Below are 55,026 nucleotides of genomic sequence, written 5' to 3' on the forward strand. Positions count from 1 at the left end.
TCGAGGCTCGTCACCAACTCCTCGCGGATGTAGTCGATGGGGGGATTCGACACCTGGGCGAACAGCTGTTTGAAATACGAAAAGAGCGGGCGGTCGAAGTCGGAGAGAACCGACAGCGGCGTGTCGTCGCCCATCGAACCGACGGGGTCCTTGCCCGCGCTGGCCATCGGTTCGAGGAGTTCGCTGAGTTCGTCGTGCGTGTAGCCCCACGCGGCCTGTCGGGCGCGGAGCGGGACGGACGAGTCACTTGAATCCCCGGTACCGCCGCGAACCGAGGTGGCTTCCGATTGCTCTTCGAGGCGGACCTGTTCTTCCTCGACCCACTCGCCGTACTTCTCGTCGGTCAGGTCGGCGAACGCCTCCTCGTCGGAGACGATGCCGCCCCGTTCTGGGTCGGCGAGGAACAGTTGTCCCGGCTTGAGTCGACCGCGTTCGACCACGTCGCTCGGTTCGAGGTCGAGCGCCCCGGTTTCGCTGGCCATCACGAGGCGGTTGTCCGCGGTCACGTCGTACCGGCAGGGACGCAGACCGTTCCGATCGAGGACCGCACCGACGCGGTCACCGTCCGTCGCGGCGACGAGCGCCGGACCGTCCCACGGTTCGATCAACGAGGCGTGGAAATCGTACCACGCGCGGCGGTCGCCGTCGGTGCGGTCGCGCCACGCCTCGGGAAGGAGCATGCGGAGCGCGTGGGGCAACTCGCGTCCGTCCTGCATGAGCAGTTCGAGGACGTTGTCGACGACGGCCGTATCGCTCTGGTCGAGCGTCGTCACCGGCGTGATGCGGTCGATATCGTCGCCGAGGCGCTCGCTTTCGAGGTCGGTTTCGCGGGCGGCCATCCAGTTGCCGTTCCCCTGAATCGTGTTGATTTCGCCGTTGTGGACGACGCGTCGGTACGGATGTGCGAGGTGCCACGCGCCGAGCGTGTTCGTGGAGAATCGCGCGTGAACCATGGCGACGGACGACTCGAAGCGCTCGTCGCGGAGGTCCGGGTAGTAGCCCGCGAGTTGGTCACCCTTCAGCAACCCCTTGTAGACGAGGGTTTTCCGGTCGAGCGAGCAGACGTAGAACCGGTCCGCGTCGTCGCGCGTCTCGATTTCCTTTTCGAGTACGCGGCGGGCGACGTAGAGCGTCCTGTCGAACTCCTCGACGGACATCCCTTCCTCGGGCCGGACGAAACACTGGGAGACGACGGGTTCCGATTCGAGCGCCGTCTCGCCGAGGTCCTCGTTCTCGGTGGGGACCGAGCGCCAGTCGAACACCCGGATTCCCTCCGCCCCGAGCACTTCCTCGACCGTCTCCTCCAACTCGGCGCGAACGTCGGCATCGCGCGGGAAGAACACCTGTCCGACGGCGTACGTCTCCGGGAGGTCGGTATCGAGTTCCGCAGCGAAAAACGAGTCCGGGCGCTGGACGAGGATACCCGCACCGTCTCCGGTGTTGGACTCCGCGCCGGTCGTGCCGCGATGTTCGAGGTTGGCGAGCACCGAGAGGCTATCGGCGACGACTTCGTGGTCCGCGTCGGCGTCGAGGTCCATTACGACCCCTACGCCGCAGTTCGACCGTTGATCGGTTGGATCGGCGAGAAAACTGGTCATGTGCGAGCGCATGGCAAACAGGCATAAGAGGTTTCTCCTGAAGGAGAAAGGGAGTGCTATTGTCAATATGTGTTCCTTATATATTGGGCATGCGCGTTGTTTTACGGATTGAATATTTATATTCGTACAAAATCCGTCGGCTATTGCTGAATTATGTGTGTCTTTCCACCCGTTGATGTGGGTATCGAAAATTGGACCTTACTCGCTTTCGATGAGTTCTTCGAGGTCTTCGTCGTCGTAGTTGATGAGAAGTCGGGACTCGTCCTTGAACGTTCGGAGGACCACCCGCGTCGAGGAGTGTTCCACGCCGTCGGTTTGGATGATGTCGTCGATGTACTCCTGCAGATGGTCGTGGTCGCGGAGGTGTGCGATCACCGTGAACGTCTTGTCCCCGAGCACGAAGTACACCGTCTGGACGCCGGAAATCTCACACAGTTCCTCGCCGATGTCCTCGTACTCCGGACCGTACTCGCTTCGAATCTCGGAGATGGCCGTCAGTTCGAGTCCGAGTTCGTTGGCGTCGATTTTCGACACCGTTCCCGTCAGAATACCCTGATTTCGATACTTGTCCAATCGATAGTACACCGTCGAAGTACTGATACCGAGTTCGTCGCTCACTGCGTCGACGTCGATATCCCCTTCCCTGTCCAGCCATCGTAGGATTTTGAAGTCCTTTTCGTCTAGATTGACTTCCGCCATATCTAACCGATTGTAGCCATGTTTCTAAAACTTTGCTAACGATTCGTGATTTGGATGAATGAACGACCTACAGATTACAATACGTGACGTTAGAGACTATTGTCAAAATAGACATAAACTTTCGATTATGGGATATTCTCCCCGCGAAATCTATCCGTTTTTTGTGGCTTTTTATACGATGACCATTTGAAAATTGAATTTGACAGCGTCCATCCGATCGACCGTTTTCCGTCGCTACGTGTCGGTCAAGCGACTCGTGCGCCGCATGAGTACGTCCTGTGTGGCCACCGACGGTTCGTCGCCCGGGCGTCGCTGGTGATAGTTTCCGTCCGATTCCATCTCCCAACAGTTTCGATTGTCGGCCAGCATCGTTTCGAGAATCGCCGACAGCTCCTCCCGAAGCGCGGGGTCCGTCACCGGCGCGACGGTTTCGACGCGCTTGTCGAGGTTTCTCGTCATCCAATCGGCGGACCCGAGGAAGTATCGCGGGTCGCCATCGTTTCCGAAGTAGAAGATTCTGGAGTGTTCGAGGAACCGCCCGACGACGCTGTAGACGGTCACGGTTTCGCTCACGCCTTCGATACCGGGACGAAGTCGGCAGATGTCCCGAACGACGAGGTCGATATCGACGCCGTCCATCGCCGCCCGGTACAGCTCCTCGACGATGTCCGGGTCTTCGAGCGAGTTCATCTTGGCGACGATGCGACCCTCCTTCCCCTCGCGTGCCAACGCCGCCTCGGCGCGAATCCGTTCGGTGAAGCGCTCGCGCATGTTCCCCGGCGCGATGAGGAGTTTCCGATACTCCTCGTGGCGCGTGTGGCCGGTGAAGTAGTTGAACAGGGCGCTCAGGTCCTGTCCGATTTCGCGGTCGGCGGTCAGCAGTCCGAGGTCGGTGTACGTCTTCGCCGTCTCCGAGTGGTAGTTTCCGGTGGCGATGTGCGAGTACAACCGCACCCTGTCTCCCTCCTCGCGGACGACGAGCGCGGTCTTGCTGTGCGTTTTGTAACCCATGGTCCCGTACGCCACGTGGATGCCCTCCTCCTCCAACTTCTTGCCCCACTCGATGTTGTTCTCCTCGTCGAACCGCGCCTTGAGTTCGACCATCACCGCGACCTGCGTACCGTTTCTCGCCGCCTCGATGAGGCTTTGGACGACCTTCGAATCGCTCGCGGTCCGATAGATGGAGAGTTTGATGGCGAGTACGTCCGGGTCCGTCGCGGCCTGACTCAGGAACTTCTGGACCGTCTCCTCGAAGGAGTGGTAGGGGTGATGGACGAGGAGGTCGTTCCGGCGAACCTCCTCGAACACGTCCACCTCCTCGTCGAGAGTCTCGCCCGTCAGTCGCGGATGTGGCCGTGGCGTCCACGGTGGGGATTTCAGGTCCGGTCGGTCACAGTCGGTCAGGTCCATGAAATCCCGGAAATCGAGCGGTTCGGGGAGACAGAACACTTCGCGGTCGTCCACGTCGAGTTGTTCGACCAACAACTCCCGCACCGCGTCGGGCATTCCCTCCTCGATTTCGAGACGGACGACGGTGGCGAACCGCCGTTCCCGGAGCACCGTCTCTATCATGTCGATGAGGTCCTCGGCAACCTCCTCGTCCTTTCCGACCTCCGCGTTTCGGGTGACGCGGAACGTGGAGTGGTCGATGATCTCCGTACTCGGAAAGAGGAGGTCGAGGTTGGCCCGGATGACGTCCTCCAGCAGGACGTATCGCGTCTCGTCGCCGATTCGAACGAGACGGGGACGGTTCTTCGGAATCTTCACGCGGGAGAACGTCGGCTCCGCCCCCTTCTCTTTCCGGGTCAACACCGCCAACGAGAGGCTCAAATTGGAGATGAACGGGAACGGATGCGCTGGGTCGAAGGTCAGCGGCGTGAGCGTGGGAAGGACGGACTTCTCGAAATACCCGCGAAGTTCATCGCGTTCCGGCGTCGACAGGGAATCGTACGAAACGATGTCGATACCCGCCGCCGCGAGTTCGTCGTGAATCACGTCCCGGTAACATGTGGACTGCTGGCGGAACATTCCCCGCGTCACGTCGAGGATTTCCTCCCACTGCTCCCGCGGCGTCCGCCCGTCGGGGGGGAGTACGGTCACGTCGGCCGCCATCTGCTGTTTCAGGCCGCCGACCCGCTTGCGGAAGAACTCGTCCATGTTCGTCGTGAAGATGGCGAGGAACTTCACGCGCTCCAACAACGGGTTGCGCTCGTCCGTCGCTTCGTGGAGTACGCGCTTTTGAAACTCCAGTTGGCTCAACTCGCGGTTCAGGTAGTATCGCGGGTCGCTCAGGTCGATAGCGGCGTTTTCGGGCGTCGTTTCCTCGTCGTCGCCGTCGTCCGGTAACTCGTGTTGTGGCATGGTTGGTCGGGGAGGGCGGTTTACGGGGACGGTGACTGGAGTCAGTGTGGTTGAGGGGTGACGATGGAGTCGTCGCTTCTGCTCTTGCCCGTTCTGCGGGACGGTTGGGTGACGAACTCGTCATCCCGATACTCGTACGCCGTGAGCGTCCCGCCGTAGACACAGCCCGTGTCCAGTCCGACCGCGTGCTCCCGTTCGACCGGGCGTTCGAGGACGGTGTGGCCGAAGAACACCCGCCGCGGCCCGTGGTACTCCTCGAACCAGAACGGCCGGTCGTAGCTTCCGTCCGGGGCCAACGACCGCGTCGTTTCGAGGTCGTCGACGGAGTGGTCGGAAAGCGGCTTTCGCGGATCCACGCCGCCGTGAACGACGAGCGCGTCGTCCCACGAAATCGCCGCCGGAAGGCTTCGTACGTACTCGATTTTCTCCTCCCCGAATCCGTCGAGTTCGACGCTGCCGTCGATGAGTTTCTGCTCGTTGTTGCCCCGCACCGAGCGGAAGTTGTCGCGTTCCCGGACCAGTTTCACGACGCCGAGGCTGTCGGGGCCTTTCCGAATCAGGTCCCCGACGAACACGACGAGGTCGTCGGAGGACGGCGCGAGCGTATCGAGAAGCGATTCGAGTTCCGGCAAACAGCCGTGGACGTCGCCGACGACGTATATCTCCTCCCAGTCGTCGGCGTCGATTCGTTCGTGTGGAACCCCGTCGTCGAACGTCGGACTCGAAACCATTGTTGTAGTAGTGGCCGCTCGTCGCAACGAGTAACGGCCCTTCGAGGAAGGGAAGCCAGTCCGCGCTATAAACGATTTATAATACCTCTCGAGAGGTGTCAGAGCAATACGTATGTGAATTTATACCAACCGTTCACGGGTCGGACTCCTCGACCGCTCGCTCCCGCAACTCCGTGCGCTGAATCTTTCCGGTCGTCGTCTGGGGTAGTCGGGCGACGAACTCGATTCGACGCGGGTACTCGTACTTCGCGAGTCGGTCGCCCACGAGAGCACGAATCTCCTCGCGGAGCGCGTCGCTCCCCTCGACACCCGAAACGGGTTGGACGAACGCCGCGATTATCTCCCCTCGCGTGTCGTCCGGGACGCCGACGACGCCGACCTGTTCGACCGACTCGTGTTCGAGGATGGTTTTCTCGATTTCGCCGGGTCCGACGCGGTAACCGCTCGTGATGATGAGGTCGTCGTCGCGCGATTTGAACCAGATGTAGTCGTCCTCGTCCTGCACCGCGAGGTCGCCGGTGAGGTGCCAGTCGCCGATGCGAACCGACTCGGTTTTCTCGGGGGCGTTCCAGTACTTCTCGAAAATCGCGGGTTCCGTGGGATCGCGCACCGCGATTTGACCGACTTCGCCGCGAGGAACTTCCTCGCCCGTCTCGGGGTCCACGATGGCGACGTCGTGGCCCGGAACGGGTTTTCCCATGCTCCCCGGTTTCGCCTCGAACCAGTCCCGACAGTTGGCGACGAGCAGGTTCGCCTCCGTCTGCCCGTACAGTTCGTTCACCGCGACGCCCGCCAGTTCCTCCTCGGCCCACGCCAGAATCTCGGGCGTCAGCGGTTCGCCGCCGGTGCTGATGGCGTCGAGGTCGAGGTCGTAGGTAGCAGTGGGGTCGGCCACGTCCATCATCATGCGGATGGCCGTCGGCGGGATGAACGCGTCCGTGACGCCGAACTCCTCCACGATTTCGAACGCCTCCTCGGCGTCGAACTTCCCCATCGGATAGCCGACGACCGGGCGGCCGTAGTGCCACGACGAAAAGAGCAGGTCGCCGAGCGCGCCGATCCACGCCCAGTCGGCGGGCGTCCACGCCACCGTCTTTCCGAGGACGTTTCGCTCGAAGACCATCGAGTACGTCGGGCAGTGGCCGACCCACACGTGATGTCCGTGGAGGACGCCTTTCGGCGGACCCGTGCTTCCGCTCGTGTACATGACGATGGCGGGCGTCTCGGGCGTCGTCTCCGCGAGGTCGAACGAGCGCCCGCCGTCCCGAAGCAGTCCCTCGAACCTCCGCACATCACCCTCGGCGTCCCCGTCCACTTCTACCACGTGTTCGAGGTCGGAGCAGTCGTCCCGAACTTCGTCCATCGACTCCCGAACGGCCTCGTCCACGACGGCGACGTTCGCGCCGCTGTCGTCGAGTCGATAGCCGAGCGCCTCGGACCCGAACAGCACCGACAGCGGTATCGATATCGCGCCGAGTTTCCAGCACGCGAGGTGGGTGATGGGGTTCGCGGGTTTCTGCGGGACGGCGACGGCGACCCGATCGCCGAATTCGACGCCGAGGTTCGAGAGGGCGTTGGCGACCCGATTCGACAGGACGTCGATGTCGTGAAACGTGTACGTTTCCCGCCGACCATCCGGGTAGGCTTGGAACAGCGCCACGGACCCCTTCGGGTCGTCGTGTTTTCGGAGCAGGTCGTGGGCGACGTTGAACGTCTCGGGGAGGTCCCACGCGAAGTCCTCGCGGGCGGTTTCGTACGAGTCGTCGAGCGTGACGTACCGCGGCATGGTACCTCGTTGCACGCGCGGGACTATCTAATCCAAGGTTCACATATCACGGTCGGCACTTCGGCGAGAAAAAAAGAGATCGCGCGGTCAGTACGATTTGGCGAAGTAGGCCGTCTCCTCGGCCTCGTCGCCGCAGATGGAACACTCGTCGCCGCAGGGTTCCTCATCGCGGTCGAGGGGCACCATGACGATCTCCGCCGAAATCTGCTCCTTGATTTCAGCCTCGCAGTCCTCGTCGCCACACCACGCCGTCTTCACGTAGCCGCCGTGCTGGCCGATGGTGCCGAGAATGTCGGCGCGGGAGTCGGCCTCTCGGATGTTATCTTCGAGCGTCTCCTCGGCCGCCTCGTACATCTTGTCGAACACGGCGTCGAAGTGGTTTTCAATGGTTTCGGCGATGTCCGCGCGGTCCTCCACGACGTTCTCGCCGTCGGGTCGGTGAACGACCGTGATTTCGTCGTCTTCGACCTCGTGCGGGCCGATTTCGAAGCGGACGGGCACGCCCTTCAACTCCCACTCGTTGAACTTGAAGCCGGGGTTGCGCTCGTCGCGGTCGTCGAGTTCGACGCGGACGCCCGCATCCTCCAACTCGTCGGCGATGCCCTCGGCGTAGGAGAGCACTTCCTCGCGGTTCTCCTCCTGCCAGATGGGGACGATGACGACCTGCTCGGGCGCGAGCGTGGGCGGACAGACGAACCCCTGCTCGTCGCTGTGGGTCATGATGAGTGCCCCGAGCGCGCGCCACGACAGCCCCCACGAGGTGGTGTGGGCCACGCGCTCGTCCTCGTTCTCGTCGGTGAAGTAGAGGTCGTACGCCTCGGCGAAGCCCTGCCCGAGATAGTGGCTGGTCGCGCCCTGCACCGACTTGCCGTCGGGCATCAGGGCTTCGACCGTCGTCGTGGTGTCCGCGCCGGGGAACTTGTCGTGTTCGGGCTTGCGGCCGCGCATGACCGGAATCGCCAGCACCTCCTCGAAGGCACGCTGGTACTGCGACAGGCGGGTCATCGTCTCGTCCCACGCCTCCTCCTCCGTCTCGTGGGCGGTGTGGCCCTCCTGCCAGAGGAACTCCTTCGTGCGGAAGAACGGCTTGGTATCCGTCGCCTCCCATCGAATCACGCTACACCACTGGTTGAGTCGGAGCGGCAGGTCGCGGTGGCTCCGCACCCACTGGCTCATGAACGGCGTGATGATGCTCTCGCTGGTGGGCCGGAAGGCCAATCGCTCGTCGAGTTCTTCGTGCCCGCCGTGGGTCACCCACGCCACTTCCGGATCGAACCCCTCCACGATGTCGCTCTCGCGTTCGAGGTAGCTCTCGGGGATGAGCGCGGGGAAGTAGGCGTTCTGCGACCCCGTCTCCTTGAACCAACCGTCGAGGTAGTCCTGCAGGCCCTCCCAGAGGGCGTACCCGCGGGGCCGAGTCACGATGAACCCGCCCATGGGCGCGTAGTCGGCGAGACCCGCCTTCAGTACGACTTCGGCGTACCAGTCGCCGGGACTGTACGATTTGGACTCGGTGATGCCGAGTTCCTGGTCGTCGTTGCTCATTACTCCTACCCAGTCCGGATGCGCTCTTAAATGTCCTGAAGCGACCGCGAGGAGTGGTTATTTTGGACGTTCGACGGACGTTCGCTTCGATACGAGAGTTCCATTCGAAGTGATGACGCTCCGACCGCGGTGACGCAGTTTTCGAAAGTCATTGTCCGCTCGCTACGTACTGACGTTGGTCGTTTTGTAACTGCAGTTACCGAGAAGCAGACCCCGAAAGCCCCCGCCCGCTCGCGGTCGCTGTGCGGGATATCCGCGCTCTCCGCACCAGCCGCGCGGATAGTAGCCCACACAGCGGACCACGCAAGCACGACCGGACGGCCCCTTTCATTCCCACTTCCCCCCGTAGCCGCACCGCACCACATCCTCCCCAACCGATTCGCTCCGACGCTCCCGTTGGTCGCGCCGTCGCTCATCCCTCGCGCGAACAATGACTGAGGCGGTGCGGCCAACCACTGGCCGCACCGCCCCGTCAGCGCGCGCCATGAGGCACGGACGGGCTGTGCGAAGCCAACCAACCGCTATGGCGTACGCTGGCACAGCCCAGAGGCCAGCGGTTGGCCGAGGGCTGTGCTGGTAGCGTGCGAGGGACGACTGAGTGAAGGCGAAGGAGTCGGTTGGGGAGGCGTGTGGGCGGTAGCGGTTGCGGTTTCATTGACGTCTGTATTTGCAATCACAACAATACAGCCACGACTCGTAGCGAACGGCCGGGTTGGACGCGAACACCGGATACGATTCGCCGATACAACCGAACCCACACTCAAAACGTCACGCCGGTTTCTAACTCCTCTTCGAGCACCTCGTCGCCGTCCGAATCGAACCGGAACCATCCGGAAAACGTCTCACCCGACAACAGGTATGGCATCCAGAGTCGGTCGTCCTCCCACATCTCGTCGTAGGGCATGTCCGCGACGTCGAACCACCGCGGGTCAGCCTCGTCCGTCTCCTGCGGTTTCCCCGAAAACTCCTCGGCGCGGAAGACGTGGACGAACATCTCCGACTCCGTTCCAAACACGAACTCGAACTCGCCGACCTTGGTCGGGTTCTCCACGGACACGCGAACTTCCTCCTCGACCTCCCGAACCGCGGCGTCGCGGGGCGTTTCACCATCTTCGACCTTCCCGCCGGGGCCGACGAGTTTGCCCTCGCCGAGGCCGCGTTTCTTGCGGATGAGGAGGATTTCGTCGCCCCGAACGAGATAGCAGAGCGTCGCGGGTTGCATGGTCGATGGTGTCAGTCGATTGCAATCAGTGTTCCGAACCCGCAGTAGCAAGCGTGAAACAGGTGTTTGACCCTTCACGAGACTTATGCCGAAAGGGGATAATCGAGGGGCATGAAACGGCGACGGCTCCTCGCGGTCGGTGGAGCGGCCCTGTCCGGCGAGTGTCTCGGACGCGCCGCCCTCGACGTCGGTGGCTCCGAATCCCCCGAGACGTTCGGACCGGACGAGGTTCAGCGCCGAATGTCGCTGGCAGGTGTGGACGAGGTTCCGAAAAAATACGGCGTTCGAATCGACGTGGAACTGCTGAACGGGGCCGTCACGGCCGCGGACACCGCCCATCTTCGCGTGACGGTGACGAACGAAGGGGAGAAACGACGGTTCTCCGCGGGCGAGGGAATGTGCAACCCATTCAACCGCGACGAAGGCAAGAGTGAGACGTCGGGATTGTGGCTCCACGAACCGAAAGACACGAAGTGGATCGAGCGGAAGGGCGACCGCTGGACGCGGGACAGAGATCAGAACGAACGGAGAGCCTTTGCGAACTACGCCTGTCTGCCCCGCACGTACGAAGCGGGTGAATCGCTCGCAACCGAGTATCTCGTCTGGGACGACTATCAGGTCGGGGGGTACATGGACCCGGGAACGTACCGGTTCGAGGTGCCGATTGCCATCCACCCGTCGGGGTCGAAGTTCGGCGACCCGACGGCGGAATTCGACTGGGGGTTCGACCTGCGGGTCGATGACGGGTGAGCGAAATTATTTAACGCCAGTTATCCAACACGAACTCATGAGAGCGCCAACGATTTCGGCTCCGACGCTGAGTGTCGGCCAACGCGCGATACGTTGGCTCGGCGTCCTGATGCTGGTTCTCCACCTCGGTCTGCTCGTCGCGCTCGATTTTAACGTGCTGGGCGACCCGAGCCTCCTCGTCCAAATCACGCTCGGGACGGGCGGCGGCCTTCTCCTCATCCTCTCGACTACCGACCGCTCGTGGAACGTCGAAAAACGTCGACTGGCCGATGTGGGTTTCTTCTGTCTCTCCCTGTCCATACTCGCGTCGTATCTCCTGCGGTTGTCGTTTTGAACCCCGCGAAACATCGGAAGAAGCTATTTACGTTCAGTCAATCAACACGAACTCATGAAAGCGCCGGTCATTCGTGCGCCCACCGGCGGGCTGAGTCGGCGGGTGTTCAAATGGTACGGCCTGTTCATTTTCGTGTTGAACGTGGGGCTGGTCGTCGCCTTTGGACCCGCGGTGCTGTCGAGTACTGCGTACCGCTTGCAGTTCGGCACCGCCATCGCCGGTGCGCTCCTCTTGATTTCCACCGGCATCGAACTGCCGTGGGACGTCGAATGGTATCGCCTCACTGGACTGGGAATCATCTGTTCCGCGACGTCGTTATTCATCTCCAACATCCTCGCCAACGACGGCCTCGGATGGGTCGCGGTGAGTCTCGTCGGCACGCTCTCGCTCGCGTTCTTCGGGTTCGACATGATTCGCGGCGGGCGTCATTTCAAAATCGACGTCACCGCCGACGCCTGATTCACTACACCTCGTCACTTCACCGAAAACGGACTCTCCCCTTCCGTCCAGTCCCACCCCGGCAGTCGCGTCTGAAACCCGGCGGCGAGGGCGGCGTCCAAGTCGTCCACGCCCGCCACCTCGTCGTCCACGTGGTGCATGATGTCCGCGTAGTGGAACGTGGCCTCGCCGAGCAAGCGGAGGGGTTGGTTGCCCGCTATCATCCCGGCGAGTTCCCGCCCGAGGAGTTCGTCCACGACGAATCCGGGGTAGTCGTTTTCGACGTCGAGGTCGCGGAGCAGGGCGACGAGCGCGGCGACGTTCACCGCGACGTCGCCGTCGGCGAAGACGGCATCGACCTCGGTTCGGTACTGCGATTCGGAGACGGTATCGACCTCCGTACCGAACGCCTCGCCGAGGTTTGCCCGTACGTCATTGATGAGGGTCACGACGTCGGTTCGCTCGCGGACCCATTCGTGTTCGTCGGCGACCGTGGCCGATGAGAGCTTCATAGGAACACGTCGGGCAGAATGGGTTTAGGGGTTTTGAGAAGGCTTTTATAATCACACCGTTTAGTGGGGGATAAGCGGGTTTTCCTGTGTCACCCATGAGCAGTTTGCTTTCGGAGACCAGGACCACTGTATGCGCGTTGACGCGTATGTTCCAATCCCGCAGAACAAGCGAGACAATCTATGCTGTGCTGTATACGTCGTAGTGGTCACGGTGCTGAAAACCACCGTCTGCGACAATCCAAGATACGCCGGACCAACAGCATTCGCTCTCCCAACGGACGAAGCGGACTGTTTTCACCATGAGTAAAGTAGAGCAACAACTCGAAGACCTCAAAGCAACGATTACGAGCGAACTACCGAGCGACATTTCGGTATCCGACGTCAAATACGAAGGACCGGAACTCGTCGTCTACACGCGCGACCCGAAGAAGTTCGCGCGCAACGGGGACCTGATCCGAAAACTGGCGAGCCAACTGCGAAAGCGCATCACAGTTCGCCCCGACCCGGACGTTCTCTCCCGCCCCGACACGGCGCGCGAGGACATCCTCGAAGTCATTCCCGACGAAGCGGGCGTGACGGACCTCGATTTCCACGCGGATACTGGCGAAGTCGTCATCCAAGCCGAAAAACCCGGCATGGTCATCGGCAAACACGGCAGTACGCTCCGCGAGATAACCCAAGAAGTCGGCTGGACGCCGGAAGTCGTCAGAACGCCGCCCATCGAATCCTCGACGGTCTCCAACGTCAGGAACTTCCTGAAACAGGAGCGCGAGGACAGACGCGACATTTTGGAGCGGGTCGGCAGACAGATACACCGCGAGGAGATGAGCAACGAGGAGTGGGTTCGCATCACGACGCTCGGATGCTGTCGCGAGGTCGGACGCGCGAGCTTCATCCTCTCGACGCCCGAAACCCGCATCCTCATCGACTGCGGCGACAAACCGGGATCGGACGACGTGCCGTACCTCCAAGTCGAGGAGGCGCTCGGCGCGGGTGCCGCGACCATCGACGCCGTGGTCCTCACGCACGCTCACTTGGACCACAGCGCGCTCATCCCGCTCCTGTTCAAGTACGGCTACGACGGCCCGATTTACACGACCGAACCGACCCGCGACCTGATGGGACTGCTCCAACTCGACTACCTCGACGTGGCCGCGAAGGAGGGCCGCGTCCCGCCGTACGAGAGCGAGATGGTTCGCGAAGCCCTCAAACACACCATCCCGCTGGAGTACGGCGACGTCACCGACATCGCCCCGGACGTGAAACTGACGTTCCACAACGCGGGTCACATTCTCGGGTCGTCGGTCACGCACTTCCACATCGGCGACGGCCTGTACAACGTGGCGTTCTCGGGCGACATTCACTACGACGACACGCGCCTGTTCAACGGCGCGGTGAACGACTTCCCGCGCGTCGAGACGCTCATCCTCGAATCGACCTACGGCGGTCGGAACGACTACCAGACCGACCAGAAGGATTCGGAGGAGAAACTCAAGAAAGTCATCAACGAGACGTACGAGAAGGGCGGCAAAGTCCTCATCCCCGCCTTCGCGGTCGGCCGGTCACAGGAGATGATGCTCGTCATCGAGGAGGCGATGCGAAACGGCGACATCCCGGAGATGCCCGTCCACCTCGACGGAATGATCTGGGAGGCGACGGCCATCCACACGACGTACCCCGAATACCTGCGTGACGACCTCAGGGACCGCATCTTCCACGAAAACGAGAACCCGTTCCTCGCCCCGCAGTTCAACCACATCGACGGCGGCGAGGAGGAACGACAGGACGTGGCCGACGGCGACCAGTGTATCATCCTCTCGACGTCCGGGATGGTCACCGGCGGCCCCATCATGTCGTGGCTCGAACACATCGGCCCGGACCCGGACAGCAGGATGGTGTTCGTCGGCTACCAGGCACAGGGAACCCTCGGACGCCGTATCCAGAGCGGGTGGGACGAAATCCCGCTCAACGGACGCGGCAACCGGAGCAAGACGCTCAACCTCCAACTCGACGTGGAGACGGTCGACGGTTTCTCCGGCCACGCCGACCGCGCCGGTCTGATGAACTTCGTCAAGACGATGAACCCGCGACCCGAGAAGGTCCTCTGTGTCCACGGTGACGAGAGTTCGACCCAAGACCTCTCCTCGTCGCTCTATCACGACTTCAACATCCGCACGTTCGCGCCGAAGAACCTGGAGACGTTCCGGTTCAAGTGAACGCCCGCGCTCGGCGCTAACGCACCTCGCTCGTCCGTTGTACGGCTCTAAGTGGCATCGTTCGATGAACCGTTGAACGCATCGCGTTTCCGATTCAGTTATATTTCTGCCATTATTCGGGAGAATCATGCCTTCAGAAGTCAATCGAGCGGCGGTCGAACGTCGAACGAATCGACTGCTGGACGAGTACGGCGACGTTCCGGTCGAAAAGCGGACACAGGAGCAACCGGCGGCCAAGTTCGAGGAACTGGTGGGATACGCCCGCGACGGATACACCGGGAGTGCGTACGCGTGGGTCGTCCGCCGACCCGACGACGCCGCCCCGCTCAGCGATTCGATGTCGGACGAAGCGTTCGACGACCGTTCACGAGCGTTGATGATTCTCAACCGGGGAGCGGATTCGTGGGGACTTCCGGGCGGCGGACGCGAGGACGGAGAAACGTCCGAGGAGGCCGCGGTTCGAGAGGTCGAAGAGGAGACCGACGTCCGCTGTGAACTCGCGGAACCCTTCCTGCTCCGCAAGCTAACCGTGGTTCCCGAAAACGACGACGAGAAACGCCTCCACCTCCTGTTCGTCTTCTTCGACGCGGACTATCTGGGTGGAGAGATAGCGATACAGGGCGGAGAATTGAATGGGGCGGCGTGGTTCGCAGAGCCCCCCTCACGGATGCTTCCGGCGAACGAACTGCGTGCTGATGACTGGTTTTGATTATCTGTTTCAGTGTTCGACGTACTCGACCAACACGCCGCCCGTCGATTTCGGGTGGAGAAACGCCACGTCGTGGCCCCACGCGCCGGGGCGCGGTTCCTCGTCGATGAGTGAAACGCCGTGGTCACGGGCCGTTTCGAGCGCGTCCTCGATGTCGTCGGTTTCGAGCGCGACGTGGTGGATACCCGCCCCGTTCCGGTCGAGGTAGTCCGAAATCGTCCCGTCTTCGAGCGGTTCGAGCAGTTCGAAGTAGCTCCCGCCGAAATCGAGGAAGACGACTCGCAGGCCGTCGAACTCCTCCTCGTGGACGACCGGAGCGTCGAACAGCGCTTCGTACGTCTCCGCGAGGGTCGATGCATCGTCGGTGGCGATGCCGATGTGGTCTACGTGCATGCGGAAACGATGGCCGCATCGCGGCATAACGGTGATGATTCCACCGGGTTGCCGCGAGGTGGGAATTATTAGGCACACCGCACGTGGGTGTCTCCCATGGAGCCGACAGCCTTACGCGCCGATATACCCGCGCTCGAACGGACGACGTACATGAACACGGGTGCCAGCGGCCCCAGTCCGACCCGTGTGGTCGAGGCGGTCGAAACCTGCCTCGAACGGCACGAATACGAGGCACCGGCGGAGGAAGGGTCGTATCCGTTCACGTTCGATGTGCTCGACCGAACGCGGGAGACGGTGGCAAACCACCTCGGTGCGACCGACGAGACGCTCGCGTTGACCCAGAGCACGACGGACGGCATCAACCGGATCGCCGCCGCCATCGACTGGGAGTCCGGCGACCGGGTGGTTCGAACGGACCTCGAACATTCCTCGGGCATCCTCCCGTGGAAGCGGTTGAACGGGCACGGCGTGGAGACGGACGTTCTCACCAGCGAGGAAGGCCGTCTCGACCTCGATTCGGTGAAGGATGCGGCGTCGGACGCGAAACTCGTCTGTCTCAGCGCGCTCACGTGGACCCACGGGACGATGCTCCCCGTCTCCGAAATCACCGACATCGCCCACGATGCGGGCGCGCTGGTTCTCGTGGATGCGGTGCAGTGTCCGGGTCAGATGGCGACCGACGTGACCGAGTGGGGCGCGGATTTCGTCGCCGGAGCGGGACACAAGTGGCTGTTGGGTCCGTTCGGCGCGGGGTTCCTCCACGTCCGAGACGGAGCGGAACGCCACTTGAATCCGGCCCACATCGGCTATCGGAGCGTCGAGGACCCCAACGCCGAGGCGTACGCATACGAACCCGGCGCACAGCGACTCGAAGTCGGAACCGTCTCGCCCGCGACGTACGCGGGCCTCGGGGAAGCCATCGGCGTCATCGAAGAGGTCGGCTACGACGCCATCGAGCACCGGATTCGAACGCTCACTGACCGGTTGAAAGACGGCCTCGTCGCGGCCGACGACGCGCGGTTGCTGAGTCCGCGCGAGTACGAGTCAGGCCTCGTAACCTTCGAAGTGGACGACCCTGACGGGTTCGTCGAACAACTCGCCCGCGAAGGAATCCGAGTCAGGTCACTTCCGTACCCCGAGAACTCGGTTCGGGCCTCCGTTCACGTCTTCAACACTGAAGCCGACATCGACGCGCTGCTGGAGTACGTCTGAGCGTTTCGGGGGTCGTCGTCGTTCGGGACGCTGAAAGTGCAGGCAGGAGCTTCAACTGACTACGGACTCGAATCGGATTCACAGTTTCACCACCGGCCGCGTACGGTTCCCGTCGGCCGGTGCAGGAACGCCTTCCGCGCACAATATCATGTCTACGACAGACGACGTTCAGGACCGAATCGAAGAGGTATCGAACGCAACCGGCAGCGGACCTCACCTCGTCACGCTGGCCGTTCCGCCGGAGCAACCGATAGACGCCGCGCTCGAACGAATAGAGGAGGAACACGCGAGGACCGAGTACATCGACGCCGACGAGACGAGCGAGCGCGTCACCGAGGCGCTCGAACGGGTGCGACGAATCGTCAGCGACTACGAGGAGACGCCCGAGAACGGTCTGGTGGTTTACGCCGGAATCGTCGACGCCGAAACCATCGACTACGTGTTCGACGACCTCCCGTCGCCCGTCGCCGGAGAGCGGTACGAGCGCTCGAACGAGTTCGAGACCGAACCCCTCGACGTCACGACCGACGAGTCGACCTACGGGTTGCTCGTCGTCGAACACGGGAAGGCGATACTCGGACGGTTCTCCGACGGCGACGTCGAGCAGATCGAATCGCTCCGGAGCGACGATACGGAGGATAACCCAACGAGCGGGGAACTGGGCGACCGCGAGCAAACGCACCGCGAGTTCTTCGAGCGCGTCGCCGAGAGGGCGATGGTAGAATTCCTCGGCGAAGCTGCCGACGAGCAGCGCCGGTCGAACGCGAATCCGGGACAGTCCGACATCGATCCCGTTGACGGGTTGTTCGTCGGTGGGTCGAGCGTCACCGCATCGGAGTTCCTCGACGGGGACTACCTCGACCATCGGCTCCGGAACCGCATCGTCACCGACGCGTTCGCCGTCGGCGACGCGTCCCGGGACGGGCTCGAACAACTCGCGGACAAGGCCCGCGACCACCTCGAAGATGCCAGACGGGAAGACGTGCGCGAACACCTCGACGAGTTCCTAGGCGAACTCGAAACCGGCGACGAGGCCGTTTCCGGACGGGAAGCGGTCGAGGAGGCGCTCGAATACGAAGGGGTCGCGACGACGCTCGCCTCGGGGACCCTGTCGGCCGAGGAACTCAGGGACTACGAACGGAGAACGGTCGCGCAAGGAGGGGAGTTCGTCGTCGTCCCGAACGACATCGATGGCGGTGACGAGTTACGGGACGGCCTCGGGGCGCTCCTTCGGTTCCCGATCGACTGACCGCGGTAACGCGGGATAATCGAGCCGCTTCGTTTTCGACGAGTGACGGTCGGCAGGTTTCTATCGGCACCCGAGACGTTTAAATCGCCGTTCCGGGCCGATACTCGCCGAACACGTCCCGAAGCACGTTGCAGATTTCGCCCACCGTGGCGTAGGCCTTCACCGCGTCCACGATGTACGGTAACAGGTTGTCCTCGCCCTCAGCCGCGTCGCGGAGCGCGTCCAGCGTCGCTTCGACTTCCCCGTCGTCCCGCTCCTCTCGAACCTCGTTCAGGCGGTCGATCTGGCGGCGTTCGTCCTCCGCCGTGACCTCTTGGACGTCCATCTCCGCCTCCTCGTCCACCTCGAACTCGTTGACGCCGACGATGGTTCGCTCACCCGACTCTATCTCCTGCTGGCGGTCGTAGGCCACGTCCTGAATCTGACGCTGGACCCACTGGCTCTCGATGGCCGAGCGCATCCCGCCCTTCTCGTCGATGGTGTCGAGGAGTCCGAAGGCTTCCTCCTCCAGGTCGTCCGTGAGCGCCTCCACGTAGTAACTGCCCGCCAGCGGGTCGATGGTGTCGGCGGCCCCGCTCTCGTGTGCGAGAATCTGCTGGGTGCGGAGCGCGGTCCGCACGCTCTCCTCCGTCGGCAGCGCCAACGCCTCGTCCTTGCCGTTGGTATGGAGGCTCTGTGTTCCGCCGAGGACGGCCGCGAGCGCCTGATACGCCACGCGGACCACGTTGTTCTCTATCTGCTGGGCGGCGAGCGTCGAGCCAGCGGTTTGGGTGTGGAACTTAAGCTGTTTCGACTTCGGGTTCTCCGCGCCGAAGCGTTCCTCCATGATTTTCGCCCACATCCGTCGGGCGGCGCGGAACTTCGACACTTCCTCCAGAATGTCGTTGTGCGCGTTGAAGAAAAAGGAGAGCTGTGGAGCGAACTCGTCCACGTCCAACCCGGCGTCCAACGCGGCCTCCACGTACTCGATGCCGTCGCCGAGCGTGAACGCGAGTTCCTGTGCCGCCGTCGCGCCCGCTTCGCGGACGTGATAGCCCGAAATCGAGATTGTGTTGAACTTCGGCACCTCCTCGGCGCAGAACTCGAAGATGTCCGTGATGATGCGCATCGACGGTTCGGGCGGGAAGATGTACGTGTTCCGCGCGATGTACTCCTTCAGCAGGTCGTTCTGGATGGTTCCCCGCAGTTCCTCGCGGGAGACGCCCTGCTCGTCGCCCACGGCGATGTACATCGCCAACAGCACCGACGCGGGTGCGTTGATGGTCATCGACGTGCTCACCTCGTCCAGCGGAATCCCGTCGAACAGCGCCTCCATGTCCGCCAGCGAGTCGATTGCGACGCCCGACTTCCCGACTTCGCCCGCCGACATCGCGGCGTCGGAGGTGTAGCCCATCTGCGTCGGCAGGTCGAACGCCACCGACAGCCCCGTCTGGCCGTTGTCGATGAGGTAGTGATAGCGCTCGTTGGTCTCCTCGGCCGTCCCGAACCCGGCATACTGGCGCATCGTCCACAGTCGTCCCCGGTACATCGTCGGGTAGACGCCGCGCGTGTAAGGATCCTCGCCCGGATAACCGAGGTCCTCCTCGTAGTCCACATCGGCGACGTCGTTCGGCGTGTAGAGGCGCTCTACGGTCTGCCCGTCGGTGTCGGTCGTGAACTCCTCCTTTCGCTCGCCGAACCGGTCCAGCGTCGGGTCGAGGGTGTCCGCTTCCCACTCCGCTTTCCCCCGGCGGATCTCCTCCAAGTCGTCCGCGTCAAACATTGCCTGAACTTTGTCGGCGATTCGTCTTAAGGATTGACCGATGACTTCGAGGGATGCGAGCAGTAGTAGCGAGGGAATTTCGGTTTTAGCGTTGACGAGGTTGCCACGGGGTAGGCCTCGAAAGCCCCCGCCCGCTCACGGTACCTGTGCAGGATATTCTGGCCTCTCCGTCACGTTCGGCCAGAATAGTTGCCCACACAGGAACCACGCAAGCGTGACCGAGCGGCCCCTTTCATTCCTCCCACAACACCGCAACCGAATCAGCCACACCCTCCCCAACCGACTCCTTCGCTTCGCTCAGTCATCCCTCGCATGATAGCCAGCAGGCCACCAGTTGAAGGCCTGCTGGCGCACGCGCCGAGGCGGCTACTCGGCTTCGCGTCATCGCACTTCCAGTGCGGTGTATACGGATGAGGGCTTTCAAGGACAGTTCCGGAAATACGAAATCACGAGCAAAAAATGAGCCTATCGTGAACCCTCGTTTCGAGAACCATCTCATCGAAGCAGATGAGAAACCGCACTACGAGAAATCGGGTTCAGTGGTCGTCTTCGCGCCACTTGTGTTCGCATTCGGTGCAGACGAAAAAGCGCGTCTCGCTCTCGTCGGCCGAGCGGATCTGCTGGAGGTACCAGTAGGCCTCGTCGTTGTCACAGTTGGGACATTGGACGCCGGTCGTCGGGAGGCCGTTGCTGCCGCCGCTGCTTTCGATTATCTCGGTCGCTTCCTGGTCTTCGGTGATGACGTACTCCGAGGAATCGCCTCGCGGAGTCTCGTGACCGCAGCTGCCACAGACCCAGAAACCGTCGTTCGCTTTCATCATGGAACCGCACTCGTCACAGAACTCCATTGTTGTCCCGGACTAACAAACGCGGCCATTTAAGTCGCGTGCTTTCCGCGCTTTTCTCGTTTTTGGCTTACCCCTCCCCTTCGGACTGATACGGTTCGCCGACGGCCTCCCGCGGCAGGACGTTGTTGATCTCCGTTTCGAGGTCGCGCGCCGACTCGTACTCCTCTTGGTCGGTTTCGTCGACGAGTTCCCCGAGGTTCCGCTCACCGTCCGCGAGGACGAGCGTCGTTCCCTCCAACTCGATGGCCGCGTCGTCCCGGGGAATCGGATACGAGAGTTCCCGAAGGACAGCCCCGACACGGTTGTACTTGACTCTCTGTGCCATGGTATCACAGACGGTGCGGTCGTGCTTAGTTGTTGCCGCGGCCGCCGCTTCGAGGACGGAAACGCCCGACAGCGTTGTCGACAAGTATATGGATAGCTGCCACTACGGCCGCTGTCATAACTGTCTTCAACGTGCAGTCGGTATTTCGGACCGAATGTTCAGTGTAGACAGACGAGTGCTAGCGCTGGCGATAGCGCGGATGGCCGACTCCGTCGGCAACTCGTTTCTCATCGTCGTTCTGCCGCTCTACATCGCCAGCGGTTCGATATCCGGTGACGCGTTCGGCCTCACCGAGACGGTCATCACCGGTATCGTCCTCTCGCTTTTCGGGCTTCTGAACAGCTTCACGCAACCGTTCGCGGGATACCTCTCCGACAGGTCCGAGCGACGGAAGGTGTTCATCCTCCTCGGACTCGCAATTTTAGCGGTGACAAACTTCTCGTACTCCTTCGCGAGTGGCTACCCCGACCTCATCGCCATCCGCGCGATCCAGGGCATCGGCGTCGCGTTCACGATCCCGTGTACCATCGCGCTCGTCAACGACCTCGCGTCGGACGAGAACCGCGGCGGAAACATGGGGGTGTTCAACACCTTCCGGTTGCTCGGGTTCGGTGCGGGGCCGATAGCGGCCGGCGCGCTGGTCCATCAGGGACCCTACGACCTCGCCGGAGTCCACATGACCGGTTTCCAAGCCGCGTTCTACATCGCCTCGCTGGGGGCGCTCGTCAGTTTCGCGCTCGTCACCCTGCTCGTGAGCGACCCCGAGCAAACGGAGGCCGATGCGGGCGACGACTTCTCGATCTCGGTTCTCGGCTCGCGGAGCGGTCTCGACCCGATATTCACGCTCGCACTCGCCTCGCTGTTCATGGCCATCAGTATCGCCTTGATTTCGACGCTGGAGACGACCATCAACACGCGACTCGGACAGAACGAACTGTGGTTCGGCCTCGAGTTCGCGGCGTTCGTCCTCGCGCAGGTCGCCCTACAGGCCCCAATCGGCCGTGCGACGGACCACTACGGGCGACGACAGTTCATCATCGCCGGACTCGTCCTGCTCATCCCGGCGACGGTGGTTCAGGGGTTCGTCACTACCCCCATGCAGATGCTCGTCGCCCGACTCGTCCAAGGTGTCGCGGGCGCGCTGGTGTTCGCCCCCGCACTCGCGTTGGCGGGTGACATCGCACGAAAGGGACGGTCCGGGACCCAACTCTCCCTGCTCACCATGGCGTTCGGCCTCGGAACCGCCATCGGTCCGCTCTCCTCCGGCTTCCTCGTTCGGTTCGGCTTCCAAGTGCCGTTCGAGGTGGGCGGCTTCCTCGCGGCACTGGGTGTCGTCCTCGTCTACACGCAGGTCGAAGAGACGAGGGCGCCGTCCTCGGACGCGCGTGCGTCCCCACAGGATTGAAAATAGAAAAAGAACGAACCCGTCGCGTTTGCGTTTCTCCTTTCCTTCCGCTCAGTCGAAGTTCGGTTCCCTGTCCTCCACGAACGCGGTCATTCCTTCCCGCTGGTCGTGGGTGCCGAACATCGAACTCCAAAGCCGACGCTCGTAGCGAAGCCCCACCGACAGGGTGCCTTCCTGCACCTGATTCAGCGCCTCCTTCGCGGCTTGGAGGGCGAACGCCGGACGCTCCGCGAGGTCGGTCGCCATCTCCTCCACGTGGGCGTCCAGTTCGTCGGGTGCGACGACCTCGCCGACCAGTCCCATCTCGTGAGCGTCTTGGGCGTCGATGCGCTCGCCGAAGAAGATGAGCCGTCGGGCGAGTTCGTCGCCGACCAACCGCGGGAGTCGCTGTGTGCCGCCCCAGCCCGGGATGATGCCGAGGTCGATTTCGGTCTGGCCGAGAACGGCGTTCGAACTCGCCACGCGGAGGTCACAGGCGAGCGCGAGTTCACAACCGCCGCCGAAGGTGTAGCCGTTGATGGCGGCGATGACCGGCGCGGGGAACGATTCGAGCGAGTCGGCGACATCGTGGCCCAACTCGGCGTACGCCTGTGCCTCCGCCACCGAGAGGTCCTTCATGTAGCCGATGTCGGCCCCGGCGACGAACGCTTTCTCGCCCGCTCCCGTGAGGACGAGCGCACGGGCACCGTCCGACTCCGCCTCGTCGATGGCGTCGCGGAGCGCGTTGAGCGTTTCGACGTTGAGCGCGTTGAGTCGGTCGGGTCGGTCCACCGTCAGCGTCGCAACGTCGTCGGAAAACTCGTAGCGTACCGTGTCCGATTCGGGCATGGGTATGTCGTCTCGGGGTGTTCGGTTAATCGTTTCGACGACCGACCGTCCACAACGATTCCTATTACCGGGCGCCGTCGCCGAAACGAACGCCGGTGTCGCTTCGGAACTGGCAAATAACCCCCCGTCATAAACACGCGACAATGACGTTGTCCGAGGAGGCCCGCGACCGACTGGCAGATCTGGTCGAACTCCAACCGACCAAAAACAGCGAACTGCAGGATCGCTGGGGGTTAGAGAGCGGGAGCGAAGTGCATCAGTATCTCGAAAACGAACTGAAGGAGTACTACTACCGGGACGACAACAGCTACATCCGCGCGACCACCGAGGCGAACGACCTCGTGGACGTGGAACCCGGCATGGTCGCCGACGACGGGGACGAGGTTCCGAGCGTGGTTCGCGTGCCGACGCTCCAGCGACAGGTGTTCGACGTCGTTCCCGGCCCGGACGAACGCTCGGCGAGCGTCGTCTCCGTCCTCCACGCCGTCCGGGAGGAGTTCGGTGTCGACCCGGACGTCGACGACGTGCGCTCGGCACTCCAGAGCCTGAAACGGAAGGGCGTCGTCGAAGTCGTCTATCGGACCGTCCCGACGTTCAAACTCACCGTCGAACGCGACGACATAACGGTCGAAGAGTCCGGTTGAGTCACTCGGCGTCCGACTCCGACCCGCCCGGACGATTGCGTTCCCGACGCGATTCGAGCAGTCGTTTGCTGGCGTTCCCCGGCCCGCCCTCGATGGGCCACCCCTTCTGCCGCCACGCCGGCGGTTCCGGTTCGAACGCGGAGCACCTTCCGGAACACTCCCGCGCCGTCTGATGGCAGGACTTCGCATCACAGTAGGGCAGAATCAACGCCTCCTCGCGCCGCAGTTCGAAGTGCCGACAGTCCGGGCGCATCGTTCGGGTGTACGTGCGCCACCCCCGTTCGTAGGCCCGTTCCGCGATTTCGAGCCGCTTTCGTGCCTTCTCGTCGGGAGACACGTACTCGAACCGGGCGGCGGACTGGTCGTACTTCCCGCCGCCGGGTCGTTCGAGGATTCGCGTTCCCGGCGCGTCGACATCTAGCGTTCGGGGGTACCACGCCACCTCGGCGTCGTGATCGTCGAACGTCAGGATTCCCGCCTCGACCGGAATGGATTCGAGGAGGGCGGGTTCGGTCGTCTCGCCCGTCCGGTTCGTCGCCACCCACACCTCGTCGGCCAACGAGAGGGCCACGTCCCGTTCCAACTGCGGACGCAAATCGCGGGCCGCGCCCGCGTCCAAGTCGGGCTTGTTCTCGATGGCGACGATGCGCCGAACCCAGTTCGGATACGCGTATCGGCGCTTGATTTCGAGGCGATTGCCCCGCTTTCGAACCGAGAGAATTCCTCGCTCGTCCACCTCGTGAATCGTCTCGCGGACGTACCGCCACGGATAACCGGGTTCGGGGAGGGCGTCCCGATACCACTCCCATTCCGCGGGCGCGTGCTGCACCACGTCGAGCGTGTCGCCGTCCAACCGGTTGCGTCCGAAGTTCGCCCGACGAGCGAAGGCGTCGGCGTCCACCTCGATGACCACGGTGTCCCACCGCCTGCGCTTCGTCCCGAGTTGTCGAGCGACGAGAACGGCCCGCTCGCCGTCGGGCGGCCAGCGTCGCTCGGCCCACCGACAGGTTCGCAGTTCGAAGACGAACTCCGATTCGTCCATACGCTTCCCTCTCTCCCGACGCTGGTAAGCGATTCGACTCCGGTATATCAAAAAACATTTGTTGGTATGGCTGAAAGAGAGAACTCCCTCGTCAACTGACGAGTAAACCGGTTTTCCGTACCGGTCCCCACAAAACGATGAATCTACGAGCCACCCTCACGACCCTGTTGGTCGTCTCGCTCCTCGCCGGAACCGCAACGGCGGGTTCCGCCGGACACGCGGCGAGTACGACGAACCCCGCAGTACAGTCCCCCCTGTTCTTCCAATCGAACGATGCGAACAGTTCGGTTTCCTTGAACAGTTCCATCTACGAGGTAGAGCAGGGAGAGACGGCGACGATGAACCTCTCGCTGGAGAACGTGGACGCCGTGACCGTCCAACTCGGCGGCGGCGAGATGAAGTACAAACTCAACGCGAGCGTCACCGACGGCGACGGCGACGGCACCGTCGTCCTCGTGTTCGACACCGCGAAGGCGGGGAGCGGCGACGGGTCAGCCCTGACGACGAAGGCCGACGCCGACGAACTCACCGTCAAAAACGAAACGACGGTCGACGGGAAACTTCCCGCAAACATGTACGGGATAACCGTCTACGCCGGAACCGGGGACAGCGCCCCCAAAATCGGCTACGGCGGACTGAACGTGCAAGGCGGCGAATCGAACGGGTCGCGGACGACCACGACGACGGACACCGCGACGACGGACGACGAGTCCGGGATGACGACGACCACCACGTCGAACGAATCCACGACGACGACCGACAGCAGCGGACAACCCGGCTTCGGCGTCGGGATTTCGGTCGTCGCGCTCGCGGCGGTTGCACTCCTCGCACGGCGGCAGTAGACCCTAGGTCGGCGACAGAAAATCCGTTCTTCCCATTTCGAGACAGCCGACGAGCGTCAGCACCGAGTTCATCCTGGACTCGGCGCGACTCCCTCCCACGCGCTCCAATCGAGGCCGACGCCGACGCCGAGGACGTCCAGTCGGGCGTACTGCGGCGGCGTGTCGCTCCCGTCACCCCCGCCGCTCGGGAGGAACTCGAACGTCGTCCATTTCTCGCTCGTTTCGACGCGAGCGCGAAGCGTGACGGCGGTTCCCGTCGGGGCCGAGACGAACTGGCGGTACGTCTCACCGCTGCCCGCCGAAAGCACCACCTCTAGCGTGGCTTTCGGCGAGTGATCGACCGTCGTGAAGGTCAGCGAAAGGTCCGATTCGGCCGTATTGTGAAGCCACAGGGTTCCGCCCGGATAGTTCGGGCCGGGGATGCCGTCTCCCATACACCCGGTCATCGAACCGATCGCGGCAGTCGCCCCGACCGTCGTCAGAAACCGTCGGCGATTCATGTCACCATACTCAGTTATGGGAACAAATGTTTTCTGGACGATGCACTTCAGGTTCTATCTCGGGACGGACCGCTCGCTGGTCGGCTCGAAATATGCGTCGAAAAGTCCGCGTTTTCGTTCCCGTTCAGGTGTCTTCGAACTCGTCGAGGAACTCGTGTGCATCACGGAGGATGTCGCGCGGTCCGTCCTGCGTGATGGTGTTTATTGCCTGCTCGTAGTCGCGCCACTGCAGGTCTCGATGTTCGGTCGAGAGTTCCGCGCTGGCCTCGTAGGACTTGGCGATGAACAGGTGGACGGTCTTGTGAATCGTCGTTCCGTTCGCCTCGAAGACGTAACTGTAGTCGTCGCGGAAGCCGTCGAGGAGCCGAAAATCCTCGATACCGGCCTCCTCTTTCACCTCCCGTATTGCCGTTTGCTGTAGCTCTTCGTCGCCCTCCACGCCGCCTTTCGGGAACTCCCAATCGCCCGGTCGGCTTTTGAGGAGGAGGTATTCTCGTCGACCGCGGGTATCCCTGAACAGGATCGCACCCGCGCTCGTAGCGTTAACTGCCATTGCGTTCAGGTACGAGGTTGGCCATTAAAGGAATGTCGAACCAATATCGTAATTTCGTGCCACCAGCGCGCTCCGATATTGGGCTTCCGACGAGAACGCCATCGTTTCCCCCGTTATAGGGCGTAACAAAGCCGCGGGACGGAAGCAGATGTTTTACGTAGCAGGATTGTGTACAGTCTACAGAGCTAGCCATGACCTTCATTACGAAAGTACTCCTCCAAAGCGGGAACCGGCCCGTTCTCGACAACGTAGTATCGGACATTCGTTCGTTAGCCGGGCGAAAAGGTGCCGATCTTCGCGGACCGCACTCGGACCCGCCGGAGCGACATCGCGTTCCGCAGTACAAAACACTCTCGGGCGACGAGAGCCGACAGTTCCGAAGTTGGGACTACACCGTCTACACGCGACGGTTGGAAATCGTCGGGCACAACGACGTCTCCCGTCGCGTCGCACGGATGGACTTCCCGCCGGGAATCCGCGTCGAGGTCGAACTCGAACAGATTCAGGGCATGGGGAAAGCCTGACCGTCTTCTATTTTTCACTCTCTTTACAATCCCGAAACGCGAGTGTCCCAGCGACCGCTCGGTCTCGACTGCCCGTCCTCAGGACCGTCTAACTGACGTTTCGAGGAGCCCGAGGCGACTGCTGAACACCGTCGCGTCCCGCGAGAACTCGTATTTCGTCCGCTCCTGTAGTGACCCTTTGGTGAACACGTACGAAGCACCGGCGACGCTCCCGGTTCCCCTGTCGTACCGAATCGCATAGCCGTTGTAGTCGTCCGGTTGCGAGATTTCGGGTACTTCACCGCCGCCGGGAAGTGCGAGCATCCGCACCGTTATCGTCGCCGGAAGTATCGAGACGACGCGGAACTGTGCGTCCGCCACGTAGTCGTCGAAATACACCAGCGTGTCCCGTTCTCCCTGTGCCGCCACCGTCCCTACTCCCGCGATTCCGAGTCCGACCGCACTCGCCGCGAGAAACCCTTTTTTTAGGAACTCCCGCCGCGAATCCCGCGGGTTCGGGAGTTCTATCGAGTCGTTCGATTCCATCGTTCCGCACCCCCGTGGTACGTACTCGAAAGGAGGCATCTCGGCGGCATAAACTGGTCGTAAGCAACCGGTTACGGAGTTACCTCGACGTAACCGGGTCCGTTCCTCTCACTCGCCGTCGATGGTTTCGACGAACGTCGCCCGTCCCGTGTGGTCGTTCGCGTCGAACTCCTCGACTCGGAGTCGAACGCGGTCGTCCACTTTGCCCTGCGGTGCCCCGTCCACTTGGAGAACCGTATCACCAACTCGGGCAGTCGCGGTGCCGTTACGCTGTCCCGTGAGATACACGTCTATCTCCTCGCCGGTCTCGAACGTTGGGTTGTTCGACCGGAACGACCACCCGGCCAGATACTTGTCGAGGAGGCTCATACCCGGGCCACCTCCTCGGCGCGGCGGTCGGAAACGTACTCCAGCCCGAACCCGGTCAGCGCCGAGAACAGGAACACGCCGAACAGGAACCACCCGTGGAACACGAACGGCCAGACTTCCGCGGGGTTGACGACCATCGACCGGGTGAACCAGCCGAACTGGTCGCTGCCCACGAGTTGAATCATGGTCGCGTAGCCGACCAAGACGCCGCCGCCCCACGGGAAGATGTAGCCCATGGCGGAGCTGTTGGCGTCGAGGATGTTCGCGCGCCGGTAGCCGTTGACGTTGAACCGCTTGCCGATGCGAGCGACGTACGGCGCGATGGCGATTTCGGCGGCGGTGTTGATGGTGATCATCGCGTTGACGCCCGCCGTGCCGAGGACCATCGTTGTCTCCGCACGTCGGACGTTCGTCGCGACGGCGTTCAACAGGAAGTTCTGAATCGCCTCGAAGCCGCCGCCGCGAATCATTATCTGTGCACCCGCCACGATGAGCAGGGTCAACACGATGAGCGGGAAGAAGCCCGACGCGCCGCTGTAGAGACTGCCGCCGACCGTTCCGGCGTTGTCGGCGTTCACGGCGACGGTCTGAACGAACGGTAGGAAGCCGAAAGTACTCGCGAGCGGGCCGTTGTTCGGCGCGTAGAAGACCAGCATCTTCTGAATCGGCGCGAGGCCGGTGACGACGTTGACGGCGATTGCGAACACGAGTCCCCACGAGATGGCCTCGACGATGTGCCGACCCGAGACGGCCGTCACGATGACGATGCCCATCGACACGAGGTGGATGAGACCGATGGGATTGCTGTCCAGCGAGATGTCGGCGGCGATGTTCGCCCCCGCCATCGTCATCCCGGCGGCGACGTAGGCGACGAGCGCGAACACCGCCGCGGTGAGCGCGTATTTGAACCGGGAGGCGACGACGCCGCCGATGTCCGAATTCTGCGTCACCGCGCTCACGATGGTCGTGTCGCTGACCGGTGCGAGGTTGTCGCCGAACACCGCACCCGACAGTATCGCGCCGAACATCAACACCGGATTCGCGCCGACGACGAGTCCGGCCGGGAAGAACAGGCCGGTGAACGCGATGGTCGTCCCGTACCCCGTGCCGATGCCCGTGGCCAGCAGCGCCGCGAGGATGAACGTCGCCGCCGGAAACAGCGACGCGCCGACGTGCAACGCGTTCGCGGCCCAGACGAGGCCCTGTACGAAGCCGCCGTCCTGTAACACTTGGGCGAACATGCCCGCCCAGAGCCACGCGACGATGGCCGTCGCCGCCACGCGCTGGGTCATCCCCTCGAAGATGGTGTTGGCGTAGGTTTTCCAGTTACCCTTTGCGAAGAACATCCCGACGATGAGCGAGAGCAGCATCCCCACGACGAGGCCGGAGGTGCTCCCGACGCCGAGGAAACCGCTCTGGAACACGGCCCACACGATGAACAACCCGATGGGGAGCGCGCTCATCGCCGTCCCGCCGTAGAACTCGATACGGGACTCGTGTCGCGCGTGTTCCGCTTGCGCTAACTCCTCTTCGACTTCATCGCCGCGTTCGTCATCTGGCGAACTCATTCATAATACCTCTGTCACTCCGTGACAAGCCACCGAAGTGGTATAAAAGTAGTCCGCAAAAATTGACAGACAGTGGGAGTTCGAGACGAAAAATCGAACGACGGTGCGAACCGCAAACGCACGTGAATCGAACTCGGACACGCCTCCCGTCTTGAATTCCGACACGTCACTCGCATGGCCGCTTTTGGAGTATTTAAGGCCCACCCCGCCGTCCACCCTGCCATGAGCCAACAGGCCAGCCGTGACAGACTCGTAGAACTCCGCCGCGATCTTCATCGACACCCGGAACCCGCGTGGTGTGAGTTCTACACCACCGCTCGAATCGTGGACGAACTCGAATCCATCGGCGTGGACGAGCTGTACGTCGGTCCCGAGGTTCTCGCACAGGAAGAGCGCATGTCCGTCCCGGACGACGACGAACTCGAAACGTGGTACGAACAGGCGCGCGCCGCCGGGGCGCGCGAGGACGTCCTCGAACGGCTCGACGGCGGCAACACGGGCGCGATTGCGGTCCTCGAACGCGGCGAGGGACCGACCGTCGCCCTTCGCGTGGACATCGACGGACTGGTTCGGGAAGAATCGACCGACGGCGACCACGTTCCCGCCGCGGAAGGCTTCCGTTCCGAACACGCGGGCGCGATGCACGCGTGCGGCCACGACTCGCACATCACGATGGGGATCGGCGTGCTCGAAGCGATAAAGGACAGCGACTTCGAGGGGACGTTCAAGGTCCTCTTCCAACCCGGAGAGGAGATGGTGGCCGGGGGCAAGCCGATGGCCAAGAGCGGCCATCTGGACGATGTGGACTACCTCCTCGCGGTCCACATCGGTCTCGACCACCCGACCGGCGAAGTCGTCGCGGGCGTCGACGGGTTCCTCGCGGTGGACCACTTCCGCGCGGATTTCTCCGGCGTCCCGGCCCACGCCGGCGGCCAACCGAACGCCGGCGAGAACGCCATTCAGGCGATGGCCACCGCCATTCAGAACCTCTATGCAATTCCGCGGCACGAGGACGGTCCGACGCGAGTCAACGCGGGACAGGTCGGCGGCGGAACGGCGACGAACATCATCCCGGAACACGCGTACATCGACGGCGAGGTTCGCGGCGAGACGACGGAACTCAAGGATTACATGAAAGAACGCGCGGAGCGCGTCCTCGAAAACGCGGCGGAGATGCACGGATGCACCGTCGAACTCAGTGCGGAGGGGGAAGCGCCGAGCGCGGAGAGCGACGAGGGCTTGGTCGAAATCGTCCACGACGTCTCGCTGAACACGGACGGCGTCGATAACCCGATTCGCCGCGACACGCTCGGCGGCAGCGAGGACGCCACGTATCTGATGCAGGAAGTCCAAGGAAACGGCGGCCTCGCGGCGTACGTCGGCGTCGGAACCGACCACCCGGGCGGCCACCACACCGCGACGTTCGACGTGGACGAGGACAGCCTTCCGATCGGCGTGGACCTCCTCTCGACAGCTATCCTCGAAATAGCTCGACAACGACCATAGTTGGGGAAAGTCCACCGACACCGAACGGATAGTATCGTCTCCGAATCTTGTCCATCAAGAGTGGACTCAGTATCCCCAACAGTTTCAATTGAACACGGTAATTTTTATAATCCCCCATCACAACCCTCTGAGTAGATTCGAACAAGATTGCAGTGTTCGAGAGGTACACACCTATGAACGGGAACATCAACGACAGTAACGACGGTGCGGTTATGACGAACACGACACAGTCGAATCGGTACACTTGCTACGCGAACGAGGAGCAACTCAGCACGGCGGTGGTCATGGCGCTCGCCGATATTACTGGGGGCGACCCGGGGAATATCGGGGTCCCGCTATACGACGTCATCGACCCGGACGCCCTCGACAATCTCTTTAGCGACAAACACGACGGCTCCCCTCGAACGGGCGGAAAAGTCGTGTTTACCATCCTCAACTACGAAGTAACCGTCCAGAGTTACGGTGAAATCGTCATCCAAGAGCTAGAATAACTCGACGCTCTTTTTCCGTTCGTTGTTGCTTCCGTCGGGTTTCCACACCCGCAACAGTGCTATGAGATAGCATGTCATTTGTCGATCGCCTCCGTTTCCCTCCCGGTCGAGTCATATGGAACTCACCGGATTCGAGCAGAGAACGGTCGGATGTGGGATTCGACGGGTGGTCGGAATCAGTATTTCGGCACCGCGCCGGTGGTCGCGTACACGTCGTCCATCAGGTCGTCACGGACGTCCTGCCACGCCGGGAGTCCGCGGGGGTCGGTCGGGTAGTGGTCGTAGTGGTCGAGGACCCGGTCGGCCAACTTCTTCGTCTTGTAGAGGTCGTAGACGAGTCGCCAATGGTCCCGGGCGTCGAGCGCCGTCTGGAGTTTGAGTTTCAGGCCGATGTTGGCGCTCCCCGAGTACAGCGCCTCGGACAGTTTTTCGGCGGGAAGCGCGCCGAGCATCCCCATCAGGTCGTCCACGTCCACGGCGGTCGTGAAGATGTTGTAGATGTCGAGGCCCGCGTAGCGCGCGCCGAAGTGGTCCATGACGCGTCGATTGTACTCCCAGAGGGCGTGTTCGCTCGTGTCCCCGGTTTCGAAGGCCTCGATGGCCTGCTCACCCGCATACTTGCCCGCGTAGGCCGCGCCCGCGATACCGCCCCCGGTCGTCGGGTTGACGTGGCCCGCCGCGTCGCCGACGGCGATAAAGCCGGGTGCGACGGCCGAATCGTACGGTCGGCGGGTCGGCAGCGCCGCGCCGAGTTTGTCCTCGACGGTCGCCCCCTGGAACTCGGGTCGGGTGCGCAGGTCGCGCTTCAGGTCGTCCACGAGTTCCATCGGCTTTTCGTTCATCTGGAAACCCAATCCGGCGTTGATTTCCGTGCTGGTGCGCGGGAAGTACCAGAGATAGCCCGCGGCGCGGTCGGTGGGTTTGAACACGAGGGCGTCGTCCCACTCCACCGGTTCGTCCACGTGGATGATTTCGCGGTAGGCCGAACAGAACTGCGAGTAGGTGACGTTCGTGTCGAACGTCGAATCGGAGAAGTCCGTCTTGTCCTGCAACAGGGAGAGCGCCCCCGCGGCGTCGATGAGGAGGTCCGATTCGTACTCCACCACGTCGCCCTCGTGCTTCGCTCGAACGCCCGTCACGCGTCCGGCGTCGTCCTGCGTCACGTCCTGAACGACCGTGTCGTAGTGGAACTCCGCGCCGGCGTCCTTCGCGCCCTGAATGATGCGCCGTCCGTACTCCCAGCGGTCGATGACGGCGAGTTCGCCGGGCACGGGAATTTCGAGAACCGTGTCCTCCCGCGGAATCTCGAACCGCCCGTGGTCCACGCCCGTGTTGGTGAACGCGGGTTCGAGTTTCTCCTTTGGAATCGCCTCGGGGAAGGCGTCCGCCCCCTTCAGCGCGTCGCCACACGCGATGTGGCCCGCCTCCTCCTCCGTCTTCCGCTCGACGATCACCACGTCGTATCCCTCGCGGGCCACGGTCGCCGCGGCGTAACACCCCGACGTTCCCGCACCGACGACGACCATATCGTATCGTTCGCTCATGCGTTTCGCTACGAGAGGGAAGCGAGAAAACTCTTTATCCCCTATTGTGTCCTCGTGAAGAGGACGGTAAACGAACGACGGCGTGCATAAAGAGTTTTGCCGAGTTGTTTCGTACGCCGGGGTATGACCGATTACACCGTCGAGTTCGTCGGCACCGGCGAATCCATCGAGGTCTCGGACAAACAGACCATCCTCAAGGCCTGCATCGAGGAGGGCATCGCACAGGAGTACTCCTGTCGCGTCGGCATGTGTCTCGCCTGCTCGGCGGAAATCGTCGACGGGGACGTCACCCAACCCGCCGCCCGCGGACTGACCGAGGAGGAAGCCGAAAACTACGCGCTCACCTGCATGGCGCGACCGCAGAGCGACCTGAAACTCGACCGGGGCAAATACCCGCCGAGCATCGAGGCCGACGCCGAGGCGATGGACGAATCCGCCGCCGCGGCGGACGACTGAGTTATCTGTTCCCCTCCATCCACTCGGTTCCGAACGCGACCAGTTCCCGCTGCGAGACGAGCGTCGCATCAGCCTCGCCGACCTGCCCGTGACGAACCTCGTGATTCTCCTCAAACGCCGCCTCGATGTCCCTGAAGTCGTCCTCGCCCTCCGGTTCCTCGAACGTCACCCAGCGGCGTTCGCCGTCCGCCAGTATCGGCCCGCCGTTCACGTCGAACGATTTACCGGCGTACTGCGCACGATACTCCGCCAAGTGGAGCGACGTGTTCGCGTCCACGCCGAGGCGAAGCACCCGTGCATCGAGGTCATCGAGGCGCGCGAGGGGCGACCGCTCGCCGAGCGACGAATCGTACGCGTGGTCGGAAACCACGAACTCCGCGTCCGCGCCCCACGCCGCGAACGACGACGTCGGGTGCTTGCTCCTGATGACGCCGGGATAGTCCCGAAAGCAGTCCGCGATTGCGCCCATGCCCCGCGTCGGCGTGAGTTCCGGGCGGAACGGCGGCGACGTCTCCTTGATTTGCTCCACCCACTCGTCGGGGACGGGTGGGTTCTCCCAGTGCGTCGGATCCGATAGCTGCGAGGAGTGGGTCGGCATCGCGAGCGTCCCCTCCTCGGTGACGACGGACATGAGCGCGTCCACGGCCGCCGGCGCGCCGCCGGAAACCCATCCGAGTGCCGAAAGCGACGAGTGAACGAGGACGGTTTCGCCCGCCGCGAGTCCGAGATTTCGAAGGTCGGAGACCAGTCGCTCGGTCGTTATCGGGTCCGGCGTTCGTTCGACCGCGTCCCCTTCGCTCATGGCGGTCGTTCCATCGAGAACCGGTCGTCCGTCCGCGCATAGAGGCTACCCGAGAGGCGGCCCACGGCGTCGATTTTGTTCACGTCGACCTTTCCGTCCGTGGTCACGTCGTCGTCCACGTGGACCCACTCGACTTCGCCGAGTACCATCGTGGACGCGCCGATGTCAACCATCTCGTACAGCGAACACTCGAAGGCGACTGGCGTGTCGGCGACGCGCGGCGCGTCCACGACGGTCGATTCCGCACGCTCCAGTCCGGCGTGGTCGAACTCGCTTTCGCCGTGCGGAAGCGTCGCGCTCGTCTCGTTCATCGCCTCGGCGAGCGGTTCGGTGACGACGTTGACGACGAATTCCCCGGTGTCCCGCACGTTTTTCGGCGTGTCCTTCAAGCCGTCCTCCACGTCCACCGGCGAGAACATCACGACCGGCGGCTTGGAACTCACGACGTTGAAAAAGCTGTACGGCGCGAGGTTGTCCACGCCGTCGGGACTCCGCGTACTCACCCACGCGATGGGCCGCGGAACGACGGCACCAGCCAACGTCCGGTACAGCGAACCGACTGTCTCCGGGTCGATTTCCATGGGAAGTGTCTCGCGTGGGTTACCAAACGGATTTCGGGTCCGGTCGGCTCTGCCGGGAGACGGTTCGAAGGCCCCGACCCATCATTTATACAGCCGAACCACCCATTACGTGAGAACCCCATCACCCTGTATGAGCGCCACCGAGTCGGCACGGTCGGTCGTCACGGTCATTCAGGAGAGAAACATCACATTTCTCGCGGCCAGTTTCGCGTACTACGCGTTCGTCTCGATATTTCCGCTCGCGTTGCTCGTGCTCACCGTCGGCACCATCATCGGCGGTCAGGAGTTCGCCAATACGCTCGTCCAGCAGGCGAAGGGACTGCTGTCCGACCAAGGTGCGATGTTCCTCGAGCAGGCGATCGGAAACTCCTCGGCACGGGCCAGCGCGTCACTCTTCAGCGCCGTCGTTCTGCTCTGGAGCGCGCTCAAACTGTTTCGCGGACTCCTCCTCGCGTTCGAGGACGTGTACCAACACGACCCAGAGGCCGGTCTGGTCGACCAACTGAAGAAGGGGTTCGTCACGCTGATCGCGGTCGCGGTCGGCGTCGGCCTGATGGTCGGTATCGGCGTGGTGATTCGGTCGTCCACCCTGGAGGGGATTCCGTTCATCGACTTCGCGGGGACGGTGGTCCTTCTCCTCGGCCTCGTGTTGGTGTTCCTGCCGCTGTACTACGTCCTCCCGCCGATCGATATGACCGTCCGGGAAGCGCTTCCCGGAACCATCTTCGCCGCCATCGGCTGGATCGTCCTCCAAGGCGGATTTCAGTTGTACGCACAGATCGCCAGCAAAGCCCCCGTCTACGGGGCGCTTGCCGGAGTCATCCTCTTTCTCACCTGGCTCTACTTCGCGGGCGTCCTCCTGCTCGTCGGGGCCGCCGTTAACCTCGTCGTCGCCGACCGGCGGGCGGCGACCCTCTGAGGTTCCGATACCCATCAATCCGACGGACGGGAAGTCGAAGAGGAACTCGACCGCGCCGGACGTCCTGACATCACCGGAGGCCGTCACGGTTCGGACGACACCGCGCAGTTGTTCGGGCCGAGTTCAAGTTCGAACGCCGTCTCGGTATCGACGGTTTCCCGCCCGAGGTTCACGGCGACGATTTCCTCGAAGTTGGCGGGCCGCGGCGGCAGGTCGTCCGCGACCCGCCGCACGAACGAATCCCTGTCGAGCGACAGGAGGGGAACCGATTCGCGTACCGCGTCCAGTCGTTCAGTAATCGTCCCGTCGTTTCCTCGCCGTGCCCCCGAATCCGCGTGTCCCGGCGCGACGAGCGTCCCCTCGGGAAGCGACAGCACGCGGTCGTGAAGCGTCCCGTAGAGGGAGTCGGCGAGCGCGCGTGCGCCGTCGCTTCCCGCCTCCAAATCGGGCCGTCCGATGCCGTCCAAAAACAGCGTGTCGGCGCTGAACAGCACGTCGCCGAGTCGGAACAGCGTCATCTCACTGGTGTGGCCCGGTGCGTGTATCGCGGTCAGGGTGGCGTCGCCGAGCGCGAGTTCGTCGCCGTCCTCCACGATTCGGGCGTCGAACGCCACGCCGCGTTCCGTCGCACCTGCCGGGAGTAGGGGTTCGGCATCGCTCCGCTCCGCGACCGCTCGGAGGCCGCTCACGTGGTCCGCGTGGACGTGCGTGTCGATGGCGTAGCGGAGGTCGGCGTCCCGCTCCGCCGCATCGTGGACGTACCGGTCGGCGAACGACCGCAACGGGTCGATGACGGCGGCTTCGTTCCCCGAAACGACGAGGTAGGACAGACAGCCGCTGGACGGGCGTTCGTACTGGACGATCGTTTCGGACCCGCCGTCGATTTCGCGCGCCACGTACACCGTCGCCCATCCCTCCATTCCGTCTTCGAGGTTCCGCACGTCGTAGCCTTCCTCGCGGAGGAGTTCCGTGACGGCTTCGCTCGCGTCCCCCTGGGGACAAACCGCGACGATAGGACCGTCCCGACTCGCGGGGTCGATTCCGATTTCCTCGGCGAGTTCGGGAACCTCGCCTCGGACCTTCGCACTCATGAGCTGGGCGTAGGGCGTCTGTATCGTCCGCGGCGCGTCGATGTGCCACTCCTCGAACTCGTCGCGGTTGCGGACGTCGAGTATCGAGAGCGACTCCCCTCGCTGGAGTCGGTCGTACAGCTCCGCCGGAGAGAGGGTATCGGCCATGGGCGTAGTACGCGACACGACGGCAAAAGGTGTCGCCCAAACGTTATGCCAACGGTCGTTGACTCGCGGATATGCACCCCGATGACTTCGCCGACGCAGTAGCGGACGAGAAAGCCACCGAACTCGACCGTCTCGGCTCACAACAACTCCTCATCTCGCTCACCGATGCCGAACTCAAACCGCGGACCGTACTCGCCGCGGCGGCCGAAAGCGAACACACCGCGGCCGAGACGTTCGACGGGTGGGCCGCGGGGGCCGACAGCGAGCGCGCACGGGAGACGTTCGAGCGACTGGCCGACCAAGAACAAGGCCACTACGAGCGCGTCGTCGCGGAACTGGACGAGTTCGAACCCGGCGACGCGCTCGATCCGATGCACGACTTCCTCCGTGGACTGGACGACGACATCGAACGCGGCGGCGCTCTCGTCGGGCGCTCGTTGGTGGGGGAGCGGACGCTCCTGCAAGTGGTGAGTTTCTTCATCAACGAGGCGGACGAGCGTCGTGCGGACGTGTTCCGCGACTTGCGCGCCGACACGCGGGAGAACGTGGAGGACGGCGTGGGTATTCTCTCCGACCGCTGTGAGAGCAATGGAGATTGGAACCGGGCCTTCGACGCGGCCACGGAAACCGTGCAAGTCGCCTACGACGACTACGCCGACACGCTGACCGGGATGGGACTGGACCCGAAACCCATCTGTTGAGGTCAGTACCGTCGTCGCCGTCCGTCCTCGATGGCTCGACGAAGTTCGTCGGCGCGTTCGGACCCCACGAGGAGGGGCCGCGTTCCGTCGCGCGTGATTCGCACGCCCTCGCTTCCGTCCACGATGTACGCCGTTCCCTTTTCGTCCCACGAGAGTCCGTCGCGGGTGAGCGAGAGACCCCATCGGATTCCCCACCCGCCGTAGTCGCGCATGGCGCTGTACTCGGACGATTCGACCGCCGTAATCTCTTCGAACGGAATCCGACGAAACCGGAGGTGGAACGGGAAGAATTTGAGATACAGTCCGTCGTCTCGCACTTCGGTCACGAGGACGGCCCGATGAATCAGGACCAACGGCAGGACGAGCGCGAGCAGAGTCAACGCGCCGTTTCGAATCGCTTCGCGGGTGATTCCCCCGTACTCGTCGGCGAAGATAACCCCTAACAGGAGGAGTATCGGAACGTTCGTGACGAGCAGGAACGCCCACAGCCACCCCTGTCGGAAGCGCTGTGTTTCCCGAAACCGCGGGTCGCCGCTCATTCCTCCCTATTTCGTCGGTGACGAAATATATGTTCGGTGTAGCTACATTTATACCTCGACTCACACAACCCGCCCCATGGTCAGTGGCTCCCGGATTCTCAGCCTCACGTTCGCACTGACGCTGGCGATCACCACCCTCGTCGGTCCGTTGGCGGACGCCCTCGACGTGAGAGGTAACTCGGGGATTTTCGGCGCGTTGGGCGTCGCACTTCTCCTCGCGTACGTCCTGCTCTCGTACAATCCCGACCTCTACGTCGATGGAGTCTGGCACTTCGCGTTCCTCGTCTTTCTGCTCTCCGTCGGGGTTCACGTCCTGCTCGGAACGGGGCTAACGGACGGAAACGCGACGCCCGCCCAAATCGTGCTGGTGTGGCTGATCGCGGTCGGTGCGGTCGCGGCGGCGTTCAGAACGACCGTCATCGAGCAGTTGCGGGTGTGATCGAGTTTTGACGGCGTTCGACTCAGAGATACTTCCGAAGCAGGTCTCCGTCGTGGAGGTTCTCGGGAAGTGCGCCGAACCACCGGGCCGCCGAAATCTCGTCTTCGTGCGCACCCAACCGCGACGCATCGGGTATTTCGCCGTCGGCGCGCGCGGCGTACACGACGTACTGAGCAGAAAACCGCTGCTCACCGGTTCCCACCTCCACGTACGACTGCTCCAGAACGACCAGCGGTGCGTCGATGGTCGCGTCCAGACCCGTCTCCTCACGCACCTCCCGCCGTGCCGCCTCGGCGGGTGTTTCACCGAATTCGACGCCACCGCCCGGGAGAATCCATCCTTCGGACCAGCCGTTTTGGACGAGGGCGATCCGTTCGTCCGCGTCCCGAACCCGTGCCGCCGCAGTCCGACCGGTGCCGTCTACCGCCCAGTCCCGAAGCGACGCCAGTTTCGCCGCCGGGAGACGAATCGTCTGTCGTTCGCGCGGCGTCTTCGGCGGAAACTCGTGAGACACACCGCATCATCCTCGGCCGATTATCAAAAATACAACCATATCCGGATCGGTTCGACGCGCCTCGGTCGACGCGACGGTTTGGAAAGCGGTCGGTTCACCGGGATCAGTGGTCAGTCATCGCGTTCAATTTTGGACCGAAGGTACGCGCCGACCCCGGCGAACCCGCCGAGAGCGGTGAGGAGACCGAATCCGGGTTGTCCGTCCGAGGTGGTCGTCGTCCCGGTCGTGGTGCTAGTGAGATTCCCGTTTCCGCCCGACCCCGTCGTTTCGGTTGCGCCCGGCGTTCCCGACGTGGTCGTTGTCGTGGTCGTCGTTTCGGACATCGTCGTCCCCGGTGTCGTCGTTTTCGTCGTCGTGGTGTCCGTCGTCGAGACCGATGTGGTGTTCTCGCTTGCGGTCGTCGTGGTCGTTTTGCCCGCGGTGGTTGTCGGTTCCGTGGCGGTCGTCGTGGTCTCGCTGGTCGTGGTTGTTTTGCCCGTCGTGGGTTCCTCGGTCGTCGTCTCGGTTTCTTCAGTGGTCGTCTCCTCGGTCGGCGTAGTCGTCGGGTCTTCGGCGTTCCCGAGGACGTGAAAATCCCCGTACCTCGTGTACATCCAGTCCGTCGTCGAACCCAACGGGTACGTCGCCGTGTACACCTTTCCGTTCACGACGACGGGCGAGTTGGCCGCCGGACCGTACTCCTCGGTGTCCCATTCCCCGAACTCGTGTCGCCAGTCCAATTCGCCGGTCGTCGTGTTCAGCGCCAGAACGACCGCGTCTCCGGTTTCCGTCTCCGGGTCCGCTCGCCCGCCGGCGTACAGCGTATCTCCTGCGACGGACACGGCACCAGCGAGCGACGCGTCCGCTTCGTACGTCCACGCGTCGTAGCCGTTTTCGACTTCGAGAGCCTGTATCGCGTCGTTTATGCGGTAAAAGACACACCCGTTGGCGACCGTCAGTCGGTTGCCGAACCAGTATCCGCTCATCGCGAGGGTGTGGGTCCACAGTTCGCGGCCGTCCTCCACCGACCGCGCTTTGATGGCGTACTCGCCGCTTCGGTTCTCCGTGCTGAACACCCGACCGTCCGCGACCGTTTGCAGGACGTCGCCATCCCCGGAGACGTCCCATCGAACCGACCCGTCGTCCGCGTTCAGCGCGACACCGTTCCCGCAAAAGAGCGCCCCGTCACCGAAACACGTGACCCCGCTGGCGGCCTCGGTTTTCCAGACGACGTCACCCGTGTCGGGGTCGAACCGCGCGATTCCTCCGGACACGTCGGCGAACAATCCCCCGTCCGCGACCAACGGGTTGTCCATCCGGTTGGATTCCTCCACGTGCCATTTCGTCTCGCCGGTACCGCTGTCCACGGCGAAGAATCCCGTCCCGCTGGCGTCCTCGGAACCGCGCGTACCGAAGTAGACGGTCCCATCGCCGACCGTGGGGGTCCCCGGTCGGGAGATATCATCACGCTTCCACACCGTTTCGTCCGCGTCGGGGTCGTAGGCGGCGACGTACCCCTCGCTGGACGACGGGGTGAGCGCCGTCGTCACCGCCATGTACACCGTTCCATCCGCGACGACGGGTTCGGTCGTGTACATGCCGCCGTTCATATCGAACGACCGTTCGGTGGTCACGTTCGATCCGGGACCGCTCTCCTCCGTGGCACCGGTTCGGCCCGCGTTTCCGCGGAACGTCGTCCACGAACCCCCCGCGTCGTCGGCCCCCATCGCGGGGAGTACGAATTCGCTACCGACCGCGGCAGTGGTGCCGAGAATCGCTGCCGCCTTGAGAAAATCGCGCCGATTTGTCGCGTGCATGCTCCTTTTGGAAGAATTGCCACCGAATATACTTTGTGCAGATTAAATGCTTAAAAAACTTTCTGATAGTGACATCGGATACATCTGTCCGAAAACAGTCGTACTATTTCGAATTTCGCTTCTATCGGCGATTTGGGGGCGACAGTATCGAATCCATACCTCCTTGTGAGGCGCAATTATCAGAAGGAGATCTGTTCTTCGAGGGGTGAATGTGACCCCTGAAACGCATCTCCGTCTTCAATCGTCACGGGGTCCTTGAAGTTATTCCTCGTCGAACAGCACGAATCGAAGATTCGTTGGCTCGACGCGGCGTATGCCGCGTCGAACAACGCGGAGTAGAACTCCGCTGGCTTGAGGAAGCTTACGCTTCGTCGAACAGCGTGAATCAGAGATTCACTGGCTCGACGAAGAGTACTCTTCGTCGAACGACGCAAATTGGAAATCTGCTGGCTTGATGAGGCTACGCCTCATCAAACAATTCCTCACCCTCGACCATGTGCGCCTCCACGGCGTCCATGTCGAGCGTCAGGCCGAGACCGGGTTTCTCGGGAACGGTGATGTAGCCGTCCTCGATGACGTCCTCTTCCACGAGGTCCTCCCACCAGCCGAGTTGATAGGAGTGGTATTCGACGGCCAGCGAGTTCGGGATGGCGGCACCGACTTGGGCGCTCGCCATCGTCGCCACCGGCGAGGAGACGTTGTGCATGGCGACCGGCACGTAGTACTGGTTGGCCACGTCCGCGATTTTGCGGGTTTCGCGCATGCCGCCGACCTTCGGCAGGTCGGGCGCGATGATGTCCACGGCGAGGTTCTCGATGAGACGGCGCTCCTCGGTGACTCGATAGCGGTTTTCACCGACGGCGATGGGCGTCGTCGTGGATTTCGTCACTTCCTCTTGCACTTCGAGGTTCTCCGGCGGAACGGGGTCTTCGAGCCACCACACGTCGAAGTCCTCGACGGCCTTGGCGAGACGCTGTGCGCTTCCGGCCGAGAACGACCAGTGACAGTCGAACGCGACGTCCGCGCGGTCCTTCACTTGTTCCGTGACCTTTTCCACGATTTCGGCTTTGTGGCGGATTTCCCCGTTGCGAAGGTGGCGATTCGCGCGGTCCTTTTCGAGACCCGAGGGGACGTCGAGGTCGAACTTGAGCGCGTCGTAGCCGAGTTCGGAGACGACACGTTCAGCCTCGGCGGCACAGGCGTCCGGGTCCGCCTCGTCGGCGGTGTGACAGTCACAGTACACGCGAATCTTGTCGCGGTACTTTCCGCCGAGGAGTTGGTAGGCGGGGATGTCGAGAATTTTGCCCGCGAGGTCGTGGAGGGCGATTTCGATGCCGGAGATGGCCGTGATGGTGACGCCCTCGATGGAGCCTTCGCCGGACATCTTCTGGACGAGATGTTCGTAGAGTCGGTCGATGTCGAGCGGGTTCTCGCCGACGACGAACGGCTTCATTCGCTCGATGAGTTCGGGGACACCGGCACCCCAGTAGGCCTCACCGGTGCCGACGATTCCGGCGTCGGTGTACACGCGGACGAGCGTCCACGGGAAGTTGCCGTCGACCATCGTCGTCTGAACGTCGGTGATTTCGATGTCGCGCTTGCTTCCACGGGATGCCGTCGCACCCATCGTCTCGCCGGAGAGGTTGCGCATCGTGTACTCTGCGTTGGGGTCGTGCAGCGTCGAATAGTCGCGTCCCATACCGGCGGGTACTCCGCCGGGAGTAAAAGTTCACGTGGTATCGTCCGTTATTACTGGTGCACGTCGACTGGAACTTCCGCGCTGATCCACGCGTGGACGGAATCTTCGGTCCGAAGTTCGTATCTCCCGCGTCGATAGTACCCGACCACCCGCGGTTCGGTCTGCTGTTCAGGCATCTCGGTTACTCCTTCGACGCCTCACATCCTTACTATTCACCAGTTAACCGATTACGACCCGCGATAGGCCCACCGTTCTCGTCCGTCGAACCGCGTCCGATCATCTCCGCTCGTCGTCCGAACGGTCGCTCCCCGTATCGATTATACACCGACTAACCGCGATGACGGGTGCGAAACGGTCGATCGATTTACCGATGACGTGCGGTTTTGAGCCTCCATTCCCTCGGAACCGACCGCGAGAGCGGTTTCGAACCGTCGCTCCCGACCGTCGGCCGGAACTATCAGGAGTAGCACCGCTACTTTCAGGTGCCCCGCCGTTGTCGGCGATTCCATGACTCATCGGTGTACGAGACGGGGGTTCCTCGCAGCCGGTGCCGCGTCCGCGGTTTCTCTCGCCGGATGCGTCGCCGACGCATGGGGTCCGCCGGTGGATATTCGGGGGGCGATGTACCTCCCGGCCCGAGCGATGAACTCCTTCCAGATGTGGCACACATACGAACGCGGCGTCACGGAGCGCGACATGGGGTTCGCCGACCGACTGAACCTGAACGCGATTCGAACGTGGTTGAGTTACGAGGCGTGGCAGGAGGACCGAGCGTCGTTCGGCCGCGCGCTCGACCACTTCCTTTCGACCGCCGACTCGCACGGCATCCGGGTCCTCCTCGGCGTCTTCGAGGGAGTGGGTCGTCCGCCGACGCCGCAGAACCTGCACGACACCGACCCGTGGACGGGAACGTCGGTCTGGTCGCCGGGAAAACGAGTGATGCGAAACGCCGACAAATGGGACGGGCCGAAGCGATTCACCGACTGGGTGATGAACCGCTACCGCGACGACGAACGCGTCCTCGCAATCGAAGTGATGAACGAACCCGGATGGCGGCCGTGGAAGAAGCGGTTCGCCCGCGAGATGTTCGAGTTCACGCGTCAGCGGCGTGGCGACGTCCCGCTGACCGTCGGCGCGACGAGTTTCGCAAACGCCACGGACTACTACGACTGGGGAATCGACGTGATACAGTTTCACTACAACTACCCGAACACGACGGACATCTACAGCGGCGTTCTGCAGCAAGCGAACGAACTCAAACGGAGCGTCAACATGCCCGTCTGGTTGACCGAGTGGCAGCGCGTCGCCGACTTCGGGTGGGGACAGAAGGAGGTGTCCGTGGCCCAGCGCGGCCCGGATTACGCGTCGCTCGCACCCGTCATCAAAAAGTCGGGCGTCGGCAACTTCTTCTGGTCGCTCATGCTCAAACCGGCCTACATGCTGAGCCAGCGAAAGCGCGGCATCCTGAACGGCGTCTTCCACGAGGACGGTGCGGTCTGGAGCACGGAGGACGCGAGCGCCCTCAAGGCCATGTCCGGCGACGGCGAGTTCGACGGACGGGAACGAAAGGAGTGGCCCGACTGGGCGAAGGAGGTCATTCGGAAGGCGTGAGTCCGGCGTACGCCATCACGTCGCCGTGGTCGAAGTTCCCGTCTCCGTCGAAGTCGAGGGCGGTCCGCTGTTGTTCGGGGATGTCGGCGAATCCGACCGTCTCGGCCGCGGCGACTATCGGGAGCGACGCGGCGTCCACGACGCCGACTTTCCCGTTACCGCTCACGTCCTCGTAACGTCCGTCGCCGTCGGGGTCGAGCGGTGGTCCGACGGTGAACTGCACGCCGAAGACGTTCACCAGCGCCATCGGCGCGTAGATGTCGATGGCGTCGTTGTGGTGGATTCGATTGCGGTGAATGTCGTCGTCCCACGCGTCCGCGAGGACGAGGCCGCGAAGGCCGTCCCTGACCGTGTTGTTCACTAACCGAGCGTCGGCGTCGGTCACGCCGATTCCGATGGCGTTGTTGAAAGTGACGACGTCGCGCACCGTCACGGCGGACGAATCCTGTACGTAGACGCCGCGATTCCAGTCCTTCGTTCGGAGGTTTCGTACCGTCACGTTCGACGCGCCGTCGACGTGAACGCCGCTGGTGTCGCTGACGCCGTATCCGTCCAACGTATGGCCGCCGCCGTCGAACACCACGTCATCCGTGCGGATTTTGATACACCCCGTCGAGATGGCCGCCTTCCCGTTGTGGATGTCGTGTGCGAGGACGTAGCGTCCCGGTTTCGTGATTTCCGTACAGGAACCGACCGTCGTGGCGGTTTGCGGTGCGGTTGCCGTGGCCGATGTGGCGGTCGCGCTGGCGACCGGTGGACCGCCGACGTGGGCGGCACCACCGACGACGCAGAGGAGAACCAACCCGACGACGAGAACGCGCGAGGGAAGCATGGTCCCACGCACGACGGGGTTCCTGTTATACGCTCTCCTCGTAAGGGTAGCCTACTCGGAAGAAAGGTCCCGTGTGAACGGGGAAACCGACCGTACGCGCCGATAATCAGAGCATGTCGAGCGCCCGAAGGTCGGATTCGAGCGCCGCGCGGTCGGATTCGTCCATCTTCCGGAGCGGACTCCGTAGCGGGCCGGGGGAGAAGTCCAAATCGAGCACGTCGAGCGCCGTCTTCACGCCCGCCATGTACGCCCCGCCCTTCAGCGCGCTCCGGATCGCATACACCTCGCTCTGGAGTTCGCGGGCCCGTTCCTCGTCGCCCTCGTCGTAGGCGTCGTAGAGGGAGACTATCAGTTCCGGGAACGCGTTCGCGACCGCGCTCACCGTTCCGGTACAGCCGAGTTGTAGCCCCGGAAGAATCAGCGAGTCGGACCCCGAGAGGAACGTCAGTTCAGGGTTGGCGTCGATTGCCTGTCCGAGCCACGGGATGTCCTTGCTCGAATCCTTGAGTCCGGCGAGGTTCGGAATCTCGGCGAGGTCGTCGAGGGTGTCGAGCGACAACGAGTTGCCCGTCTTGCTCGGGATGTGGTAGATGTACACCGGCAGATCGACGGCCGCACAGACCCGTCGATAGTGTTCGACCGCCGCATCGTGATCCAACGGGTAGTAGTACGGCGTGACGACGACGAGGCCGTCCGCGCCGACGGATTCGGCGTGTTCGGCGTTCGCGACGGTTTCGTAGGTACTCGGCGCGCCGACGCCCGCGATGACCGGCACGTCGTCCACGGCGTCCACGACCGCTTCGACGACGCCGCGTTTCTCCTCGCCGGTCAGCAGCGGGAACTCGCCGTTCGTTCCGAGCGGGAAGACGCCGTGTACGCCGCCGTCCACGACGTACCGCGCATGGGCCGCCGTGGCTTCGTAGTTCACCGACTCGTCCTCGTGAAACGCCGTAATCGTGGGCGGAACGACGCCGTGCAGGGAAAGCGGGTCGTCCGTCCCCGGTTCTGGTGCGTGCGACATACTCGGACGCTCGTCCCCCGACCCAATAAGCGGTTTCGTCTCGGGAGCAGTTTTTCGAGACTGAGTAAACTTTTTGTTGCAGGGGTTCGAACGTGTGAGTATGAACGTCACAGTCAAACTTACCGGCCCGATGGTCGCGCGCACCGGAACCCGCGACGCACGCGTGGCCGTCCCCGACGAGGCAACCGTCGAGGACGTCGTCGAACAACTCGGCGAGCGCTACGGCCCGCAAGTCAGCGCCGGAATCGCGGACGGACTCGGCATCCGATCGGACACCTCCCTCGTCCGGGAATCCGACCACGAACCGCTATCGGTTCACAGTCCCGTCGAAGCGGGCGACACCGTCTGCGTACAGGTTCACGCCTGAGTCGACACGACGCCTCCCACACTCCCGGTTTCTTTTCCGTTTCATCTCCCTTCGACAGAAAGCTTATATCGGATTCTGACACGATACCGTCATGAAGGCTGAACGAGCGGTGGTCTCGTGAATCGGCGGCGAGTCATCGGTGCGCTCTGCTTTCTCCTCGCTCTCGCGTTCGCGGCGAACACGCTCTGGTTGGTTCCCGACGGTAACGACCTCCGATACGAGTATCGGGCGGTCGAGTTAGATCACTCGCACACGACCCACTACGTTCGACAGTCCTCGTCGGTCCGATACTGCTCCCCGAGGCTCGCTCGCACCTGCGGATTCGAATTCGCGGCGATACACGGCGGCGTTTCGGTCGGCGCTAACTTCTCGCGTTCGTGGTCCGACTACGAGTACATCCAGACCGGCGACGGGTTTTACGAACCGACCGTCGAGGCGAAAAACGGGACGACTATACTCACGGCGCGGAACGTCTCGTTCGCCACCGTGCTGGCGAACGTCACGTACGACCCGGAGTCAGCAACCGGTCGAGCGGGTCCCAAACTCCGGACGGCGATTCGAACGGGACAGGTCCGAACGGGGTCGGAGATACCTCGGCCTCTCCGCTTTCTCAACGAGAGCGGCACCTACTACTATCTTCAAACGTCCCACGTCGGACCGGCCCATCCGTTCCTCGCCCCTCGGCTCTTCGCGATCCGCATTTTCCTGTGGCTCGCGACGATTCCGCTCTCCGTGGTCGGCGGCGCGTACTGGTACGACTGAGTTCAGAGGTACTCGCCCGGTGCCTCCTCGAACTCCTCTCGATGGTCGTCCGAACAGAACCGATACTGACGGCCGAGGTGGCGCGTTACGAACTCCGTTTCCCGATTCTCGTACAGTTCCGTACCGCAGACCGGACATTCATTCATACCGAACGGTTTGCGGGCCGAAGGAAAGTCCGCTGTGCCTGCATCAGCAACCCTATCCCAACCGCGCCAACCGATTCAAGGCGTACACCGTCCGAAGCACGTCACCCGCCTTCCCGCGGTCGAAGATGAGTTCGTCGGTACGGACCACGTGGTCAAGCACGTCGCCCGATGCGTGTTCCGGCGCGGCACCGATGCCGCAGTCGTTCTCGTTCGCCCACTGCATCACGCGAAGGTCGCTCTTGCTGTCGCCCATGACGAGCGTGAACGGATCCTCGACGCCGAGGACGTCCAACGCGGCTTCCACGCCGACGACCTTGTTCAACTCCCGGCTTCCGATCTCGGCGGCGTCGCCCTCGTAGTAGGCCACGTCGATTCGGTCGAAGGTGTCCCGCACGTCCGCCGGTATCTCCTCGACTCCCGCGTCGGGCGTCCCACCCTTCGCTTCGAGAACGCCGCGAATCTCGGGGTCGCTGTCGGCGTAGTACGCTCGCGCCCACTCGCTTCCGTCCTCGACAACCGTCTCGCCGAGCAGGTCGAGTTGGTAGACCAGCGCGTCGTCGATGACCTCCACCGCCCGCGAACTCCCAGTCTCGAAGTTCGGCTTCATCGTGATGTTGAACTCGTTGCCCTGCAAGTGGGTACACCGACGGAGTTCCTCCGGCGCGGACGAGAGCACCCGCGAGCGAACCGTGTCGAAGACGTCACGGATGTCCTCGTCTAGCTCCTCGAACAGCAACCGCTTCGTCTCCGCGCCGTGCCCCGGCGTGAACACGCCCGTCCCCGCCTCGTAGACGATGCTTACCGTCCCGGAGTGGACGATTTCGTTGCCGAGTCCCTGAATCGTGAACCCCTTCACGTTCTCCAACGTCTGACCCGTGCAGACGACGATGGGGACGCCCTTCTCGTGGAACTCGGTCAGCAGGTTGAGTACCTCCCGCGGAATCTCGTTGTCCGTTCCGCCCGCCGACCGAAGCGTCTCGTCCACGTCCAACACGAGCGCGTTCACCGACCGGCCGTACTTCGAGTAGAGGTCGAGCGCGGTGAACGCCTGGTCGCGCGTGGCGTGGGCCGCCACGTCCGCGTAGGTTTCGCCCGCGTCGAATCCGTCCCGAATCTCGTCCTTCCGTCGCTCCAGTTCGTCGCTCGCGGACTGCCAGTGTTCCAGCGCGACGCGGGAATCGACCGGCGGAAACACGTCCACGAAGTCCTGATACGCTCGGAGCGTCTTCGCGTCGAACTCGTCGTAAAGCCGATAGAGGGCGTCGTAGCGTTCCATACTGGAAGTGGGTCGCTTTCCGGGATAAAGGTCGGGGGCAGTGGATGCGTTTGCCCGTTACTCCTCGATGGTGGTGTCCTCCTCGCCGACCCGCTTGCTGATGTCCACCTGATAGTGTTCGAGGATATCGCGGCCGAGGAGGACGGGGTTTTCCATGTGGCTCCGGTCCTCAATATTTGCGGAGACGGTGTAGTGGTTCCCGGCGATGCCGACGACGATATCGACCACCGGACGCGTTCGACTCGACTTCGAACTTCCCGAGCGGATCCGCGAAGTCCGTCGAATCGGCCCCGCGCCGACGTCGGCGGCGATACCGGTGTCGATGCTCGTCCGACTCGCGCCGGTGTCGGATTTGGCGACGACCGTCGCCGACCCCGTCGTCCCGCTGACGACGACTTCCGTCGTGTACCCGATGGTCGGTTGCTCCGATAGTTCGCGGCGGCCGGTGGTGGGTTTACAGGACGGGACGGCGTCGTCGAGCGTCGCGGTCAGGTCCACGACTCGGTCCTCGTCTACGGACCCGCCCGCCGTCTCGATGGCGGCGCGGGCGATGTGCGGTGCCGGACTGTGGCCGGTCGCCTCGAAGAACCCCTTGAACCCGGCGGTCGGGTTGACTTCGAGGACGTACCAGTCCTCCTCGTTCCGGATGAGGTCCACACCGGCGTAGTCGAGGCCGATGGCGTCCGCCGCGTCGAGCGCTATCCGTGCGACCTCGTCCGTGAGTACGTCGCCCGCCGCGCTCACGTCGCCGCCGAGTGCGACGTTCGTCCGCCACTCCTCCTCCGGGGCCGAGCGGATCATCCCGCCGATGACGGAGTCACCGACGACGTAGACCCGGAGGTCGCTGTGCGGACCGTCCTCCCCCTGTTCGATGAGTTGCTGGACGAACGCCTGTCGCTTTCCGACGCGGGAGCTGATGGGGGCGTTCAAATCTACCTTCCACGTCCCGCCGCCGTGGGTCCCGATGGCCGTCTTGTACACCGCCTCGGAGCCGTACGGTTCACAGAGTTCGTTGAGTCGCTCCGTGGAAAGCGCGAGGATGGCATCAGGAACCCGAATCCCTTCCTCCGCCAACCGCACCGCGGCGGCGAATTTGTGCGTCGCTCGTAACACCGACATCGGTCGGTTGAGCGTCGGGACGATGCTCGCGAACATGTTCACGAGACCGAGCAGTTCGTCGGGATACTCGGTTTTCGAGAGCAACAACCGATTTGCGATGACGTCCACGTCCGGTTCGAGGACGAGTTCGCCGTCCCGTATCTCGACGGACGTGTTCTCCCGACGAAGCCAGACGGGTTCGTGACCCAACGCTTCGACGGCGTTCAAAATGGCTTTCGTCTCCTTGCTGTTGTGAAGGCTCAAAACACCGACCCGTACCGTCGTTTCTCCCGACATTGGTATGTCATTGGCTAACTTAGCTCAAAACACTTATTGCTCTGTTACTAGCAGTTTCCGACGTTCGTGGAGAATAGTTCCGTCTTCGCCCTAGCGGATTCGGTCGAAGACGGTACTCTGGCATTTGCTGCACTGGCGACGGTTGCGCCAGTACTTCTTCCCGCACGAGTGACATTTCCAGTTCGGCGTGAGGAAATCGGGTTTGAGCGATTCCAAGTTCATGCGACCACGTAGGTGTTCCACGAATAAACGCCTCTCGCCGGATTTCGTCGGCGAACGTTCCCGCCCCCAACTATTACTGGCGCGGCGTCGTCACGGTGGCTATGGTGGGGACCGATACGGGGAACGGAGAGGGGTTCGGCTACGTAACGCCCGAGAATCTGGGACTGTTCACCGACCTCTACGAGTTGACGATGCTGCAGGGCTACCACGCCGCGGATCACGACCCGCGAGCGACGTTCAGCCTCTTCTTCCGGCGGCTTCCGGCGGACAGGGGCTACCTCCTCGCCGCCGGGTTGGAACAGGCGATGGCGTACGTCGAGGACCTCTCGTTCGGCGACCGAGCCATCGACTACCTTCGAAATCGGGGGTTCGACGAGGACTTCCTCGCTCGACTCGCGGAGTTCGAGTTCACGGGAACGGTACGGGCGCTCCCCGAGGGTACGCCCGTCTTTCCCGACGAACCCCTGCTGGAAGTGACCGCGCCCATCTTCCAAGCCCAACTGTTCGAAACGGTATTGTTGAATCAAGTCGGCTTCCAAACCCTCGTGGCGTCGAAAGCCGCTCGAATGCGCGAGGCGGTCGAACGGCACGGCGACGACCAGTCGCTCGTCGATTTCGGTGCTCGGCGCTCCCACGGTACCGACGCCGGGATGAAGGCCGCCCGCGCCGCCGCCATTGGCGGGTTCGACGGCACCTCGCTCGTCGCCGCCGGTGAGGAGTTCTCGCTTCCCGTCTACGGGACGATGGCCCATTCGTGGATACAGAGTTTCGAGGACGAACGCGAAGCGTTCGAGGCGTTCCTCGACCGATTTCACGAGGACACGATCCTGCTCGTGGACACCTACGACACCGTCGAGGGCGCGAAACTGGCGATGGACGTGGCCGAAAACTACGACGCCGAGGTCGGCGTGCGACTCGATTCGGGCGACCTCGCCCCGCTCTCGAAGGACGTCGCCGAAATCGTCGGGGACCGCCCGATTTTCGTCTCCTCCAGCATGGACGAGCACAAAATCGCCGACTTCCTCCGCGACGGCGGCGTGGCGACGGGGTTCGGTCCCGGCACCGCGCTGACGACGAGTCGGGACGCCCCGTCCCTCGACCTCGTGTACAAACTCACCGAGATCGAGCGCGACGGCGAGATGCGCCCGAGCATGAAACTGTCGTCCGGCAAGGTCACGTATCCCGGCGCGAAAAGCGTTCGCCGCGTCGGTGAGGACGGCTACGAGCGCGATATCCTCGGGTTGCGCGGCGAGGACGGTCCCGGCGAGGAACAACTCGTACCCATCTTCGAGGACGGGGAACGAGTCTCCGACCCGCCCGAACTCGGAGCCATCGCCGACCGGGCGGGCGAACGCCGACGAAAACTACCCGACGAGTGCCGAGCGTTGCGCTCCCCGGCCACCTATCCCGTCGAAATCAGCGACGACCTTCGTGAACTGGCTGACGACGTACAGGCCGAGTTGGAAGCCCGATGAGTTACGCCCTCTCGCCCCGCTTTACGCCCTCGCCGTCTCGCTCCGCCAGCAGTTCGCCCGCCCGCTGAACCACGTCGTGTTTCCACGCCTCGATATCGTTCTCCTCGACTTCGGACCACAACCGATCCATTCGACTTTCCCGGTCGGAGAGGTCCATCGTCAGGGCTTCCTCGATGCCGTCCGCGAACGACTCGGTGTCGTTCGGATGCACCGTCAACGCCGCGTCGCCGAGATTCTCGTGTGCGCCGACGAGTTCGCTGAGGACTAACACGCCGGGTTCGTCCACCTGCGACGCCACGTACTCCTTCGCCACGAGGTTCATCCCGTCCCGAATCGAACTCACGAGGGCCACGTCCGACTCCCGGTACAGGGCGGCCAGTTTGGCGACCGACAGTCGGTCCTCGATGTAGACGATGGGTTGCCACGTCTCCGTTCCGAAGCGTTCGTTGATCCGTTCGACTTCGTCCGTCACCGTCTCCCGGACGCGCTGGTAGTCGTCGATTCGACTGCGACTCACGCTCGCCTTCTGGACGTAGGTGAAGCGTCCACGCCATTCGGAATGTCGCTCCCACAGCAGTTCGAGGGCGGCCAACCGCTGTTCGATTCCCTTCGTGTAATCCAACCTGTCGACCCCGACTGCCAACCGCTCCGCCCCGAGCGGATACGCCTCCCGAAGCGACTCCCACGCCTCGTCCGTTTCCGCCGACCCCGCGAGGCGTCGTCGTTCCGCCGCGTCGATGCCGAGCGGGAACGATTCGACGCGAATCGTCCGCCCCTCGTAGCGAATCGTCTTCTCCTCGTGGTTTACCTCGGCGTCCAACGCCGCCGAGACGCATTCGAGGAAGTTCTCGCAGTAGCGGTCGGTGTGGAAGCCGAGGAGGTCGTTCGCCAGCAGTCCGTCGAGGAGTTCGTCGTACTCCGGGCAACTCCTGAGCACGTCCCACGACGGCCACGGGATGTGCCAGAACTGCATGCAGAATGCGTCCGGTTCGTCCTCGCGGATTCTTCGCGGTGCGAGCGCGAAGTGATAATCCTGAAACCAGACGACCGCCTCCGACGGGTCCACTTGCTCACGTATCGCGTCCGCGAAGTGCTCGTTCGTCTCGCGATAGTGTCGCCAGAACTCCTGTTTCGGCGTCATCTTGGCCGTGTCGGAGTGACACAGCGGCCAGAGTACCTGATTGCTGTACCCGTAGTAGTAGTTCGTCACCTGTTCGTCCGTGAGGGAGACGCGCTTCAGGTCGTAGGCGGGCGAGTCGGGCGGCACGCGTACACACCCGTTCTCGTCGCTCATCTCCTCGTCGCCGTCGCCGCTCCCCCACGCGACCCACGTGCCGCCGGTGCTCGCCATCATCGGGTCGAGTGCCGAGGTCAGGCCGCCCGCCGGTCGGACGACTCGAATCTCGTCCCCATCCCGTTCGTGAACGTATGGCTCCCTGTTCGACACGAGGACCAATTCGCGGTTTCCGAGCGGAAGCGTCGCGGAAGCGGCATCCCCTTCTTCCGGTTCGGAGAGAGTGCCATCTGCAGTTTCGTCCATTATGGTTGTCGCTCGTTCCTTTCTCGGGGAGTGAAACCAATCACTGCGTGGGTTGCGCTGGCAAGTTCCTTTATTACCCTCGAAATTCCGATCGAGACCATTTTCCCCGCGCCTGGATGCGTTCTAACCGTCACTCGACCCCTGTCCGTCCCCCTCGAACAGCGCTCCGTGACGTTCCGCGAGTCCGGTGTACTCCCCCGAGGAGTACGACTCGAAAATTTCCTCCGCGTCGATGGTCGTCTCCGCGAGCGGGGTCACGCGCGCGGGAACACCGCGAGCGAACGATTCGGGCGGAATCTCGGCCGATTCGGGCGTGACGGTCCCCGCCGCGACGATGCTCCGCTCGCCGATCGTTACGTCCGTGTTTATCGTCGCGTTGAACCCGACCAGCGCCCCGTCGCCCACCGTCGCGTCGTTCAACACCGCCCCGTGACCGACCATCACCCGGTCGCCGACCGTCGAGGCGTGTAGGACCGCGTTGTCGCCGATGTGCGATTCTCGGCCGATTCGGACGGGAGCCACGTCGCCCCGGAGGACGGCCCCCGGCCAGACGCTCGCGTCGGCGTCGATTTCGACGGTTCCCACCACGGTCGCCTCCCGGCAGACGTGGGCCGATTCGTGTATCGACGGTTCACCCCCTTCGAACCCGTACGTTCGAACCATACCTCTGACACGACGTTCTGGGGCAAAGCTCTGCTGGGGGTTCGAAAGCGGAACGATTCCGCGAGAACGCCTACTCGCCCCATTCGTGTTCGCGGAGGTACTCCTCGAACAGCGTGAACTCCGCGTCGTGGTTCGCCCGCAGTTCCGCGAGGTCGATGGGCGCTTCCCGCCGATTGAGCCAGCGGTACATCGCCGCGTAGTCCTCCCCCGCCCGCTTTTCGAAGGTGTCGATGGGCACGTGGTCCGCCGTCACGTCGATGCCGATGCTCTCCGAGAGTCGAACCGCCATCGCCGACAGGGTGAGTTCGTCGCCCGCGATGTCGATGCTCCGCTCGACGTAGTTCGCCCGCCCGTGGAAGGCCTCCGCGACGATCGCGCCGATGTCGTCCACGTCTATCAGGTACATCGGAACGCGCGGTTCGAGCGGCATCGACAGCGTCTCGTTCATCACGTCGTCGCGCATGCCCTCCAGATTCTGCATGAAGGACACCGGCCTGACGACCGTGAGCGGCAAATCGAGGTTGGCGAGGCGGCGTTCGATGGTGTGTTTCGTGTCGAAAAAGGGCACGCCGCTGTCCCTGTCGGCACCCCACACCGAACTGAACACGAAGTGGTCCACGCCGTGTTCGGCGGCGGCCTCACCGAGGTTCGTCCCCTGTTCGACCTCGGCGTCCAACCCCGCTTCCGACGTGGTGACGCCGTAGACGCCGTCCATGTCGGCCATGGCACGCGCGAGCGACGCTTCGTCCAAGAGGTTGCCCTCCACGACTACCGCACCTAACTCGTCCAGTTCCCGTGACGCATCGCTCCCCGGGTCCCTCGTCAGCGCGTGAACTTCGACTCCCCTCTCAATGAGGTGGCGCGCGACCGCTCCTCCCTGTCTTCCCGTTGCTCCCGCCACGAGCACTCGTTCCGGTGGCATGACGGGGAGAGAACGCCGCGGAGTCGCTTAGTCGTTGTCGCCCGCGTTCGGCGATAGCGAGAGAACAACGACGAGCCGA

The 55,026-nt window shown here is 63.1% G+C and carries 58 protein-coding genes (1 of these 58 cut by a window edge); 21 read left to right on the forward strand and 37 right to left on the reverse strand.

The window, feature by feature from the left end; all coding sequences use genetic code 11:
* From gltB to LJF34_RS08500, 7 genes are all read right to left on the reverse strand, one after another.
* Positions 1-1,598 carry the start of a glutamate synthase large subunit gene (gene gltB, locus LJF34_RS08470; RefSeq protein ID WP_231184472.1) on the reverse strand. Its footprint begins 2,884 nt before the window's first position, so only the first 1,598 of its 4,482 coding nucleotides appear in the window; it begins with the start codon at positions 1,596-1,598; its stop codon lies beyond the left edge, outside the window.
* Positions 1,599-1,796: 198 nt separating this feature from the next.
* Positions 1,797-2,297 carry an Lrp/AsnC family transcriptional regulator gene (locus LJF34_RS08475; protein ID WP_231184474.1) on the reverse strand — a complete coding sequence of 167 codons (501 nt, stop codon included), beginning with the start codon at positions 2,295-2,297 and terminating at the stop codon, positions 1,797-1,799.
* A 234-nt stretch (positions 2,298-2,531) separates the two neighbouring features.
* Positions 2,532-4,658: a polyphosphate kinase 1 gene (gene ppk1 / locus LJF34_RS08480; protein ID WP_231184475.1), complete on the reverse strand. Its 2,127-nt coding sequence runs from the start codon at positions 4,656-4,658 to the stop codon at positions 2,532-2,534.
* Positions 4,659-4,699: 41 nt separating this feature from the next.
* Positions 4,700-5,389, reverse strand: coding sequence for a metallophosphoesterase family protein (locus LJF34_RS08485; RefSeq protein WP_231184477.1), 690 nt, complete (start codon positions 5,387-5,389; stop codon positions 4,700-4,702).
* A gap of 133 nt (positions 5,390-5,522) precedes the next feature.
* Complete coding sequence (locus tag LJF34_RS08490) at positions 5,523-7,175, reverse strand: AMP-binding protein (RefSeq protein ID WP_231184478.1); 1,653 nt, start codon at positions 7,173-7,175, stop codon at positions 5,523-5,525.
* An 87-nt stretch (positions 7,176-7,262) separates the two neighbouring features.
* Positions 7,263-8,720 (reverse strand): proline--tRNA ligase, encoded by a 1,458-nt coding sequence (gene proS / locus LJF34_RS08495; protein WP_231184479.1) that lies wholly within the window; start codon positions 8,718-8,720, stop codon positions 7,263-7,265.
* A gap of 760 nt (positions 8,721-9,480) precedes the next feature.
* Positions 9,481-9,942, reverse strand: coding sequence for an 8-oxo-dGTP diphosphatase (locus LJF34_RS08500; RefSeq protein WP_231184480.1), 462 nt, complete (start codon positions 9,940-9,942; stop codon positions 9,481-9,483).
* Between the two features lie 111 nt (positions 9,943-10,053).
* Between LJF34_RS08500 and LJF34_RS08505 the strand changes: the two genes are divergently transcribed.
* The 3 genes from LJF34_RS08505 to LJF34_RS08515 are packed head-to-tail and all read left to right on the forward strand — an operon-like array spanning position 10,054 to position 11,485.
* The gene (locus tag LJF34_RS08505) at positions 10,054-10,692 is read left to right on the forward strand and encodes a hypothetical protein (RefSeq protein ID WP_231184483.1); all 639 of its coding nucleotides are present in this window, start codon (positions 10,054-10,056) and stop codon (positions 10,690-10,692) included.
* 37 nt (positions 10,693-10,729) lie between these two features.
* Positions 10,730-11,026, forward strand: coding sequence for a hypothetical protein (locus tag LJF34_RS08510; protein ID WP_231184485.1), 297 nt, complete (start codon positions 10,730-10,732; stop codon positions 11,024-11,026).
* Between the two features lie 54 nt (positions 11,027-11,080).
* Positions 11,081-11,485 carry a hypothetical protein gene (locus LJF34_RS08515; protein ID WP_231184486.1) on the forward strand — a complete coding sequence of 135 codons (405 nt, stop codon included), beginning with the start codon at positions 11,081-11,083 and terminating at the stop codon, positions 11,483-11,485.
* Between the two features lie 14 nt (positions 11,486-11,499).
* On the opposite strand, the gene LJF34_RS08520 is transcribed toward LJF34_RS08515, so the two are convergent.
* Positions 11,500-11,976 (reverse strand): hypothetical protein, encoded by a 477-nt coding sequence (locus LJF34_RS08520; RefSeq protein WP_231184487.1) that lies wholly within the window; start codon positions 11,974-11,976, stop codon positions 11,500-11,502.
* Positions 11,977-12,275: 299 nt separating this feature from the next.
* Here LJF34_RS08520 and LJF34_RS08525 point away from each other — a divergent pair, with 299 nt between their 5' ends.
* Together LJF34_RS08525 and LJF34_RS08530 are read left to right on the forward strand one after the other, a co-directional pair.
* On the forward strand, positions 12,276-14,192 hold the full coding sequence (locus LJF34_RS08525; RefSeq protein ID WP_231184488.1) for a beta-CASP ribonuclease aCPSF1: 1,917 nt from the start codon (positions 12,276-12,278) through the stop codon (positions 14,190-14,192).
* Between the two features lie 127 nt (positions 14,193-14,319).
* Positions 14,320-14,901, forward strand: coding sequence for an NUDIX domain-containing protein (locus LJF34_RS08530; protein WP_231184490.1), 582 nt, complete (start codon positions 14,320-14,322; stop codon positions 14,899-14,901).
* Positions 14,902-14,910: 9 nt separating this feature from the next.
* On the opposite strand, the gene mce is transcribed toward LJF34_RS08530, so the two are convergent.
* Complete coding sequence (mce, locus tag LJF34_RS08535) at positions 14,911-15,294, reverse strand: methylmalonyl-CoA epimerase (RefSeq protein WP_231184491.1); 384 nt, start codon at positions 15,292-15,294, stop codon at positions 14,911-14,913.
* Positions 15,295-15,390: 96 nt separating this feature from the next.
* Here mce and LJF34_RS08540 point away from each other — a divergent pair, with 96 nt between their 5' ends.
* Positions 15,391-16,506 carry an aminotransferase class V-fold PLP-dependent enzyme gene (locus tag LJF34_RS08540; protein WP_231184492.1) on the forward strand — a complete coding sequence of 372 codons (1,116 nt, stop codon included), beginning with the start codon at positions 15,391-15,393 and terminating at the stop codon, positions 16,504-16,506.
* A 148-nt stretch (positions 16,507-16,654) separates the two neighbouring features.
* Positions 16,655-17,755: a hypothetical protein gene (locus LJF34_RS08545; protein WP_231184493.1), complete on the forward strand. Its 1,101-nt coding sequence runs from the start codon at positions 16,655-16,657 to the stop codon at positions 17,753-17,755.
* A gap of 79 nt (positions 17,756-17,834) precedes the next feature.
* Here LJF34_RS08545 and LJF34_RS08550 read toward each other — a convergent pair whose 3' ends face one another.
* From LJF34_RS08550 to LJF34_RS08560, 3 genes are all read right to left on the reverse strand, one after another.
* A complete protein-coding gene (locus tag LJF34_RS08550; RefSeq protein ID WP_231184494.1) occupies positions 17,835-19,517 on the reverse strand; it encodes a methylmalonyl-CoA mutase family protein in 1,683 nt (560 codons plus the stop codon).
* A 536-nt stretch (positions 19,518-20,053) separates the two neighbouring features.
* Positions 20,054-20,365 (reverse strand): transcription factor S, encoded by a 312-nt coding sequence (locus LJF34_RS08555; protein WP_231184495.1) that lies wholly within the window; start codon positions 20,363-20,365, stop codon positions 20,054-20,056.
* Positions 20,366-20,432: 67 nt separating this feature from the next.
* Positions 20,433-20,690, reverse strand: coding sequence for a hypothetical protein (locus LJF34_RS08560; RefSeq protein ID WP_231184501.1), 258 nt, complete (start codon positions 20,688-20,690; stop codon positions 20,433-20,435).
* A 154-nt stretch (positions 20,691-20,844) separates the two neighbouring features.
* Between LJF34_RS08560 and LJF34_RS08565 the strand changes: the two genes are divergently transcribed.
* Entirely contained in the window at positions 20,845-22,095 is a 1,251-nt protein-coding gene (locus tag LJF34_RS08565; protein ID WP_231184503.1) for an MFS transporter, read from the forward strand.
* A gap of 51 nt (positions 22,096-22,146) precedes the next feature.
* Here the strand turns inward: LJF34_RS08565 and LJF34_RS08570 are convergent, their stop codons facing one another.
* Entirely contained in the window at positions 22,147-22,923 is a 777-nt protein-coding gene (locus LJF34_RS08570; protein ID WP_231184505.1) for an enoyl-CoA hydratase-related protein, read from the reverse strand.
* Positions 22,924-23,066: 143 nt separating this feature from the next.
* Here LJF34_RS08570 and LJF34_RS08575 point away from each other — a divergent pair, with 143 nt between their 5' ends.
* Complete coding sequence (locus LJF34_RS08575; protein WP_231184507.1) at positions 23,067-23,567, forward strand: DUF5797 family protein; 501 nt, start codon at positions 23,067-23,069, stop codon at positions 23,565-23,567.
* Between the two features lies 1 nt (position 23,568).
* Here LJF34_RS08575 and LJF34_RS08580 read toward each other — a convergent pair whose 3' ends face one another.
* Entirely contained in the window at positions 23,569-24,609 is a 1,041-nt protein-coding gene (locus LJF34_RS08580) for a DUF5787 family protein (RefSeq protein WP_231184509.1), read from the reverse strand.
* A 137-nt stretch (positions 24,610-24,746) separates the two neighbouring features.
* On the opposite strand from LJF34_RS08580, the gene LJF34_RS08585 reads away from it, so the two are divergent.
* A complete protein-coding gene (locus LJF34_RS08585; RefSeq protein ID WP_231184512.1) occupies positions 24,747-25,451 on the forward strand; it encodes a PGF-CTERM sorting domain-containing protein in 705 nt (234 codons plus the stop codon).
* A gap of 68 nt (positions 25,452-25,519) precedes the next feature.
* Here the strand turns inward: LJF34_RS08585 and LJF34_RS08590 are convergent, their stop codons facing one another.
* Both LJF34_RS08590 and LJF34_RS08595 read right to left on the reverse strand, forming a co-directional pair.
* A complete protein-coding gene (locus LJF34_RS08590) occupies positions 25,520-25,951 on the reverse strand; it encodes a hypothetical protein (RefSeq protein WP_231184514.1) in 432 nt (143 codons plus the stop codon).
* A gap of 124 nt (positions 25,952-26,075) precedes the next feature.
* Positions 26,076-26,504, reverse strand: coding sequence for a bis(5'-nucleosyl)-tetraphosphatase (locus LJF34_RS08595; RefSeq protein ID WP_231184520.1), 429 nt, complete (start codon positions 26,502-26,504; stop codon positions 26,076-26,078).
* Between the two features lie 191 nt (positions 26,505-26,695).
* On the opposite strand from LJF34_RS08595, the gene LJF34_RS08600 reads away from it, so the two are divergent.
* A complete protein-coding gene (locus LJF34_RS08600) occupies positions 26,696-27,028 on the forward strand; it encodes an uS10/mL48 family ribosomal protein (RefSeq protein WP_231184522.1) in 333 nt (110 codons plus the stop codon).
* Between the two features lie 78 nt (positions 27,029-27,106).
* Here LJF34_RS08600 and LJF34_RS08605 read toward each other — a convergent pair whose 3' ends face one another.
* The 3 genes from LJF34_RS08605 to LJF34_RS08615 all read right to left on the reverse strand — a co-directional run bounded on the left by LJF34_RS08605 (position 27,107) and on the right by LJF34_RS08615 (position 29,490).
* Positions 27,107-27,553 (reverse strand): hypothetical protein, encoded by a 447-nt coding sequence (locus LJF34_RS08605; protein WP_231184523.1) that lies wholly within the window; start codon positions 27,551-27,553, stop codon positions 27,107-27,109.
* Positions 27,554-27,661: 108 nt separating this feature from the next.
* Entirely contained in the window at positions 27,662-27,922 is a 261-nt protein-coding gene (locus LJF34_RS08610; protein ID WP_231184525.1) for a hypothetical protein, read from the reverse strand.
* On the reverse strand, positions 27,919-29,490 hold the full coding sequence (locus tag LJF34_RS08615) for a Na+/H+ antiporter NhaC family protein (RefSeq protein ID WP_231184527.1): 1,572 nt from the start codon (positions 29,488-29,490) through the stop codon (positions 27,919-27,921). The genes LJF34_RS08610 and LJF34_RS08615 overlap by 4 nt, the downstream gene beginning before the upstream one ends.
* Positions 29,491-29,712: 222 nt before the next feature.
* Between LJF34_RS08615 and LJF34_RS08620 the strand changes: the two genes are divergently transcribed.
* Positions 29,713-30,996 carry an amidohydrolase gene (locus LJF34_RS08620; RefSeq protein WP_231184529.1) on the forward strand — a complete coding sequence of 428 codons (1,284 nt, stop codon included), beginning with the start codon at positions 29,713-29,715 and terminating at the stop codon, positions 30,994-30,996.
* 173 nt (positions 30,997-31,169) lie between these two features.
* A complete protein-coding gene (locus LJF34_RS08625; RefSeq protein ID WP_231184530.1) occupies positions 31,170-31,487 on the forward strand; it encodes a HalOD1 output domain-containing protein in 318 nt (105 codons plus the stop codon).
* Positions 31,488-31,663: 176 nt separating this feature from the next.
* Here the strand turns inward: LJF34_RS08625 and LJF34_RS08630 are convergent, their stop codons facing one another.
* On the reverse strand, positions 31,664-33,031 hold the full coding sequence (locus LJF34_RS08630) for a geranylgeranyl reductase family protein (protein ID WP_231184531.1): 1,368 nt from the start codon (positions 33,029-33,031) through the stop codon (positions 31,664-31,666).
* 123 nt (positions 33,032-33,154) lie between these two features.
* Between LJF34_RS08630 and LJF34_RS08635 the strand changes: the two genes are divergently transcribed.
* Positions 33,155-33,487, forward strand: coding sequence for a 2Fe-2S iron-sulfur cluster binding domain-containing protein (locus LJF34_RS08635; protein WP_231184532.1), 333 nt, complete (start codon positions 33,155-33,157; stop codon positions 33,485-33,487).
* Position 33,488: 1 nt separating this feature from the next.
* Here LJF34_RS08635 and LJF34_RS08640 read toward each other — a convergent pair whose 3' ends face one another.
* Entirely contained in the window at positions 33,489-34,289 is an 801-nt protein-coding gene (locus tag LJF34_RS08640) for an AAC(3) family N-acetyltransferase (protein ID WP_231184533.1), read from the reverse strand.
* A complete protein-coding gene (locus tag LJF34_RS08645; RefSeq protein ID WP_231184537.1) occupies positions 34,286-34,870 on the reverse strand; it encodes a flavin reductase family protein in 585 nt (194 codons plus the stop codon). Before LJF34_RS08645 ends, LJF34_RS08640 begins: the two co-directional genes overlap by 4 nt.
* Positions 34,871-35,000: 130 nt before the next feature.
* On the opposite strand from LJF34_RS08645, the gene LJF34_RS08650 reads away from it, so the two are divergent.
* Complete coding sequence (locus LJF34_RS08650) at positions 35,001-35,789, forward strand: YihY/virulence factor BrkB family protein (RefSeq protein WP_231184539.1); 789 nt, start codon at positions 35,001-35,003, stop codon at positions 35,787-35,789.
* Between the two features lie 83 nt (positions 35,790-35,872).
* Here LJF34_RS08650 and LJF34_RS08655 read toward each other — a convergent pair whose 3' ends face one another.
* Entirely contained in the window at positions 35,873-37,027 is a 1,155-nt protein-coding gene (locus LJF34_RS08655) for an MBL fold metallo-hydrolase (RefSeq protein ID WP_231184541.1), read from the reverse strand.
* A 71-nt stretch (positions 37,028-37,098) separates the two neighbouring features.
* On the opposite strand from LJF34_RS08655, the gene LJF34_RS08660 reads away from it, so the two are divergent.
* Positions 37,099-37,728 (forward strand): rubrerythrin family protein, encoded by a 630-nt coding sequence (locus tag LJF34_RS08660; RefSeq protein ID WP_231184543.1) that lies wholly within the window; start codon positions 37,099-37,101, stop codon positions 37,726-37,728.
* 2 nt (positions 37,729-37,730) lie between these two features.
* Here LJF34_RS08660 and LJF34_RS08665 read toward each other — a convergent pair whose 3' ends face one another.
* Positions 37,731-38,267 carry a hypothetical protein gene (locus LJF34_RS08665; RefSeq protein WP_231184545.1) on the reverse strand — a complete coding sequence of 179 codons (537 nt, stop codon included), beginning with the start codon at positions 38,265-38,267 and terminating at the stop codon, positions 37,731-37,733.
* A 76-nt stretch (positions 38,268-38,343) separates the two neighbouring features.
* Between LJF34_RS08665 and LJF34_RS08670 the strand changes: the two genes are divergently transcribed.
* Positions 38,344-38,706 carry a hypothetical protein gene (locus tag LJF34_RS08670; RefSeq protein WP_231184547.1) on the forward strand — a complete coding sequence of 121 codons (363 nt, stop codon included), beginning with the start codon at positions 38,344-38,346 and terminating at the stop codon, positions 38,704-38,706.
* Positions 38,707-38,728: 22 nt separating this feature from the next.
* Here the strand turns inward: LJF34_RS08670 and LJF34_RS08675 are convergent, their stop codons facing one another.
* The 4 genes from LJF34_RS08675 to LJF34_RS28895 all read right to left on the reverse strand — a co-directional run bounded on the left by LJF34_RS08675 (position 38,729) and on the right by LJF34_RS28895 (position 42,891).
* On the reverse strand, positions 38,729-39,220 hold the full coding sequence (locus LJF34_RS08675; RefSeq protein WP_231184549.1) for an NUDIX hydrolase: 492 nt from the start codon (positions 39,218-39,220) through the stop codon (positions 38,729-38,731).
* A gap of 110 nt (positions 39,221-39,330) precedes the next feature.
* Complete coding sequence (locus LJF34_RS08680; RefSeq protein WP_231184551.1) at positions 39,331-41,016, reverse strand: PQQ-binding-like beta-propeller repeat protein; 1,686 nt, start codon at positions 41,014-41,016, stop codon at positions 39,331-39,333.
* Positions 41,017-41,476: 460 nt separating this feature from the next.
* Positions 41,477-42,715: a mandelate racemase/muconate lactonizing enzyme family protein gene (locus LJF34_RS08685; RefSeq protein ID WP_231184553.1), complete on the reverse strand. Its 1,239-nt coding sequence runs from the start codon at positions 42,713-42,715 to the stop codon at positions 41,477-41,479.
* Positions 42,716-42,765: 50 nt separating this feature from the next.
* On the reverse strand, positions 42,766-42,891 hold the full coding sequence (locus LJF34_RS28895) for a hypothetical protein (protein ID WP_255665794.1): 126 nt from the start codon (positions 42,889-42,891) through the stop codon (positions 42,766-42,768).
* Between the two features lie 331 nt (positions 42,892-43,222).
* Here LJF34_RS28895 and LJF34_RS08690 point away from each other — a divergent pair, with 331 nt between their 5' ends.
* Positions 43,223-44,326: a cellulase family glycosylhydrolase gene (locus tag LJF34_RS08690; protein WP_231184556.1), complete on the forward strand. Its 1,104-nt coding sequence runs from the start codon at positions 43,223-43,225 to the stop codon at positions 44,324-44,326.
* Here LJF34_RS08690 and LJF34_RS08695 read toward each other — a convergent pair.
* Together LJF34_RS08695 and LJF34_RS08700 are read right to left on the reverse strand one after the other, a co-directional pair.
* Positions 44,310-45,158, reverse strand: a complete 849-nt coding sequence (locus LJF34_RS08695; protein WP_231184559.1) for a NosD domain-containing protein — start codon at positions 45,156-45,158, stop codon at positions 44,310-44,312. The genes LJF34_RS08690 and LJF34_RS08695 overlap by 17 nt on opposite strands.
* A gap of 106 nt (positions 45,159-45,264) precedes the next feature.
* Positions 45,265-46,179: a dihydrodipicolinate synthase family protein gene (locus tag LJF34_RS08700; RefSeq protein WP_231184560.1), complete on the reverse strand. Its 915-nt coding sequence runs from the start codon at positions 46,177-46,179 to the stop codon at positions 45,265-45,267.
* A gap of 100 nt (positions 46,180-46,279) precedes the next feature.
* Here LJF34_RS08700 and LJF34_RS08705 point away from each other — a divergent pair, with 100 nt between their 5' ends.
* Both LJF34_RS08705 and LJF34_RS08710 read left to right on the forward strand, forming a co-directional pair.
* A complete protein-coding gene (locus tag LJF34_RS08705) occupies positions 46,280-46,546 on the forward strand; it encodes a hypothetical protein (protein WP_231184561.1) in 267 nt (88 codons plus the stop codon).
* Positions 46,547-46,663: 117 nt separating this feature from the next.
* Complete coding sequence (locus LJF34_RS08710) at positions 46,664-47,308, forward strand: hypothetical protein (protein ID WP_231184563.1); 645 nt, start codon at positions 46,664-46,666, stop codon at positions 47,306-47,308.
* 2 nt (positions 47,309-47,310) lie between these two features.
* On the opposite strand, the gene LJF34_RS08715 is transcribed toward LJF34_RS08710, so the two are convergent.
* From LJF34_RS08715 to LJF34_RS28900, 4 genes are all read right to left on the reverse strand, one after another.
* The gene (locus LJF34_RS08715; protein WP_231184566.1) at positions 47,311-47,454 is read right to left on the reverse strand and encodes a YHS domain-containing protein; all 144 of its coding nucleotides are present in this window, start codon (positions 47,452-47,454) and stop codon (positions 47,311-47,313) included.
* A gap of 52 nt (positions 47,455-47,506) precedes the next feature.
* Complete coding sequence (locus LJF34_RS08720) at positions 47,507-48,730, reverse strand: HAD family hydrolase (protein WP_231184567.1); 1,224 nt, start codon at positions 48,728-48,730, stop codon at positions 47,507-47,509.
* Positions 48,731-48,787: 57 nt separating this feature from the next.
* Positions 48,788-50,125, reverse strand: coding sequence for a RimK family alpha-L-glutamate ligase (locus LJF34_RS08725; protein WP_231184569.1), 1,338 nt, complete (start codon positions 50,123-50,125; stop codon positions 48,788-48,790).
* Positions 50,126-50,215: 90 nt separating this feature from the next.
* Positions 50,216-50,347: a hypothetical protein gene (locus LJF34_RS28900; RefSeq protein WP_255665796.1), complete on the reverse strand. Its 132-nt coding sequence runs from the start codon at positions 50,345-50,347 to the stop codon at positions 50,216-50,218.
* Positions 50,348-50,448: 101 nt separating this feature from the next.
* On the opposite strand from LJF34_RS28900, the gene LJF34_RS08730 reads away from it, so the two are divergent.
* On the forward strand, positions 50,449-51,822 hold the full coding sequence (locus LJF34_RS08730; protein WP_231184572.1) for a nicotinate phosphoribosyltransferase: 1,374 nt from the start codon (positions 50,449-50,451) through the stop codon (positions 51,820-51,822).
* A 1-nt stretch (position 51,823) separates the two neighbouring features.
* On the opposite strand, the gene LJF34_RS08735 is transcribed toward LJF34_RS08730, so the two are convergent.
* From LJF34_RS08735 to LJF34_RS08745, 3 genes are all read right to left on the reverse strand, one after another.
* Complete coding sequence (locus LJF34_RS08735; RefSeq protein ID WP_231184573.1) at positions 51,824-53,362, reverse strand: trehalose-6-phosphate synthase; 1,539 nt, start codon at positions 53,360-53,362, stop codon at positions 51,824-51,826.
* A gap of 123 nt (positions 53,363-53,485) precedes the next feature.
* Positions 53,486-54,025, reverse strand: a complete 540-nt coding sequence (locus LJF34_RS08740) for a gamma carbonic anhydrase family protein (protein ID WP_231184574.1) — start codon at positions 54,023-54,025, stop codon at positions 53,486-53,488.
* Between the two features lie 70 nt (positions 54,026-54,095).
* Positions 54,096-54,947: an NmrA/HSCARG family protein gene (locus LJF34_RS08745; protein ID WP_231184575.1), complete on the reverse strand. Its 852-nt coding sequence runs from the start codon at positions 54,945-54,947 to the stop codon at positions 54,096-54,098.
* Between the last annotated feature and the right edge of the window lie 79 nt (positions 54,948-55,026).

It is taken from the genome of Haladaptatus sp. DYF46, from assembly GCF_021083305.1.
Taxonomy (GTDB): Archaea; Halobacteriota; Halobacteria; order Halobacteriales; family Haladaptataceae; genus Haladaptatus.

Coding starts and splice junctions, on each gene's coding strand:
- LJF34_RS08505 (WP_231184483.1), top strand. CDS start 10,054: ATGAAACGGCGACGGCTCCTCGCGGTCGGTGGAGCGGCCCTGTCCGGC.
- LJF34_RS08565 (WP_231184503.1), top strand. CDS start 20,845: ATGTTCAGTGTAGACAGACGAGTGCTAGCGCTGGCGATAGCGCGGATG.
- LJF34_RS08660 (WP_231184543.1), top strand. CDS start 37,099: ATGCACCCCGATGACTTCGCCGACGCAGTAGCGGACGAGAAAGCCACC.
- LJF34_RS08725 (WP_231184569.1), bottom strand. CDS start 50,125: ATGTCGGGAGAAACGACGGTACGGGTCGGTGTTTTGAGCCTTCACAAC.
- LJF34_RS08595 (WP_231184520.1), bottom strand. CDS start 26,504: ATGGCAGTTAACGCTACGAGCGCGGGTGCGATCCTGTTCAGGGATACC.
- LJF34_RS08515 (WP_231184486.1), top strand. CDS start 11,081: ATGAAAGCGCCGGTCATTCGTGCGCCCACCGGCGGGCTGAGTCGGCGG.
- LJF34_RS08635 (WP_231184532.1), top strand. CDS start 33,155: ATGACCGATTACACCGTCGAGTTCGTCGGCACCGGCGAATCCATCGAG.
- mce (WP_231184491.1), bottom strand. CDS start 15,294: ATGCACGTAGACCACATCGGCATCGCCACCGACGATGCATCGACCCTC.
- LJF34_RS08645 (WP_231184537.1), bottom strand. CDS start 34,870: ATGGAAATCGACCCGGAGACAGTCGGTTCGCTGTACCGGACGTTGGCT.
- LJF34_RS08555 (WP_231184495.1), bottom strand. CDS start 20,365: ATGGAGTTCTGTGACGAGTGCGGTTCCATGATGAAAGCGAACGACGGT.
- LJF34_RS08735 (WP_231184573.1), bottom strand. CDS start 53,362: ATGGACGAAACTGCAGATGGCACTCTCTCCGAACCGGAAGAAGGGGAT.
- LJF34_RS08665 (WP_231184545.1), bottom strand. CDS start 38,267: ATGAGCGGCGACCCGCGGTTTCGGGAAACACAGCGCTTCCGACAGGGG.
- LJF34_RS08620 (WP_231184529.1), top strand. CDS start 29,713: ATGAGCCAACAGGCCAGCCGTGACAGACTCGTAGAACTCCGCCGCGAT.
- LJF34_RS08560 (WP_231184501.1), bottom strand. CDS start 20,690: ATGGCACAGAGAGTCAAGTACAACCGTGTCGGGGCTGTCCTTCGGGAA.
- LJF34_RS08625 (WP_231184530.1), top strand. CDS start 31,170: ATGAACGGGAACATCAACGACAGTAACGACGGTGCGGTTATGACGAAC.
- LJF34_RS28900 (WP_255665796.1), bottom strand. CDS start 50,347: ATGAACTTGGAATCGCTCAAACCCGATTTCCTCACGCCGAACTGGAAA.
- LJF34_RS08590 (WP_231184514.1), bottom strand. CDS start 25,951: ATGAATCGCCGACGGTTTCTGACGACGGTCGGGGCGACTGCCGCGATC.
- LJF34_RS08615 (WP_231184527.1), bottom strand. CDS start 29,490: ATGAGTTCGCCAGATGACGAACGCGGCGATGAAGTCGAAGAGGAGTTA.
- LJF34_RS08525 (WP_231184488.1), top strand. CDS start 12,276: ATGAGTAAAGTAGAGCAACAACTCGAAGACCTCAAAGCAACGATTACG.
- ppk1 (WP_231184475.1), bottom strand. CDS start 4,658: ATGCCACAACACGAGTTACCGGACGACGGCGACGACGAGGAAACGACG.
- LJF34_RS08630 (WP_231184531.1), bottom strand. CDS start 33,031: ATGAGCGAACGATACGATATGGTCGTCGTCGGTGCGGGAACGTCGGGG.
- LJF34_RS08485 (WP_231184477.1), bottom strand. CDS start 5,389: ATGGTTTCGAGTCCGACGTTCGACGACGGGGTTCCACACGAACGAATC.
- LJF34_RS08730 (WP_231184572.1), top strand. CDS start 50,449: ATGGTGGGGACCGATACGGGGAACGGAGAGGGGTTCGGCTACGTAACG.
- LJF34_RS28895 (WP_255665794.1), bottom strand. CDS start 42,891: ATGCCTGAACAGCAGACCGAACCGCGGGTGGTCGGGTACTATCGACGC.
- LJF34_RS08680 (WP_231184551.1), bottom strand. CDS start 41,016: ATGCACGCGACAAATCGGCGCGATTTTCTCAAGGCGGCAGCGATTCTC.
- LJF34_RS08695 (WP_231184559.1), bottom strand. CDS start 45,158: ATGCTTCCCTCGCGCGTTCTCGTCGTCGGGTTGGTTCTCCTCTGCGTC.
- LJF34_RS08570 (WP_231184505.1), bottom strand. CDS start 22,923: ATGCCCGAATCGGACACGGTACGCTACGAGTTTTCCGACGACGTTGCG.
- LJF34_RS08520 (WP_231184487.1), bottom strand. CDS start 11,976: ATGAAGCTCTCATCGGCCACGGTCGCCGACGAACACGAATGGGTCCGC.
- LJF34_RS08600 (WP_231184522.1), top strand. CDS start 26,696: ATGACCTTCATTACGAAAGTACTCCTCCAAAGCGGGAACCGGCCCGTT.
- LJF34_RS08510 (WP_231184485.1), top strand. CDS start 10,730: ATGAGAGCGCCAACGATTTCGGCTCCGACGCTGAGTGTCGGCCAACGC.
- LJF34_RS08700 (WP_231184560.1), bottom strand. CDS start 46,179: ATGTCGCACGCACCAGAACCGGGGACGGACGACCCGCTTTCCCTGCAC.
- LJF34_RS08705 (WP_231184561.1), top strand. CDS start 46,280: ATGAACGTCACAGTCAAACTTACCGGCCCGATGGTCGCGCGCACCGGA.
- LJF34_RS08490 (WP_231184478.1), bottom strand. CDS start 7,175: ATGCCGCGGTACGTCACGCTCGACGACTCGTACGAAACCGCCCGCGAG.
- LJF34_RS08540 (WP_231184492.1), top strand. CDS start 15,391: ATGGAGCCGACAGCCTTACGCGCCGATATACCCGCGCTCGAACGGACG.
- LJF34_RS08605 (WP_231184523.1), bottom strand. CDS start 27,553: ATGGAATCGAACGACTCGATAGAACTCCCGAACCCGCGGGATTCGCGG.
- LJF34_RS08720 (WP_231184567.1), bottom strand. CDS start 48,730: ATGGAACGCTACGACGCCCTCTATCGGCTTTACGACGAGTTCGACGCG.
- LJF34_RS08550 (WP_231184494.1), bottom strand. CDS start 19,517: ATGTTTGACGCGGACGACTTGGAGGAGATCCGCCGGGGGAAAGCGGAG.
- proS (WP_231184479.1), bottom strand. CDS start 8,720: ATGAGCAACGACGACCAGGAACTCGGCATCACCGAGTCCAAATCGTAC.
- LJF34_RS08745 (WP_231184575.1), bottom strand. CDS start 54,947: ATGCCACCGGAACGAGTGCTCGTGGCGGGAGCAACGGGAAGACAGGGA.
- LJF34_RS08575 (WP_231184507.1), top strand. CDS start 23,067: ATGACGTTGTCCGAGGAGGCCCGCGACCGACTGGCAGATCTGGTCGAA.
- LJF34_RS08690 (WP_231184556.1), top strand. CDS start 43,223: ATGACTCATCGGTGTACGAGACGGGGGTTCCTCGCAGCCGGTGCCGCG.
- LJF34_RS08685 (WP_231184553.1), bottom strand. CDS start 42,715: ATGGGACGCGACTATTCGACGCTGCACGACCCCAACGCAGAGTACACG.
- LJF34_RS08610 (WP_231184525.1), bottom strand. CDS start 27,922: ATGAGCCTCCTCGACAAGTATCTGGCCGGGTGGTCGTTCCGGTCGAAC.
- LJF34_RS08670 (WP_231184547.1), top strand. CDS start 38,344: ATGGTCAGTGGCTCCCGGATTCTCAGCCTCACGTTCGCACTGACGCTG.
- LJF34_RS08500 (WP_231184480.1), bottom strand. CDS start 9,942: ATGCAACCCGCGACGCTCTGCTATCTCGTTCGGGGCGACGAAATCCTC.
- LJF34_RS08580 (WP_231184509.1), bottom strand. CDS start 24,609: ATGGACGAATCGGAGTTCGTCTTCGAACTGCGAACCTGTCGGTGGGCC.
- LJF34_RS08585 (WP_231184512.1), top strand. CDS start 24,747: ATGAATCTACGAGCCACCCTCACGACCCTGTTGGTCGTCTCGCTCCTC.
- LJF34_RS08740 (WP_231184574.1), bottom strand. CDS start 54,025: ATGGTTCGAACGTACGGGTTCGAAGGGGGTGAACCGTCGATACACGAA.
- LJF34_RS08640 (WP_231184533.1), bottom strand. CDS start 34,289: ATGAGCGAAGGGGACGCGGTCGAACGAACGCCGGACCCGATAACGACC.
- LJF34_RS08530 (WP_231184490.1), top strand. CDS start 14,320: ATGCCTTCAGAAGTCAATCGAGCGGCGGTCGAACGTCGAACGAATCGA.
- LJF34_RS08650 (WP_231184539.1), top strand. CDS start 35,001: ATGAGCGCCACCGAGTCGGCACGGTCGGTCGTCACGGTCATTCAGGAG.
- LJF34_RS08715 (WP_231184566.1), bottom strand. CDS start 47,454: ATGAATGAATGTCCGGTCTGCGGTACGGAACTGTACGAGAATCGGGAA.
- LJF34_RS08655 (WP_231184541.1), bottom strand. CDS start 37,027: ATGGCCGATACCCTCTCTCCGGCGGAGCTGTACGACCGACTCCAGCGA.
- LJF34_RS08475 (WP_231184474.1), bottom strand. CDS start 2,297: ATGGCGGAAGTCAATCTAGACGAAAAGGACTTCAAAATCCTACGATGG.
- LJF34_RS08545 (WP_231184493.1), top strand. CDS start 16,655: ATGTCTACGACAGACGACGTTCAGGACCGAATCGAAGAGGTATCGAAC.